General features: G+C 70.0%; 48 protein-coding genes (2 of these 48 cut by a window edge). 20 read left to right on the top strand and 28 right to left on the bottom strand.

The annotated features are described in order from the left end of the window. From KGD87_RS24950 to orn, 3 genes are all read left to right on the top strand, one after another. Nucleotides 1-578: the 3' portion of a dienelactone hydrolase family protein gene (locus KGD87_RS24950; RefSeq protein WP_284668691.1), read on the top strand. Its footprint begins 115 nt before the window's first position; the window shows 578 of its 693 coding nt (coding positions 116-693); the start codon falls outside the window, past its left edge; the stop codon is at nt 576-578. Beyond that, nucleotides 575-1,066, top strand: a complete 492-nt coding sequence (locus KGD87_RS24945; protein ID WP_284663110.1) for an archease — start codon at nt 575-577, stop codon at nt 1,064-1,066. Before KGD87_RS24950 ends, KGD87_RS24945 begins: the two co-directional genes overlap by 4 nt. Before the next feature lie 69 nt (nt 1,067-1,135). Then, nucleotides 1,136-1,687, top strand: a complete 552-nt coding sequence (gene orn, locus KGD87_RS24940; protein ID WP_163783984.1) for an oligoribonuclease — start codon at nt 1,136-1,138, stop codon at nt 1,685-1,687. Here the strand turns inward: orn and KGD87_RS24935 are convergent. The 3 genes from KGD87_RS24935 to KGD87_RS24925 all read right to left on the bottom strand — a co-directional run bounded on the left by KGD87_RS24935 (nt 1,684) and on the right by KGD87_RS24925 (nt 5,266). Continuing rightward, entirely contained in the window at nt 1,684-2,052 is a 369-nt protein-coding gene (locus KGD87_RS24935; protein ID WP_284663109.1) for a response regulator, read from the bottom strand. The genes orn and KGD87_RS24935 overlap by 4 nt on opposite strands. Beyond that, nucleotides 2,049-3,596, bottom strand: coding sequence for an RAD55 family ATPase (locus KGD87_RS24930; protein ID WP_284663108.1), 1,548 nt, complete (start codon nt 3,594-3,596; stop codon nt 2,049-2,051). The genes KGD87_RS24935 and KGD87_RS24930 overlap by 4 nt, the downstream gene beginning before the upstream one ends. A gap of 101 nt (nt 3,597-3,697) precedes the next feature. Continuing rightward, entirely contained in the window at nt 3,698-5,266 is a 1,569-nt protein-coding gene (locus KGD87_RS24925; protein WP_284663107.1) for an AMP-binding protein, read from the bottom strand. A 182-nt stretch (nt 5,267-5,448) separates the two neighbouring features. Between KGD87_RS24925 and KGD87_RS24920 the strand changes: the two genes are divergently transcribed. From KGD87_RS24920 to KGD87_RS24905, 4 genes are all read left to right on the top strand, one after another. Continuing rightward, nucleotides 5,449-6,693, top strand: a complete 1,245-nt coding sequence (locus KGD87_RS24920; RefSeq protein ID WP_350102600.1) for an HlyD family secretion protein — start codon at nt 5,449-5,451, stop codon at nt 6,691-6,693. Then, a complete protein-coding gene (locus KGD87_RS24915; protein WP_284663105.1) occupies nt 6,690-7,451 on the top strand; it encodes an ABC transporter ATP-binding protein in 762 nt (253 codons plus the stop codon). Before KGD87_RS24920 ends, KGD87_RS24915 begins: the two co-directional genes overlap by 4 nt. Nucleotides 7,452-7,584: 133 nt before the next feature. Next, the gene (locus tag KGD87_RS24910) at nt 7,585-9,006 is read left to right on the top strand and encodes a sigma-54-dependent transcriptional regulator (RefSeq protein ID WP_284663104.1); all 1,422 of its coding nucleotides are present in this window, start codon (nt 7,585-7,587) and stop codon (nt 9,004-9,006) included. Continuing rightward, complete coding sequence (locus tag KGD87_RS24905) at nt 9,003-10,346, top strand: sensor histidine kinase (RefSeq protein WP_284663102.1); 1,344 nt, start codon at nt 9,003-9,005, stop codon at nt 10,344-10,346. The genes KGD87_RS24910 and KGD87_RS24905 overlap by 4 nt, the downstream gene beginning before the upstream one ends. Nucleotides 10,347-10,349: 3 nt before the next feature. Here the strand turns inward: KGD87_RS24905 and KGD87_RS24900 are convergent, their stop codons facing one another. Next, nucleotides 10,350-10,877: a hypothetical protein gene (locus tag KGD87_RS24900; protein ID WP_284663100.1), complete on the bottom strand. Its 528-nt coding sequence runs from the start codon at nt 10,875-10,877 to the stop codon at nt 10,350-10,352. A gap of 219 nt (nt 10,878-11,096) precedes the next feature. Between KGD87_RS24900 and KGD87_RS24895 the strand changes: the two genes are divergently transcribed. Further along, nucleotides 11,097-13,676: a glycoside hydrolase family 15 protein gene (locus KGD87_RS24895; RefSeq protein ID WP_284663099.1), complete on the top strand. Its 2,580-nt coding sequence runs from the start codon at nt 11,097-11,099 to the stop codon at nt 13,674-13,676. A gap of 112 nt (nt 13,677-13,788) precedes the next feature. Here the strand turns inward: KGD87_RS24895 and KGD87_RS24890 are convergent, their stop codons facing one another. Continuing rightward, nucleotides 13,789-15,633 (bottom strand): penicillin-binding transpeptidase domain-containing protein, encoded by a 1,845-nt coding sequence (locus KGD87_RS24890; protein ID WP_284663097.1) that lies wholly within the window; start codon nt 15,631-15,633, stop codon nt 13,789-13,791. A gap of 291 nt (nt 15,634-15,924) precedes the next feature. On the opposite strand from KGD87_RS24890, the gene KGD87_RS24885 reads away from it, so the two are divergent. Continuing rightward, nucleotides 15,925-16,419: a CinA family protein gene (locus tag KGD87_RS24885; protein WP_284663095.1), complete on the top strand. Its 495-nt coding sequence runs from the start codon at nt 15,925-15,927 to the stop codon at nt 16,417-16,419. A gap of 345 nt (nt 16,420-16,764) precedes the next feature. After that, nucleotides 16,765-17,349, top strand: coding sequence for an imm11 family protein (locus tag KGD87_RS24880; RefSeq protein ID WP_284663094.1), 585 nt, complete (start codon nt 16,765-16,767; stop codon nt 17,347-17,349). 251 nt (nt 17,350-17,600) lie between these two features. Here the strand turns inward: KGD87_RS24880 and KGD87_RS24875 are convergent, their stop codons facing one another. The 9 genes from KGD87_RS24875 to KGD87_RS24835 all read right to left on the bottom strand — a co-directional run bounded on the left by KGD87_RS24875 (nt 17,601) and on the right by KGD87_RS24835 (nt 25,688). Next, nucleotides 17,601-18,413 (bottom strand): Imm49 family immunity protein, encoded by an 813-nt coding sequence (locus KGD87_RS24875; protein WP_284663092.1) that lies wholly within the window; start codon nt 18,411-18,413, stop codon nt 17,601-17,603. A 22-nt stretch (nt 18,414-18,435) separates the two neighbouring features. Further along, nucleotides 18,436-19,008 (bottom strand): imm11 family protein, encoded by a 573-nt coding sequence (locus KGD87_RS24870; protein ID WP_284663090.1) that lies wholly within the window; start codon nt 19,006-19,008, stop codon nt 18,436-18,438. A gap of 23 nt (nt 19,009-19,031) precedes the next feature. Continuing rightward, nucleotides 19,032-19,691 (bottom strand): AHH domain-containing protein, encoded by a 660-nt coding sequence (locus KGD87_RS24865; RefSeq protein ID WP_176411668.1) that lies wholly within the window; start codon nt 19,689-19,691, stop codon nt 19,032-19,034. After that, nucleotides 19,688-20,800 carry a hypothetical protein gene (locus KGD87_RS24860; protein ID WP_284663088.1) on the bottom strand — a complete coding sequence of 371 codons (1,113 nt, stop codon included), beginning with the start codon at nt 20,798-20,800 and terminating at the stop codon, nt 19,688-19,690. Before KGD87_RS24860 ends, KGD87_RS24865 begins: the two co-directional genes overlap by 4 nt. A 118-nt stretch (nt 20,801-20,918) precedes the next feature. Then, nucleotides 20,919-22,247 (bottom strand): TIGR02270 family protein, encoded by a 1,329-nt coding sequence (locus tag KGD87_RS24855; protein WP_284663087.1) that lies wholly within the window; start codon nt 22,245-22,247, stop codon nt 20,919-20,921. 16 nt (nt 22,248-22,263) lie between these two features. After that, on the bottom strand, nt 22,264-22,728 hold the full coding sequence (locus tag KGD87_RS24850; RefSeq protein ID WP_284663085.1) for a DUF4150 domain-containing protein: 465 nt from the start codon (nt 22,726-22,728) through the stop codon (nt 22,264-22,266). 371 nt (nt 22,729-23,099) lie between these two features. Beyond that, the gene (locus KGD87_RS24845) at nt 23,100-23,687 is read right to left on the bottom strand and encodes an imm11 family protein (protein ID WP_284663084.1); all 588 of its coding nucleotides are present in this window, start codon (nt 23,685-23,687) and stop codon (nt 23,100-23,102) included. A 237-nt stretch (nt 23,688-23,924) separates the two neighbouring features. Further along, entirely contained in the window at nt 23,925-24,962 is a 1,038-nt protein-coding gene (locus tag KGD87_RS24840) for a DUF2169 family type VI secretion system accessory protein (protein WP_284663083.1), read from the bottom strand. Nucleotides 24,963-25,061: 99 nt separating this feature from the next. Continuing rightward, nucleotides 25,062-25,688, bottom strand: coding sequence for a hypothetical protein (locus KGD87_RS24835; RefSeq protein WP_284663082.1), 627 nt, complete (start codon nt 25,686-25,688; stop codon nt 25,062-25,064). A gap of 177 nt (nt 25,689-25,865) precedes the next feature. On the opposite strand from KGD87_RS24835, the gene KGD87_RS24830 reads away from it, so the two are divergent. Genes KGD87_RS24830 through KGD87_RS24815 form a run of 4 tightly spaced genes read left to right on the top strand, consistent with a single transcriptional unit; the run spans nt 25,866 to nt 32,356 of the window. Continuing rightward, nucleotides 25,866-28,733, top strand: a complete 2,868-nt coding sequence (locus KGD87_RS24830; protein ID WP_284663081.1) for an FG-GAP-like repeat-containing protein — start codon at nt 25,866-25,868, stop codon at nt 28,731-28,733. After that, a complete protein-coding gene (locus KGD87_RS24825) occupies nt 28,730-29,503 on the top strand; it encodes a hypothetical protein (protein ID WP_284663080.1) in 774 nt (257 codons plus the stop codon). The genes KGD87_RS24830 and KGD87_RS24825 overlap by 4 nt, the downstream gene beginning before the upstream one ends. A gap of 7 nt (nt 29,504-29,510) precedes the next feature. Next, nucleotides 29,511-31,178: a GH3 auxin-responsive promoter family protein gene (locus KGD87_RS24820; RefSeq protein ID WP_284663079.1), complete on the top strand. Its 1,668-nt coding sequence runs from the start codon at nt 29,511-29,513 to the stop codon at nt 31,176-31,178. After that, nucleotides 31,175-32,356 carry an aromatic ring-hydroxylating dioxygenase subunit alpha gene (locus KGD87_RS24815; protein WP_284663078.1) on the top strand — a complete coding sequence of 394 codons (1,182 nt, stop codon included), beginning with the start codon at nt 31,175-31,177 and terminating at the stop codon, nt 32,354-32,356. The genes KGD87_RS24820 and KGD87_RS24815 overlap by 4 nt, the downstream gene beginning before the upstream one ends. Before the next feature lie 13 nt (nt 32,357-32,369). Here KGD87_RS24815 and KGD87_RS24810 read toward each other — a convergent pair whose 3' ends face one another. Both KGD87_RS24810 and KGD87_RS24805 read right to left on the bottom strand, forming a co-directional pair. Further along, nucleotides 32,370-33,791, bottom strand: a complete 1,422-nt coding sequence (locus KGD87_RS24810) for an ATP-binding protein (protein WP_284663076.1) — start codon at nt 33,789-33,791, stop codon at nt 32,370-32,372. 114 nt (nt 33,792-33,905) lie between these two features. Continuing rightward, nucleotides 33,906-35,153, bottom strand: a complete 1,248-nt coding sequence (locus KGD87_RS24805; protein ID WP_284663075.1) for a trypsin-like serine peptidase — start codon at nt 35,151-35,153, stop codon at nt 33,906-33,908. Nucleotides 35,154-35,262: 109 nt separating this feature from the next. On the opposite strand from KGD87_RS24805, the gene KGD87_RS24800 reads away from it, so the two are divergent. Continuing rightward, nucleotides 35,263-35,682, top strand: coding sequence for a 2TM domain-containing protein (locus KGD87_RS24800; RefSeq protein WP_284663074.1), 420 nt, complete (start codon nt 35,263-35,265; stop codon nt 35,680-35,682). A 13-nt stretch (nt 35,683-35,695) separates the two neighbouring features. Here the strand turns inward: KGD87_RS24800 and KGD87_RS24795 are convergent, their stop codons facing one another. Then, nucleotides 35,696-36,757, bottom strand: a complete 1,062-nt coding sequence (locus KGD87_RS24795; RefSeq protein ID WP_284663073.1) for a DapH/DapD/GlmU-related protein — start codon at nt 36,755-36,757, stop codon at nt 35,696-35,698. Between the two features lie 141 nt (nt 36,758-36,898). Here KGD87_RS24795 and KGD87_RS24790 point away from each other — a divergent pair, with 141 nt between their 5' ends. Next, the gene (locus KGD87_RS24790; protein ID WP_284663071.1) at nt 36,899-38,803 is read left to right on the top strand and encodes a hypothetical protein; all 1,905 of its coding nucleotides are present in this window, start codon (nt 36,899-36,901) and stop codon (nt 38,801-38,803) included. Nucleotides 38,804-38,810: 7 nt separating this feature from the next. Here the strand turns inward: KGD87_RS24790 and KGD87_RS24785 are convergent, their stop codons facing one another. After that, the gene (locus KGD87_RS24785; RefSeq protein WP_284663069.1) at nt 38,811-39,917 is read right to left on the bottom strand and encodes a hypothetical protein; all 1,107 of its coding nucleotides are present in this window, start codon (nt 39,915-39,917) and stop codon (nt 38,811-38,813) included. 74 nt (nt 39,918-39,991) lie between these two features. Here KGD87_RS24785 and KGD87_RS24780 point away from each other — a divergent pair, with 74 nt between their 5' ends. Continuing rightward, complete coding sequence (locus KGD87_RS24780; protein WP_176411679.1) at nt 39,992-40,195, top strand: hypothetical protein; 204 nt, start codon at nt 39,992-39,994, stop codon at nt 40,193-40,195. A gap of 69 nt (nt 40,196-40,264) precedes the next feature. Here the strand turns inward: KGD87_RS24780 and KGD87_RS24775 are convergent, their stop codons facing one another. The 4 genes from KGD87_RS24775 to KGD87_RS24760 all read right to left on the bottom strand — a co-directional run bounded on the left by KGD87_RS24775 (nt 40,265) and on the right by KGD87_RS24760 (nt 45,915). Beyond that, complete coding sequence (locus KGD87_RS24775) at nt 40,265-41,938, bottom strand: ABC transporter permease (protein WP_284663067.1); 1,674 nt, start codon at nt 41,936-41,938, stop codon at nt 40,265-40,267. Continuing rightward, nucleotides 41,935-42,978 carry an ABC transporter substrate-binding protein gene (locus KGD87_RS24770; RefSeq protein ID WP_284663066.1) on the bottom strand — a complete coding sequence of 348 codons (1,044 nt, stop codon included), beginning with the start codon at nt 42,976-42,978 and terminating at the stop codon, nt 41,935-41,937. The genes KGD87_RS24775 and KGD87_RS24770 overlap by 4 nt, the downstream gene beginning before the upstream one ends. Before the next feature lie 117 nt (nt 42,979-43,095). Further along, nucleotides 43,096-44,361, bottom strand: coding sequence for an SO2930 family diheme c-type cytochrome (locus KGD87_RS24765; RefSeq protein ID WP_284663064.1), 1,266 nt, complete (start codon nt 44,359-44,361; stop codon nt 43,096-43,098). A 21-nt stretch (nt 44,362-44,382) separates the two neighbouring features. Further along, a complete protein-coding gene (locus tag KGD87_RS24760) occupies nt 44,383-45,915 on the bottom strand; it encodes a parallel beta-helix domain-containing protein (protein WP_284663062.1) in 1,533 nt (510 codons plus the stop codon). Between the two features lie 201 nt (nt 45,916-46,116). Between KGD87_RS24760 and KGD87_RS24755 the strand changes: the two genes are divergently transcribed. The 3 genes from KGD87_RS24755 (at nt 46,117) to KGD87_RS24745 (ending at nt 49,027) form a co-directional block, all read left to right on the top strand. After that, on the top strand, nt 46,117-47,040 hold the full coding sequence (locus KGD87_RS24755) for a heme-dependent oxidative N-demethylase family protein (protein WP_284663061.1): 924 nt from the start codon (nt 46,117-46,119) through the stop codon (nt 47,038-47,040). Between the two features lie 209 nt (nt 47,041-47,249). After that, nucleotides 47,250-48,026, top strand: a complete 777-nt coding sequence (locus KGD87_RS24750) for an FKBP-type peptidyl-prolyl cis-trans isomerase (protein WP_284663059.1) — start codon at nt 47,250-47,252, stop codon at nt 48,024-48,026. A 170-nt stretch (nt 48,027-48,196) separates the two neighbouring features. Then, nucleotides 48,197-49,027 carry a dienelactone hydrolase family protein gene (locus tag KGD87_RS24745; RefSeq protein WP_284663058.1) on the top strand — a complete coding sequence of 277 codons (831 nt, stop codon included), beginning with the start codon at nt 48,197-48,199 and terminating at the stop codon, nt 49,025-49,027. Here the strand turns inward: KGD87_RS24745 and KGD87_RS24740 are convergent. From KGD87_RS24740 to KGD87_RS24715, 6 genes are all read right to left on the bottom strand, one after another. After that, a complete protein-coding gene (locus KGD87_RS24740) occupies nt 49,021-49,602 on the bottom strand; it encodes a CAP domain-containing protein (RefSeq protein WP_284663056.1) in 582 nt (193 codons plus the stop codon). The two genes, KGD87_RS24745 and KGD87_RS24740, sit on opposite strands and share 7 nt — an antisense overlap. A 94-nt stretch (nt 49,603-49,696) precedes the next feature. Further along, nucleotides 49,697-50,377: a CAP domain-containing protein gene (locus tag KGD87_RS24735; protein ID WP_284663055.1), complete on the bottom strand. Its 681-nt coding sequence runs from the start codon at nt 50,375-50,377 to the stop codon at nt 49,697-49,699. Between the two features lie 76 nt (nt 50,378-50,453). Continuing rightward, complete coding sequence (locus tag KGD87_RS24730; RefSeq protein ID WP_284663054.1) at nt 50,454-51,794, bottom strand: DUF1552 domain-containing protein; 1,341 nt, start codon at nt 51,792-51,794, stop codon at nt 50,454-50,456. Continuing rightward, a complete protein-coding gene (locus KGD87_RS24725; RefSeq protein WP_284663053.1) occupies nt 51,791-53,482 on the bottom strand; it encodes a DUF1592 domain-containing protein in 1,692 nt (563 codons plus the stop codon). The genes KGD87_RS24730 and KGD87_RS24725 overlap by 4 nt, the downstream gene beginning before the upstream one ends. A 1,460-nt stretch (nt 53,483-54,942) precedes the next feature. Continuing rightward, nucleotides 54,943-55,215, bottom strand: coding sequence for a hypothetical protein (locus tag KGD87_RS24720; RefSeq protein WP_284663052.1), 273 nt, complete (start codon nt 55,213-55,215; stop codon nt 54,943-54,945). Between the two features lie 229 nt (nt 55,216-55,444). Beyond that, nucleotides 55,445-55,977 carry the 3' end of a M3 family metallopeptidase gene (locus KGD87_RS24715; protein ID WP_284663050.1) on the bottom strand. It continues 1,528 nt past the right edge of the window, so 533 of the gene's 2,061 nt are visible here — the last part of the coding sequence; its start codon lies off the right edge, out of view; the stop codon is at nt 55,445-55,447.

Below are 55,977 nucleotides of genomic sequence, written 5' to 3'. Positions count from 1 at the left end.
TCGCCCATGGCAGCGGCAGCAGCCGCTTCAGTCCCCGCAACCGCGCGGTGGCGCGAGCGCTGCGCGCGCAGGGGCTGGCCACGCTGCTGTTCGACCTGCTGAGCGAAGCGGAGGAGGTGGAGGACGCGGGCACCGGGGAGCTGCGCTTCGACATCCCGTTCCTCGCCCGGCGGTTGGCGGCGGTGACGGAGTGGGCGCGGCGGCAGCCGGCGCTGGCCACGCTGCGCATGGGCTACTTCGGCTCCAGCACCGGCGCCGCGGCGGCGCTCGTGGCGGCGGCCCTGCATCCGGACCTCATCCACGCCGTCGTGTCACGCGGCGGGCGGCCCGACCTGGCCGGGCCGGTGCTGCCCCGCGTGCAGGCCCCCACGCTGCTGCTCGTCGGCGGGCAGGACGTGGGCGTGCTGGCGCTGAACGAGGCGTCGCTCGCGCGGATGGAAGGCCTGAAGGGCATCCAAATCATCCCGGGGGCCACGCACCTCTTCGAGGAGCCCGGCGCGCTGGAGCAGGTGGCCCGCCAGGCCGCCGCGTGGTTCCTCCGCTTCCTCGGCGGGGTTGGCGCGGAGGCGCGCGCGTGAGCCTGGCGTCGGGACACACCAACGAAGGAGGCGTCATGGAGACGGGGCAGGTGGCGGCGGCGCGCGAGGCGGTGCCTCGGTGGGAGCACCTCACCCGCGGCACGGAGCGCGTGGTGCGGGGGCGGGGGCGCTCGCTGGAGGAGGCCTTCGAGCAGGCCGCGGCGGCGTTGTGCGCGCTGGTGGTGGACCCCGCCTTGGTGGAGGTGCGCGAGGAGGTGGAGCTGGCGTGCGAGGCGACGGCGCCGGAGCGGCTGCTGGCGGACTGGCTGCGCGCCATCGTCCACAAGATGGCGGCGCGCCGCCTGTGCTTCCGGTGCTTCGCGGTGCGCATGGACGGCACGCGCCTCTTCGGCCATGCCTTTGGTGAGCCGTTGGACCGGGAACGCCACCCCTCCGCGCGAGACGTGCGGGGCGTGTCGCTGGTGGAAACGCGGGTATTCCAGGACGCGGATGGGCTGTGGACGGCTGAGTGCGAAGTGGAGCTGTGACGCAGGGGCGCCCGGGACGTGGCGCAATGAGCCCCCCGGGCGCGCGCGCGGGCTGGTAGGGTCCGCCGCATGAGTTCGCGTGAGCAGCGCTTCGTCTGGTTGGATTTGGAGATGACCGGGCTGGACCCGGAGACGTGTTCCATCATCGAGGTGGGCGTCATCATCACCGGTCCGGATTTGCGGCCCCTCGCGGAGATAGAGCGCGTCATCTGGCAGCCGGAGGAGGTGCTCCTGCGCATGGAGCCCGTCGTCCGGGAGATGCACACCCGCAACGGGCTCTTGGAGAAGATTCGTGCCTCCAGCACCTCGCTGCGCGTGGCGGAGCGGGACGTGATGGCGCTCGTCGCCGAGCACTGCGCCCTGGGCGAGGGCATCCTCGCCGGCAACTCCATCCACACCGACCGGCGCTTCCTGTTCCGCTACATGCCCATGCTGGAGCGCTATCTGCACTACCGCATGGTGGACGTGACGAGCCTCAAGGTGTTGACGCGCGCCTGGTACCCGAACCTGGTGGAGCCTCGCAAGGCGCCCAGCGGGCACACCGCCCTGGCGGACGTGCGCGCCAGCATCGCGGAGCTTCAGTACTACCGCGACACCCTCTTCCGCGGGACGCCAGCCTAGGCGTGAGGCTGGGGCTCGACGAGCAGCTCGGCGATGGTGTCGAGCAGCACGTCCAGCTCGAAGGGCTTGGCGAGGAAGCGCGCGCTGGAGCGGCGCTCCTCGTCGGAGATGCGGCCGGCGCTCATCACCACCACGGGGATGCCCTGCAGGCCGGCGTCCTCGCGCATGCGGCGCAGCATCTCCCGGCCGTCCATGACGGGCATCATCAAGTCCAGCAGCACCAGGTCCGGCTTCGCGTCCGCCATGCGGTGCAGGCCCTCGGCGCCGTTGAAGGCGGTGACGATGTCGTAGCCCTCCACGGACAGGATGTCCTGGAGCGCCTCGACGATGGCCAGCTCGTCGTCCACGATGAGCAGCCGCTTCATGCGCCACGCCCCCCACGCCGGGACGGCTTGCCGCGCCGGACCACCGGTTTGCTCCCTGCCTTGCGTTTCGGCTTCCGCGGCGGTGCCGCCTGGGACGGGGTCTGCCCGTTGAAGAGGGCCTCCGCGCTCTCGCTGTCCGCCGCGACCTCGATGCCCCGGGACGTCATGGAGAACAGTCGCTGGGCCGCGTCATGGTCGCTCTCCCGCGCCTTGAGCACGGAGAGCACGTGATAGTTCCGCGAGCGCAGCGCCACCAGCCGCAGCACCAGGACGTTGTCGACGAGCGCCTCCACGTTCAGCCGCGCGTCCGCCTCCGGCGCGGCGAGCGCGCGCGTCTGCTGGAGCAGCAGCGGGGTGACGCCCAGGTTGAGCAGTTCGTACATGAGGGCGGCGAGGAAGCGGGGCGTGCGCTCCGGGTCCGTGAGTTCCTGACAGAAGGACCCCAGTCCGTCCAGCACCAGCCGCTGGATGCCATGCTGTTTCACCCACCCGAACAGCTCTTCGGCCAGCGCGTCCGGCTGCGACTCCGCCGCCATGCGCGACACCAGGTGGACCCGGCCCGCGTCCACGTGCCCGCCCAGCGCCAGTCCCATCCGCTCCGCCTTGTTGACCAGCCGGGACGGCGTCTCCACGAAGCCGAGGTACAGCCCGGGCTCTTGCCGGCGTGCGCCCTCCATCAGGAAGTGCAGCCCCAGTTGTGTCTTGCCGCTGCCGGGTGGACCCGCCACCAGCGTGGACGAATCCCGCACCAGGCCGCCGGAGAGCATCTCATCCAGCGAGGGGACGCCGAAGGTGACCCGCGCGTCCGTCGCGAGCGTGCGCGCGGGCAGTCGCGTGTAGACGGCTTCGACGCGGGGATGGATGGACAGGCCGTCATGGGAGATATGGAAGCCGTGCTGGCCGGGGACCTGCGGACCGCCGCGGAACTTCGTCACTTCGACCAGGCGCACCGACTTCACGCCGACGCGCTCCTGGACCAGGGCGACGACGCCGTCCACCATGGTGTAGCGCGGGTCCGCCGGGCCACCGTGCTGCCCGGTGAGCAGCAACGTGGTGCAGCCCGCGAGCGCGTTGTGGACGCACAGGCCGTGGAGGAACTCCCGGAGGCGCAGCGGGTCCTCGGAGCGCTCCTCCATGGCCACCAGGCCGTCCACCACCAGCGCCGTGGCGCCGTGCTCGCGCACCGCGCGGAAGATGAGCTTGCCGAGTCCCGCCAGTCCTTCCGCCTTGAGGGCGGCGGAGCCGCTCTCGTAGTTCAGCGCGCGGCCGACCGCTTCCGGGTGGAAGAAGTTCATGCTCCGCAGGTGCTGCATCATCCGCGCGTGGGATTCACTCAGCACCGTGAGGTAGACGGCGCGCCCACCCTGGGCCACGGTGGCGAAGCAGAACTGGTTGCCGAGGATGGTCTTCCCCGTCCCCGGCGCCCCCGCGATGATGTACGTGCCCCCGCGAAAAAAGCCGCCGCGCAGGAGCGTGTCCAGCCCTGGCACGCCGCTGGAGACGCGCGCGTCGGGTTCGTCCGGCCGCTCAGCGGTGTCCGTCACACGATGCTCCTTCCGTCCTGGGCGCGAACCCTAGGCCAGCAAGGTGCCCACGCCACGCAATTGCGCGGCGTCTGTCCGGAACCGTGCGGTGGACGCGCGGCTCACCGCGTCTCTCGTGTGCCGGGTGTCACCAGCGCCGCCCTCAGGAGGTGCTTTTGCACCTTGCCCAACGCATTGCGCGGCAGCGCCTCCGTGAAGACGACCTGACGCGGCTTCTTGAAGCTGGCGAGCCGGTCCTTGCACCAGTCCACCAGGGCCTGGGACGCCGGCGGGGGCGCGTCCGGGTGAGGCACCACGACGGCCACCACCTGCTCGCCCAGGTCCGCGTCCGGCAGGCCCAGCACCGCGACCTCGGCGACGCCCGGGTGCAGGGCGAGCACCTCCTCCACCTCGCGCGGGTACACGTTGAAGCCGCCGCTGATGATGAGCTCGCGGGCCCGCCCGGTGATGCGCAGGTATCCGTCCGCGTCCACCTCCCCCAGGTCGCCCGTGCGGAACCACCCGTCCGCGTCGAAGGACTCGGCGGTGGCGTCCTGGCGGCGCCAGTACCCGGCGAAGACGTGAGGGCCTCGCACCTCGATTTCGCCCGTCTCACCGCGCGGCAGCGGCTGGCGCGTGCGCACGTCCACCACGCGCGCCTCCTGGCCGGGGTAGGGGAAGCCCACCGTGCCGGGGCGGCGCTCGCCGTCGTAGGGGTTGGTGGTGTTCATGACGGTCTCCGTCATCCCGTAGCGCTCCAGGATGCGGGCACCGAACGCCGCTTCGACGTCCGCGAAGAGCTGGGGGCTGAGCGGCGCCGAGCCGGACACCCACAGGCGCAGCGCGCGCGGCTTCACGCGTGACGCGCGGGCCTCCTCCAGCAGGCGGCTGTACAGGGTGGGCACGCCGAAGAACATCGTGAGCGAGGCGTCGTCCCGCAGTGCGGCCAGTGCCTCGGCGGCGTTGAAGCGGCGGCGCAGGTCCACGCTGGCGCCGGTGAACAACGTGCCGTGCAGGCCCACCATCAGGCCGTGGGTGTGGAACAGCGGCAGGGTGAGCAGCAGCCTGTCTTTCTCCGTCCAGCGCCACGCCTCGGTGACGGCCCGCACGTTGGCCAGCAGGTTGCGGTGCAGCAGCATGGCGCCCTTGGAGCGGCCGGTGGTGCCGGAGGTGTAGCCCAGCACCGCCAGGTCCTCCGGACGCGGCATCGCCAGCGGCGCGGTGGCCAAGGTGCCCTCCGCGAGCAGCGCGTCGAAGGGAACCCCCGTGAGTGACTCGGGCAGCGCGGGGGTGGGGCGCTCCACGGTGACGAGCCACTGGAGCGAGGGCAGCTGGGCCCGCAGCGGCACCAGCTCGGCGGCGCCCGCCGCGCCGGTGACGCAGCCGCAGACCTCCGCGTCGGACAGGATGTGGGCCAGCTCCACCTGCCGGTAGGCGGTGTTGACCAGCACCACCACGCCGCCCGCGGCCTGCACGCCCAGGTAGGCGATGGCGAAGCGGGCGCTGTTCTCCAGGAAGAGCGCCACCCGCTCACCGGCCTGGAGCCCGCGCTGCTTGAGGCCCCGAGCGAAGGCCGTGACGTGCGTGGCGAGCTGTCCGTAGGTGAAGCGCTCCTGCTCGAACGTCAGCAGGGGCCGCTCGGGCGCGCGGTGTGCGTGGTCCAGGAACACTTCGAGAAGGGAGGCCGACATGGGCGCGCACCTTAGCCCTGGCGCCTCCAGGGGCCTCCACCCCCTTCCCGCGGCTGTCCGCTTCTGGGACGGCCCTTTCCGCAAGTGGGCACGCGCTTCGGGCGGCGCACCCTGGCCCTGAGCAATTCCAGGGGCTTGGCGCGGAGCGTGGCCTTGGCATGAGCCTCGCTCTGGGCAGGGGCGTGGACATTCCCAAAGCCAAGAAGCCGCGTCGCAAGCCCTGGGTGCTCGCCATCGGTGGAGCCTGCGCGCTCCTGGTGGTGACGGTGGGCCTGTCGCGGCTGCGCCCCGCGGCGCCCACGGTGGAGCGGGCCTCGGTGTGGTTGGACACGGTGAAGCGCGGGCCCATGGTGCGCCAGGTGAAGGGCGCGGGCACGCTGGTGCCGGAGTACATCCGCTGGCTCACCGCGGACACGGCGGGCCGGGTGGAGCGCATCCACGTGCGGCCCGGGGCCACGGTGACGGCGGACACGCTGTTGATGGAGCTGTCGAACCCGGACGTGCAGCTCCAGGCCCTGGAGGCCGAGCGCCAGCTGGCCAGCGTGGAGGCCGACCTCATCCAGGTGCGCATGGAGCTGGAGACGCAGCGGCTGGCCCAGGAGGCCATGGTGGCGGCGCTCATCAGCGAGTCCGCCGATGCGACGCGCCGCGCCGAGGCCAACGAGGTCCTCCACCGGCAGGCGCACATCGGCGAGCTGGAGGTGCGGCAGACGCGCGACAAGGCCGCCGAGCTGAAGCGCCGGCTGGCGCTGGAGGAGAAGAAGCTCCAGGTCGTGGCCTCCAGCATGAAGGAGCAGCTCTCCGCGCAGCAGGGACAGGTGGAGCGCCTGAAGGCGGTGGCCCGCTTCCGCCGCGCGCAGGTGGAGTCGATGAAGGTGCTCGCGGGCGAGGACGGCGTGCTCCAGGACCTGCCGCTGGAGCTGGGGCAGTGGGTGACGCCGGGCGTGCTGCTGGCGAAGGTGGTGAAGCCGGAGCGGCTGAAGGCGGAGCTGCGCATCGCGGAGACGCAGGCGCGCGACATCCAGCCTGGGCTGAAGGCGTTGGTGGACACCCGCAACGGCGTGGTGGAAGGCCAGGTGGCGCGGGTGGCGCCCGCGGCGAGCCAGGGCACGGTGCGCGTGGAGGTGTCGCTGCCCGCGGAGCTGCCCCGCGGCGCGCGGCCGGATTTGACGGTGGAGGGCACGGTGGAGCTGGAGCGGCTGGGCGACGTGCTGTCCGTGGGGCGCCCGGCTGGCGCGCAGCCGGGCGCCACCATGGCCCTCTTCCGGTTGATGCCGGACAGTGATGAAGCCATCCGCGTGCCGGTGCAGCTGGGCCGGGGCTCGGTGAACGCGGTAGAGGTGCTGCAGGGCCTTCAAGAAGGTGACCAGGTGGTGCTGTCGGACATGGCCGCGTGGGACGCGGTCGAGCGGGTGAGGCTGCGATGATGACGAACGACACGAAGACGGCTGCTTCCACGGAAGGCGCGGCGGCGCAGGAGGGCGCGAGCGTGGAGCCCGGCAAGGGGCTCATCCACCTGGACGGGCTGACCAAGGTCTTCGAGACCGAGGACGTGGAGACGCACGCGCTCTCCAACATCCACCTCAACGTGCGCAAGGGGGAGTGGGTGGCGATTGTCGGCCCGTCGGGTTCGGGCAAGTCCACCTTGCTGGCGGTGCTGGGGCTGCTGGACACGGCGACGCGCGGGGCCTACCTGCTGGACGGGCGCAGCGTGTTGGACCTGTCCGCGACGGACCGGGCGCTGGTGCGCAACCGGCACATCGGCTTCATCTTCCAGAGCTTCAACCTCATCGGCGACCTGACGGTGTTCGAGAACGTGGAGCTGCCGCTGACGTACCGGGGCATGCCCGCCGCCGAGCGCAAGCAGCGGGTGGAGGGCGCGCTGGAGAAGGTGGGCATGGCGCACCGGGCCCGTCACATGCCGGGGCAGCTCTCCGGCGGTCAGCAGCAGCGCGTGGCGGTGGCGCGCGCGGTGGCCGGCGACCCGCTCATCCTCCTGGCGGACGAGCCCACGGGCAACCTGGACTCGAAGAACGGCGAGGCGGTGATGCAACTCCTCTCCGAGCTGCACAAGGGCGGCGCCACCATCTGCATGGTGACGCACGACCCGGCGCACGCGCGCGTGGCCACGCGCACGGTGAGCCTCTTCGACGGCCGCGTCGTCCAGGACGAGCAGCGCCGCTGAGGCCGGGCCGGGCCGCCTCCACCGCGCCGCCCGGCGCTCGGGCGGTGGGTCGCGGGGCGCGGGGCGCCTGAGAGACTCCCGCGCGACCGCCGCCGGTGGTTTCTGGCACATTCCCCCCCCATGGGTGTCCCCCGTGTCTGAATCCGCCCCCGCCGTCCCGAATGCCCCCAGTGCCGCCGGGCGGCCTCCGTGTGTCCTGGTCGCAGATGACCAGGCGGACGTCCTGGAAGCCCTCCGCCTGCTCCTCAAGCGTGACGGGCTCACCGTCGTCACCTCGCAGTCGCCCGCTGGCGCGCTCGCCACGCTGGAGTCCGAGGACGTGGACCTGGTCCTGATGGACCTGAACTACGCGCGCGACACCACCTCCGGGAAGGAGGGCATCGACCTGCTGGGCCGCATCCGCGCGCAGGACGCGTCCCTGCCGGTGGTGGTGATGACGGCGTGGGGCAGCGTGGAGGGCGCGGTGGAGGCCATGCGCGCCGGTGCTCGCGACTATGTGCAGAAGCCCTGGGACAACACGCGCCTGCTGGCCACGCTGCGCACCCAGTTGGAGCTGCGCCGGGCGCTGAAGCGCAGCCGCCGGCTGGAGGAGGAGAACCAGCACCTGCGCCGGGGGCAGGGCGCTCAGCTCGCCCTGGTGTCCGAGTCCCGGTCCATGCAGCCGGTGCGGCGGCTCATCGACCGGGTGGCGCCGTCCGGCGCCAACGTGCTGGTGACGGGCGAGCACGGCACGGGCAAGGAGGTGGTGGCGCGGCTGATTCACGCGGCCTCCACGCGTTCGGAGCGGACCTTCGTCGCCGTCAACTCCGGTGGCCTGTCCGAGGGTGTCTTCGAGAGCGAGCTGTTCGGCCACGTGAAGGGCGCCTTCACGGACGCGAAGACGGACCGCATCGGCTGCTTCGAGCTGGCGGATGGCGGCACGCTCTTCCTGGACGAGATTGGCAACATGCCGCTGTCGCAGCAGGCCAAGCTGCTGCGCGTGCTCCAGACGGGCGAACTGCACCCGGTGGGCTCGTCGAAGACGCGGCGGGTGGACGTGCGCGTGGTGAGCGCCACCAACGTGGACCTGTCGCGAGCGGTGACGGAGGGGCGCTTCCGGGAGGACTTGCTGTACCGCCTCAACACGGTGGAGGTGCAGTTGCCGCCCCTGCGTGAGCGGCGCGAGGACATCCCGCTGCTCGCCGCGCACTTCCTGGCCGAACTGGGCCGGCGCTACGGAAGGCCCGACGTCCGGCTGTCCCCGGAGGCGCTGGAGGCCCTGCTGTCCTATGCGTGGCCGGGCAACGTGCGCGAACTGGAGCACGCGGTGGAGCGCGCGATGCTGATGGCGTCGGGCGACGAGGTGACGCAGGAGGACCTGCTGCTCAAGCGGGCCGGCCGCGAGGGCCTGGCGCGCCTGGAGGAGATGACGTTGGAGGAGGTGGAGCGCTACCTCATCGAGCGGGCGCTGGCGCGGCACGAAGGCAACGTGAGCGAGGCGGCGAAGGGGCTGGGGTTGTCGCGCAGCGCGCTGTACCGGCGGCTCCAGTACTACGGCATCAAGGGCGCTCGGTGAGCGAGGAGCGCCGGCGACCGCCCCATGACCTGCGGGTGCTCGGGCTCGCGTGGCTCGCGGGCCTGCCGGGCTCGGTGGCCGCGCTCGTGCTGGTGTGGCTGGGGGACTTCTCCACCGAGGTGCAGTGGACGCTGACGTCCCTGGTGGTGGGCACCTTCCTGGGCGTGGGCCTGCTGGTGCGCGAACGGGTGACGCGGCCGCTGCACACGGTGGCCAACCTGCTGGCCGCGCTGCGCGAAGGGGACTACTCCGTGCGCGGCCGGGGCGCGCGGGCGGGGGACGCGCTGGGCGAGGTGCTGCTGGAGGTGAACGCGCTGGGGGCTACCCTGCGCGAGCAGCGGCTGGGCGTGCTGGAGGCGGGCGCGCTCCTGGCGCAGGTGATGGAGGAGATTGACGTCGGCGTGCTGGCCTTCGACGGGGCGGGCACGCTGCGGCTGGTGAACCGCGCGGGCGAGCGGCTGCTGGGCGCGTCACGCTCGCAGATGGTGGGCAAGGGCGCCGGAGCGCTGGGCCTGACGGACCTGCTGGAGGGCGCCGTGCCTCGCAGGCTGACGCGCTCGTTCGCGGAAGAGGGCGGCCCCTACGAGCTGCGGCGAGGCTCCTTCCGGCAGGGCGGCCTGCCACACCAGCTGGTGGTGCTCGCGGACCTGCGGCTGGCGTTGCGTGAGCAGGAGCGCGAGGCCTGGCAACGGTTGGTGCGGGTGCTGAGCCACGAAATCAACAACTCGCTGGCGCCCATCGGCTCCATCGCGGAGGCGCTGCGCGACACGTTGCTCATGGCGCCGCGTCCCTCCGACTGGGAGGAGGACGCGAAGAGCGGGCTGGGCATCGTCGCCCGCCGCTCCCAGTCCCTGGCGCGCTTCATGTCCGCCTACGCCAGCCTCGCGCGGCTGCCGCCTCCGACGCTGGGTGCCGTGGAGGTGGACGCGTGGGTGCGCCGGGCGGTCGCGCTGGAGAAGCGCCGGAAGGTGGGCGTGCGCGCGGGCCCCGGCCTGGTGCTGCGGGGCGACGTGGACCAACTGGAGCAGCTGCTCATCAACCTGGTGCGCAACGCGGTGGACGCGGTGTTGTCCGTGCCGGAGGGCGCGGGGGACGTCTGGGTGTCCTGGGCCGTGCTGTCGCCGGGCGCGGTGGAGGTCTGGGTGGAGGACGAGGGCCCCGGCATGACGGACACCGGCAACCTCTTCGTGCCCTTCTTCACCACCAAGCCCCAGGGCAGCGGCATCGGCCTGGCGCTCAGCCGGCAGATTGCCGAAGCCCACGGGGGCAGCCTGCGCCTGGAGAACCGCCCCGAGGGCAAGGGCTGCCGCGCGCGCTTGAGGCTGCCTCAGGGCGCGTGAGCCTCAGGCCACCTGCGCGCGCGCCGTCGCGGGAGGCGCGTCGTACTCGGGCGTGAGGTCCACCACGTCGATGGTGAGCAGGTGGTAGACGATGCAGTTGCTCACCCAGAAGAACAGCGCGCTGTAGTGGACGTAGACGAGCGGTGAGCCGGGCCACACCTGGAGCGGATGGTTGAAGACGTTGGCCGCGACGTAGCCGCCCACCCACTCGCCCACCCAGCACACCGCGGCGCCAATGGCCAACCGCGGCCAGACCTTCACGCGGCGCGGGTAGAACCAGAAGAAGTGCAGGCTCCACAAGAGCGCCACGCAGCCGGCCCACAGGATGAGGCTCCCGAAGGAGAACCAGTGGTACGGCGACTTGGGGAACACCCAGCCCCAGTCCCCATTCATCCACCGCCAGGCCACGTTCTGCGCCAGCTCCATGAACCAGAAGAGCGGGGCGACGTAGAGCACCTGCGTCAGCAGGACGCGCAGGAAGGTGCCGGAGTTCTGCCAGGTCAGCCTCGCGGGCCGGGCGAGCGAAGTCATGAGGTCCCCTGCGGCGGCGATGGGTGGTCCGGTGCCGCGTCACCAGTCAGTACGTGATGAGTCCCATTTCTTGGGAGAAGGGTGGCGACAGGTGGTTGCGCGGAGGCGCCAGAGTCCCGGCGGGAGCCGTCGTTGAAACAGCCATTTCCAGGAAGGTCAGCAAGAAAGGTGGGTTCACACCCGTTGGCCTGGGACGGGAAGGGCCCCAGAATCCGCCGGATGATTCCCACCCCCCGCCTGTATCACCGACCTGGCCCGCCGCCCGCGCTGCTCCTGGCGCTGCTGTGCACCGTGGGCGCCGGCGCCCGCGCGGAAGTCCCCATCCAGCGCTCCTTTCTGCGCCTGCCTTCGTCCAACGGGCATGGCGCGGTGATGCTGGACGTGGAGCAGCGCAAGGTGACGCACTTTCGCGAGCACCTGTTCGCCACCGAGGAGCCCGTCATCGACGCGGCGGGCAATGACGTCTTCGAGAATGGCCATCCGAAGGTGATTCACTCCCGCGACCTGCTCTTCGACGCGTTCTTCGGGCTGCGCTCCGGGGGCACGCAGCGCTGGCTCAGCACGCAGGAGGCGGACCGGGACGCCAGCGGCTACGCGGCGTGGGCGCCGGAGAAGACGGGCGGCACGGGGCTGGGCGCGCTGGTGCAGCGGGTGGGGACGCTGGAGGCGACGACGTTCGTCTTCGCGCCGCGGGGCCTGCCGCACGCGTCCTTCGTCATGGCGCTGCGCGTGCGCAACACCGGCGCGGCGGCCGTCACTGGCGTGAGCGCCTTCTCGCTCCACAACTTCCACCTGGGCTTCGGCCGGCCGGGGGTGATGGCGGACCTGGAGGAGAATGGCGAGACGGTGGAGCTGAGCGGCGACGACTTCGTGGAGAAGGGCTTCGCGGGCGTGCTGGTGGCGCGGCCGTTGGGCGCGGTGGCGCGGAAGGCGGCGTGGCTGTCGGCGACGACGGGCGCGCAGAACGCCTACACGGTGGTGAATGGTGGCGGCGGGCAGGACCTGCGGGACTTCACGGCACAGCCCTCGGCGGGCACGGGCTGGGCGACGGCGTACCAGTTCAACCTGGGGGACATCCCGGCGGGCGCGGAGCGGTGGGTGGGCGTGGCCTTCGCGCACCACGGTGACCCCGCGTCCGGGGCCACCGTGCGGCAGTGGCTGACGGAGTACGCGGGCGCGTCCGGCGCCCAGGCGCTGGTGGACGCGGAGGTGGCGCGGTGGGCGGCGTTCCAGGCGGACACGGTGAAGGTGCCGGCGGGCATGTCGGCGGACGAGGAGTCGCTGCTGCGGCACTCTGCGGTGGTGCTGCACATGGCGCAGGTGCGCTCGCGCGACGTGTACCTGCGCGAATCGCTGTCCCGGGATGGCGAGCCGCGCCGCACGCGCTTCAAGGCGCCCGACGGGACGACGGCGACGCTGCCGGGCACAGTGCGCCACGCGGGCTACGGCGCGGTGCTGGCGAGCCTGCCGCCTGGGCAATGGACGTATGCGTGGATTCGGGACGGGGCCTACGCGGCGGCGGCCATGGCCACGCTGGGGATGCAGGCGGATGCCCGTGACGCGCTGGCCTACTACCTCAGCGCGGACAGTGGCCGCTTCCAGCACTGGCGTGAGCTGGAGCCGTACTCGATGCCGCCGTACATCATCACCCTCACGCGCTACCACGGCTTCGGCGTGGAGGAGACGGACTTCAACGAGGCGGGGCCGAACCTCGAGTTCGACGGCTTCGGGCTCTTCCTCTGGGCGCTGCGCCACTACGAGCGGACGACGGGCGACACCACGCTGGTGGACCAGACCTGGCCCACGGTGTCCACGAAGGTGGGGGACGCGCTGGTGGCGCTCATCGACCCGGTGACGGGGCTCATCCGTCCGGACTCGTCCATCTGGGAGACGCACTGGAACGGGCGGCAGCGCTCCTGGACGTACACCAGCCTCACGGCGGCGCGCGGCCTGTGTGACGCGGCGGAGCTGGCGCGGCGGGTGGGGGACACGGAGCGCGCGCAGCGCTACCGGCAGGCGGGCGAGTCCTTGCGCCGGGCGATGGCGGAGCAACTGACGGACAGCACGTTCGCGCTGGCGTCGAACCTGGAGGAGCTGAAGACGGGCCGGGGCTACTGGGACGCGGCGGTGTTCGACGCGTTCGCCTTCGAGCTGTTCGACCCGGCGGGGAAGATTGCCCAGGCCACGTACCGTGGACTGGACCTGCGCCTGTCCTCACCGGCGGGGGCGGGCTGGCAGCGCAATGATGACCGGTATGACCACCCGGGTGGCTCGGACATGAGCCCCTGGGGCGGCGAGTACGACAGCGCGGAGTGGGTCATCGTCAGCCTGCGCGGCGCGGTGGCCAGGCGCATGGGCGGCGATGTGGCGCGTGCCGACCGCGTGCTGAAGTGGGTGACGGACCAGTCGCTGAAGAACTACCTGGCCGTGGCGGAGACGTATGACGAGCTGAACGGCACGTACAAGTACAACACGCCCATGGCGGGCTTCGGCGCGGGCGCCTATGCGCTGGCGCTGGACCACCGCGCGGCCGGAGTGAATGACCCGGCGTGTGGCGCGTACTTCGACGAGAGCACGCTGACGAAGCAGCCGGACGCGGGCACGGGCACGCCGGACGCGGGCACGCAGCAGCCGGACGCGGGGCCGCAGACGCCCGACGCGGGCACGGCGCCGGATGAGGGTGGAGGCGTGGGGGGTGGCGGTGGCGGCTGCAACGCGACGGGGCCGGGCGCGGTGGCGCTGTGGGTGGTGCTGGCCTTCGCGGGCCTGGCCGTGGCGCTGCGTCGTCGCGGAGCCTGAGTGCGGGCGGCGGGCGGACCGCCGCGCGCTGTCGCGGGTATTGGCCTTCGCGGGGCTGGGCGTGGCGCGGCGCCGTCGCGGAGCTTGAGCGGGGAGCGGTTCTCCGGGCGCGTTACAGCGCACCGGCGAACTTCGCGGCGATGGGCGCGGCGACGCGCCCGCCCACGCCACCGCCTTCCACCAGGACGGCGAAGCCCACGCCCTTGCGAAACCCGATGAACCACGCGTGCGTGGGCAGGGGCGCCACGGTGCCGAACTCGGCGGTGCCTGTCTTGCCGCCGAGCCCGGGAACCTGCCTGCCCGCCTTCCCGGAGCCCTCCGTCACGACGGCGCGCATCAGCGCGGAGAGAGGGGCCCGGACGCCATCTGAGAGCGGGCTGCTCGGACCGCCGTCCAGTCCCTCCACGAGGTAGGGCGCGCGCCACTCGCCGGACTCCGCCGCCGCGGCGACCGAGGCCATGTGCAGGGGCGTCGCGAGCACCCGTCCCTGGCCGATGGCGGCGGCCGCCAGCTCAATGGCATCGGCGGGCGCGGGGAACGAGGCCCCGGCGGAAGTCAGGCCGGGGAAGTAGGGCACATCGAAGCCGAAGCGGCGAGCCGCGGCGCCCAGCGCGTCACCGCCGAGCCCCGTCGCGAGCGTCACGAACGCGGTGTTGCACGAGTGGGCGAACACCTGTCGCAGCGTGGTGTCGCCCAGGGACTCGCCTTCGAAGTTCCGGAAGGGCTTGGTGCGCACCATCGTCATGGGCGGGCACGCGACAGGGGAGTCCACCCGCATGCCTCGGGCGAGCAGCGCCTCCGTGGTGACGACCTTGAATGTGGACCCGGGCGGATAGCGGCCGGTGAGGGCGCGGTGCAGTGGCTGCGAGAGCGGCCGGCTGGCGACGGCGAGGATGGCCCCCGTGCCGCTGTCCACGGCGACGAGGGCCGCGGGGTGTGTCACGCCGTCGAGCGCGGCCTCCGCGGCGGCCTGGACCTCGCGGCGCAGCGTGGTGGACAAGGGCGCGCCCGGCTCACCCTCGAAGTGGAAGAGGACCTGCGTCTTGCCCCAGGGGCGCATGAGCAGGACGTCGCCGGAGGGGCTGCCCGCGAGTTGGACCTCATAGGCCCGCTCCAGGCCGGAGAGGCCCACGAGGTCTCCGGGCAGATAGGTGGGCCCCATCTGGGGAAGCAGCTCGGCCGTCACCTCGCCGATGCGGCCCAGGGTGTGGGCGGCGAAGCCGTCCTCTGGGGTGCGGATGCTCTTGCGGCGGAAGAAGATGCCGGGCACGGGGGCCAGCGCCGGGCGCACCTGTTGGTAGCGCTCGGGCGGCAGGTCGATGATGGGCACGAAGCGGCTCGTCGACGTGTCCGCCGCGCTCATCGCCGCGTCGAACCGCGCGGTGCTCACGCCGACCTGGGCCTGGAGCGCCGCCGCCACGTCCGAGCGGCTCCGGACGCGGGTGGGGTCGACGCCGATGGTGATGACCTCGCCTTGCAGGGTGAGGGGTGTCCCCCGCGCGTCGAGGATGTCGGCCCGCTGCGGGGCGGTGCGGGTGCGGGAGAACAGGTCACCCTCGCGGGCTTCTGGGTGCAGCGTGGCGGGAGTCCACTGGACGCGCCAGTGGCCTTGGTGCCGGACGAAGCGCAGCGCGCCCTCCAGCTCCCATTCCCCGAGCCCGCGCAGCAGATGCACGGCGCGGTAGGTGGCCACCCGGGCGTCGCCATCGCGCTGGAAGGGCCCGAGCTCGAACTGGGAGGAGACGATGCGCAGCCCGTCGCGGAACTGCTGGTGCATCACCTCGAAGTACGCGGGCGGGTTGACGGCGGCGCGCCGCATGGCGGCGATGTCTCCCTCGGCCCATGCGTGCAGATAGGCCTCGGCCTCGGCGACCGGGCCGGTGACGGCGGGTTCGGGGACGGGCAAAGGGGCAGGGGCCGCCGGCCTGGACGCGCAGGCCGCCAGGAACGCGGCCATCAGGGCCAGGACTCCAACCTTCCACGCTCGCCAGGACACGGGCGGAACTCTGTTGCGCACGAGCGCGGAGGGGTCAAGGAATCCGCCGCCGAGGGCACACGGAGTGCGGCCAGGGTGTGGCGGTCAACGGACTGCGCGACCGTGGACGGCGTCCCCGGCCCTGGAGCGTCCACCGGGCGCCACGGTGGACTCGGACGCGGTGCGGCGCCCGAGCGAGGACGCGGCCGGGAATGCACGGCGCGACCATCCTTGGGCGTGCAGGTTCACCGCGGATGCGCTGGAGTGGGGCTCATGACGGAAGCAGCCCTGGAGGCCTTGGCGCGGCAGGCGCTGGAGCGGTGTCGCGCCGCGGGCGTTCGCCTGGCGGTGGTGGAGGCCTGCACGGGCGGCCTGCTGGGTGCGACGTTGACGGAGGTGCCCGGCGCCTCCGCGGTGGTCGAGCGCGGCTTCATTCCCTATTCGTACGAGTCCAAGGTGGAGCAGCTCGGCGTGCCGCTGGCGTTGCTGCAAGCGCATGGCTCCGTCAGCGCGGAGGCGGTGGAGGCCATGGCCCAAGGAGCCCTGGCGCGCTCCACGGCGGACTGGGTGCTGGTGGAGACAGGCATCGCGGGACCCGGAGGCGGCATGCCGCAGAAGCCCGTGGGCCTGGCCTACCTCGCGGTGCTCCAGCGGGGTGGACAGGCCACGGTGGAGCGGCACGTCTTCACGGGGGACAGGGCCAAGGTCCGGCGCGCCATCGTGGGACGGGGGCTGGCGCTGCTGGTGGAGCGGCTGGGCGCATCCTGATGGCCTCTGGGAGCGCGAATGCAATCGGGGGCAATGCGATGCCTTGAAAGCACTCATGCTGCCGTCCGTGGGTGGCCAGGTGTCAGTGAATGGCGCACGCAATGGAGGTAGTGCCATCAGCAGAGGCGCCGCAAGGCGCTCCCTGGCTGCCCTGCAACTCAGGCCGGGTCCTCATTCCTGGGACGGACATCGATGCCCACGAATCTTTCGGTCACCAGTCTGGGGATGCTCTCGTCGGTAGGGTACGACGGCACGCTCAACACTGCGCTGGGGCCTCCTCGGCGGAGACCGGCCGCGCCCAGGGTGCTGGGCAAGCGCAAGGCGCAGTAGGGAATCGATTCTTCCATGAACTACTTCATGATCGAAACCTTGGGCGACACGAACGACAGTTCGCTCTGTCTGCTCGAGAGCGAACCCGAAGGAATGGGTCTGGAGAGCTATTACCTGTCCGTGGGCAAGAAGGCCGCCCCCTTCTTCCCAGCGGACGCCAGGCTCCATATGAGCGAGGCGTACCCAGGCATTCAGACGGGCTCTCTGATAGGGAACTTCAAACGCTTCCTCATTGTGGATGCGAAGACTCGCGAGATATTCGAGCGACGGTGCGCGGGGATGGAGGTCGAATACCTGCCCTTCACCCTCTATAATCACAAAGGGCGCATCCATTCGCGCGACTATGGGTTCATCAATCCCATTGGTGCGTTTGACTGTCTGGACTTCCAGGAGAGCCAGCTTGAGTATCTGGGCCAGGACATCGTGCGGATCGAAGAGCGAGTGCTCGACCCGCGGAAGTTGAAACATGCGCCGGACTTGTTCCGTATTGACAGGGACACGCAGCGATATGTGGTCAGCGAGCGACTGGTAGACGCACTCGAGGCGTCGGATCCCACCAATATCCTGGTCACGGAGTTGGCGCAGTCGGGTCACCTGTGACTGTTCGCGAGAATCCCGTGACCTCGAAGTTTCTGCCGGTATTTGCCAAGAATGCACTGCATGAGGCACTTCCGCCGCAGGGGCACCTGAATGGCGCCCCGGCTGCGGAACGCCAACTCCATGGCCAGGGCATGCCGCCTTCGCATGGGCGCCGTCGTGAGCGCCTCCAGGAGTGCCTGAGGTGTCAGTGGCTGGCCCGCGAGATACCGCTGCCTGGCGTCCAGTTTCGGCATGGATAGCGCAAGAGCGATTCAACTCCTGCGCGGTTTCCTGCCGCCCAGATGCGCCATCTCCGCGAAGATATCGTCCGGCCTGGTCTCCAAGGCGCCCTCGCGTCCCATCCATGGACATAGACGATAGGTGCGCGCTTCGGAGCGAAGGCCCAGCTCGCTCGCGATGCGAAGCAGCGCCAGCCCCTCTATGAAGACGCGGCTTCGCGGCTCAAACGTCGAGACATCCGCGGACCGCGGTCTCAAGTCTTCCAGCTCCAAGCAGTGCCGGTCGATGACCGCTTCCAGGGCTGACTCGAATTCCTCGTGAGCGTCCTGGTGCAATGCCTGGCATACGTCGAAGCGGGTGGAGTCGATGCCCGCGACAGCCCTCTTGAGCTGCTGGAGGACAGCCTCCCGAGCTGCTGGCTCGGCGCGTTTCAAGGATTGATGGAGATAGTGCTGGTACGCGAAGTCATCTTCGTACTCTCCATCCGGTATCCACGCAGAGGGAGACAGGTCGCCAATCTCGACAGCCAGCGCGATGTCGCCTGCGGCCACAGCACAGAAGAAGGCCTCGCTCCGGCTCCTGGCGCAGCGAAAGTCGTTCAGGGTGGCCTCGTCACGGAGGCGACGAAGGAAGTCCCGGCGTGCCAGCGCCGCCCAGCACAGGTGCTTCTGGAAGCTCTCCCTGTCCGCTGCCACGAGCAAGGCACAGCAGGCCGTCGCCTGGAAGCATTGCTCCACTTCCTCGTAGACCGTTCCCAGCTCCGCCGCGGGACGGCCGCCCGCAATGACGGCCAGATGCTCCCGGAGCTCTTCCATGATTCGCTGTTGCTGGGCGTGCAAGCTCATCCAGGTGGACCTTCCGACCGGCTCAAGACTCAAACTCATCAATGGGCGTGAAGCGGAGGCCCGTGAACCCCTCGTCCTCCAGTGCCGCGGCCAGGTCCGGATGAACCAAGACGTAGTATTCGAGGTGCCGGAGCCGGAACAGGAGCAGTTCGGGATGGATGGCCTCCGGCTTGAGCACGAGCCTGGTGCAGGAGCTCATCTTCTCCGGATCGATGTTGTTCCATCGATACTTGGACTTGTCCTTGTCGATGCAGTCAACGACATTGAACGGATTGATGATGAAATAGTCGTTGCTGGCCAGCTTCTGTTTGTGGTCGAGAATCGAGACGCGAAGGAATTCGACATCGCGCGGACGCCTCGCTTCGATGGCCTCCTTCAGCTTGTGGGAGACGACCAGGGCCCGGTTCAGATTGCTGATGTTGTCCGCCAGGGCCACGTACTTCCGGTGCTTGGCGGACATGGCGAAGCTCGCATCGGCCGGAAATCCATCAGCCCGGCTGATGCCTTTGCTGAGCTGATATTCGTCATCGACGTTCTGGACGCCATCCAGGACACAGAAACGCTCTCCGACATCCCACTCCCAGACGACAGGCATGTCGCTCACATTCACCTCGAGCCTCAGAAAGGCAGTTTGATTTTCTTGAAGATGGAATCCATCAGCGAATACGTCGCGCCGGGAGAGCGATGACTGGGAGTCTTCCCCATCGAGAAGGGGTAGTACCACTTGCGCGCGAAGCCCTCATCATGCCGGTTCTTCCAGCAGAGCTTCGTGCCCCCTTTCCGCGCGCCACGGGACTCCAGGCGTTCGCGGAACTCACTGCTGGCACTTCTCAGCTCATCCTTCAGCTTCGCGATGTCGACATCATGAACCTCCTTCTTCGAGGTGAGCGAGCACCAGACGTTCTCCTTGAGGTACTTGGAGACCTCGTCCGTATAGCCGTCCCGGGTGTTGTGGTCGACCTGGTGGGAAGGAAGGTCCTCCGGGCTCTCCCCATCCGAGTCGCGGTACTGGCGGTTCAAGGGAAGTCCGATGAGATTGTGCGCGGAGTTGATGTCCCACGGCGTCACCCACAGGCAGGCCTCCAGGTAGTCGGCGAGGGTTGGGGACTGGGGGTAGTCCGCCCTTCGCTTTCCCACGGAGGAAATACAGACGATGTGGTGTGCCTCCCAGTACCCGGGCCGCTTGAAGCCCGTGGCGCAGTTGCCTTGAAATCCACTCACCCGCTCCGTGACGATTTCTCGCTTGCGCGTCTTTGTAATGTGTTTTTCAAGGCTCATTGGACACCTTCCGCAATCACTGTCAGTGGACGCTGGAGCAGGGGCCCTCGCTCGAGCAGCAGGGCGGCGCGATGACCGTCATCGCCGGACACCAGAATCAACGCATGTCTTCCTCGACCGTAGCCTCGGGCGAAGGCCCGCGCGGCGAGGCAAACCGAGACCAGCGGGGACACCGTACCCACCTCGCCGAAGCTCATGGCTGGAATGACCGGCTGCCAGTCACCGACGCGACATATATCCCGCGCTCGAAGCAACGTCTGTCCCCACTCCCGGGCACGGAACTCTTCCCCGTTGAGGTCCAGATAGAGGCTTCCTTCTGGAATCGACGTGGCCGCTGCCCGGGCCAGGGCCGTTGCAAGGACCTCCTCCAGCGCGTGGCCGGTGGGAGGCGCCTTCGCATCGAGACTCCGCGGTTCCTGGGCCGTCGTCGGCTTGAAGAGGTAGGCGACGGGTGGCGCTGCGCGCTCCCTGGCTGGGTCCCGACGTTCCAGCAGCAATGCCACGGCTCCTTCGCCCGGCATGTACCCGACCGGGTGATCCGGTGTCTTCAGTCGCCGCGCATCGAGCTGTGCCTCAATCCGCTCTGGAGACACGAGCGAATCGCACGCCAGCACCAGCGCCTGGTCGCACCGCCGCTCGGAGAGCAACGCCATGGCCTTCTCAAGCGCGTGAATGGTCCCACCGCGCTCTTCCTGGAAGAGATGAAGTGACGCCGGTGCGGGGATGAAGCGGGCCTCGGCCTGGAGCCGAGACGCCAGTAACTGTGCGACGTCGGTGGAGTCCCGTGGCGGATTCGTGCCCTGTCCCAGGCTGCGAGGAAGGCAAAGAAAGACATCGAGCTGTCCCCACCAGGTCCCGTGGGCGGACGCTTCCAGGTCCTCCAGTGTCGCGATGGCGAGCTGAACGAGCCGACCGATTCCCTCGAAGCCCTCCGTCAGGGGCCCCGCCGTGTGGCCCACGAGTGCGACACGCTCGTGCGTGACTTCATCAATGCATGTGCTCTGAGCCAGCTCGCTGGCCCGGACGATTCCCGCCCGGGCTGCCGCCGCGGCCTGGACGACAGCGCCCAGGGAGGTCGCCGCGCCCATGGCGCGAAGCGCGAATGTCATGGATTGGTGGGATGCCACCAGACTTCCCTCCCAGTGTCAGAAACCTTCATTATGCCACTGGATGGCGCCTGACGCGAGGACCGCGGGCCTCTGGATGGGCCCGATGAGGTGCTAGCGCTTACCCGCGCAGGCCCTCGGCGAAGGGGCGGCTGTACGACGACGCCGGTGTCGCGCGTGCTTCCGTCCACGCCTGAAGCTGCGTGGACACCCAGCGGCGCGTGGGCACCTGAATGGCGCCCCGGCTGCGGAACGCCAGCTCCAGGGCCAGGGCATGCCGCCTTCGCATGGGCGCCGTCGTGAGCGCCTCCAGGAGTGCCTGAGGCGTCAGTGGCTGGCCTGCGAGATACCGCTGCCTGGCGTCGAACCGGGGCCGGTTCTCCTGCCACCAGGCCGCGACCCGCTCCGCGTGAGGAACGGGCAGCGCGTCCTCGGGCTTGAGCTTGAGGTCCGCATCCAGATCCTCGGACTCCAGGGGCGTGGGCTCCTCGGGCTCTTCTTCTGGGGGCCTGACGAATGGCCCTTCGATGCGGAGTCCTGTGATGGCGCTGAAGGCCTCGCCCGCGAGCGCGGCCGTGGCCTTGTCGTGCATCTGCTCCAAGCAGGCGTCCGCGGCCGCCAGCCGTCCAGAGAAGCCAAGCGCCCACAAGACGTCAGGCCGGCGCGGCTCCACGGAGAGCAGCCCCAGGAGGACCTTGAGGTCACGCTCGTCGCCATTCAGGGCCAGCGCGAGCAGCGGCATCCGGCCTCCACGCCCTTGAGGCTCCGCGGCAGCCTGGCAGGTGGCCCATGCATTCCGGTGCCCGGCCTGGAGGCCGGCGGCGATGGCGGCCTCCCGAAGCAGCGGAGCCTTGGACTCCAGCGCGCGTTGAATCGCGGTGGGCTCAACCGCTACCCGGCTGCGGCTGGCGGCTCGCAGCGCGGCGGCGGCGACCAGGGGATGCGGATGTGTGACGAACGGCTGGCACAGCGGAGCGTCGACAAGGCCCTGTGCGCCGAGCGTGTCCAGGGCGAGCGCCTGGAGCTCGGGGCGGGTGTCGCCCTGCTTCAACAGCGACGACAGCCCTGCGCCGAGGTCGGGCGGGCAGTTGAGTTCGAAGGCGCGTTGGAGCGGCGTGAGCGTGGGGGGCTCCGCCTCGGCAAGCGCGGCCAGGAGCGCGGCGGGCCCAGTCGGCGCATCGCTTCCAAGGAGCGCCAGGGTGGCTGCGACGATGCGCTCTGGCTCTTCGGACGTGAGCGCGGGCTCGAGCAGCCGCCGGGCAACCGGCGCTCCTCCGAGTACCAGCCCATCCACGTGGGCCGCGAGCTGTTCCTCCAGCTCCGCGACGTCGGCCAGGGTGAAATCGGGAGCGTCGAGGGCTTGCTCCCACTGGCTCCATCGGAACGCGGCCTCGTCGAGGTGCGTTTCATGGATATCCCAACGCAACAACCGTCCATCACGTCTGGTCATGGTCGGGCTCGGAGGGTCAGACCTCTTTGTCGCAGACAAGACACTTGGGCTTTCCTTCGCTTCCACCCATGGTGATGACAGGGCCCTGCATGACGGGGAACGGCGGCGTGTTCTTGTCATTGTGGAGCATCAGGTCGAAGGCGCGGGCCACGTTCTTCCCTTCGAACTTCACGTCGAAGGAGAAGTTGACGAACTCCGCCTTGCCCTTCGTCTTGCCGGAGGCCACGCCGCCGCCCGCGGTGCCGGCTTCGTCGCCGGTGCTCATCTTGAAGTTGGAGTCCTTGACGCAGACCGGGTTGCCGGCCACGGAGACCTTCTTCGTGCCCTTGTCGGTGTCGGAGGACTGGGCCACGTTGGGGTAGGGGATGGGCACGGGACCGGCCGGGCTGGGCGTATTGCACACGTCCGGGAAGGCGACGGTGACGCCGCCGCTGTCCTTCGTCACCACGGACATCTTGTTCACACCGGTATTGACGGGCATGCCAACCACCTCCAGGGGAGCAGGATACCCCAGTGGGGCCACGCGGTGCGAGTGGCCACTGCCCCATTGCAACGGCATGGCCTGAAGACCTCATGCGCGACTACGTCTACGTCAGCGAACTGCCCTCGACCTCACACGTCCTCGCCCAACTGCCCGTCTGGCTCTACGACGACAACCGCTGCCACCGCACTGCGGGCTGAGGGTGTCCCGGTGCTCATTCCGCAGTGGCTGCTGGCGCCCGTACATGAGAGTGCTCACGCACCCTCGGCGCACCTTCTCCACCATCCTCCTGACCGCCTGCTACATCAGCGGGCACGGCTCAAACAGGGTGCGCGTCAACAGCGTATCGGAGAACATGTCGGAGGATCGGCTCAGTAGATGCGGCAGCGGTCGCCCATGCCAATGTACTTCACGCCCGTGATTCCCGCTGCATCAACAACCGCACGCAGGTCGTCACGAATGAGAATGACGGAAGGCATGGATTTGAGGCGAAAGAGTTTCGCTTCGGGAGGAATCCGGTCTTCGAGGACATGAAGCCGGAACAGGCCAGAAAGAATTTCTGGCTCCAAGCCAAGCTGTTCTACATCGCTTCGCTCCAGGTCAATGCAGTCGTGCTGGTCGAGCACGTTCGCGACGAAGAAGTCCTTGGCTGCAATCCGGCCTTTGTGATTGGCGATGGAGACGGAGAGGAACTCGATGTGGGCGGCGGAATGCTCAGCGAGCAACTGTTTGAACCGGTTGGAGACGATGGCGAACTGTACGGTGTTTGCAATGATGTCTGGGATCGCAAGCCCCTTGTTCTCTCCATCCATCTGGAGCACCACGTCCACGGGGAACCGCTCGTCCATGCGCAAGCCGCGACTGATGCGCCAGCTCGTGGCGCGGATCGATTCGGGCTCTTCGTTGATGACGCAGTTCTTCGGCTCCCGAACAGTCGAAAGGATGAAGAAGGATGGCATGGGGCAGTTACCGTGAGTCGAGTCGTTCGAAAAGATTGTTGAGGTGAGCGCCAGGTTCCATGACGCCAGCTTTCCGGATGTCCTGGCGTGTTCGATTTGAAAAGGCGTGGAGCTGTTCTCCAAAACGAGGCAGGGTCTCTGACCGATACCCCAGTGGGGCCACGCGGTGTAAGTCGAGCAGCCGCGCAGCCGGAGCGCGGCGGCGTCGCTGGATACATGTCCCTACGCCGGCTTCGCTCAGGCCGCCTTGGGCGCGCTCACACCCTGGGCGGTGACCTTCAGGCCCCGCACGTCGTGGAGGCCCTCTCCCAGGGCAACGTGTCCACGCCAGAGGAGCGTCACCTGCTCTTCGTCGGTGTCCAGCGTCACGGTGTCCAGGTGCATGGTGGGCGTCGCGTCCTCGCCGCCCGCGAGCGCCACGGTGACGACCGGCGCGGACTGGCCAGGAAGCGCGAAGGACAGCCGGCCCTTGGGCGAGACGCCAGCGATGATGACCGGCTCGTCCCCCTTCAGGTAGCCAGGGGCGATGAGGCCCGGCGCGGCGGCGTTGAAGAACCGCCGGTCGAAGTCCTTGGGCAGCATGGGCTTGCGCGTCTTGTTCCAGGCCTCGTCGTAGGTGCCGCCGTACCTGGCGCGAGGTTGCCAGTGCGGGGAGATGAAGCCGAAGCCAGCGGGCACCACCTTCTGGCCGAAATCACGCAGGGGCTCCGTGGCGGGGTCCTCCAGGTTGGGCAGCTTCAGCCCCTCCTCGAAGTGGCGAGGACTGGCGCGGAAGCCCACGCCCACGGGGTTGCGTGGCTCGAAGGAAGGCTTTGCGGCGTCCGTCCTGTCCCAGCCGCCGAAGGCGCGCTCCCACGTGAGCGGGATTTTGTCGAAGGGGAGCGGCCTGGTGGCCGTGACGTGCCCCATGCTCTTGAACCAGGTCCGCTCGCCCACGACGCGCACGGCCTTCTTCAGTGGCCCGACCTGAAGCGCCACCAGCGCCTCCGTGGCGCCTTTCTGGGGCGGGTAGGCATGGCCAATCAGCGCCACGTCCGTGGCCAGCTTGATGAAGGCGCTCTCGGGTTCGTACTTGTCGCTGGCCTCGCCGGGCTTGCCCCAGGACTCACCGCGCCACGTCACGGGCACCTGCTCGTCCGCGAGCTTCAGCCCGGAGGGCCCGATGGCATATGTGGCCTTCACGACGAGCAGCAGCAGAGGACGCCCGTCCTCGTCGGCGAGGCCCATCATGTCGAAGGCGAAGGGGGTCTCGTTCTCAAGGGTAGGGTGGCCCATGGCTTTTCGAATCGGCGGGCAGGAGGTCCGGCTGCGCCAGCGGAGATGCGCAGTGTAGCAGTCATGCCTCGGGTTGTTCCGCGCGTGCCGTCACTTCGCCTACCACGCCCCCACCGTCAGCAGGCCCACCAGCCCCGCGTAGAGGGGCACGTTGAGCGCCAGGGTCAGCCGGTTGATGCGGCGGAACCGGGCCTGCGCTTCGTCCGCGAACCAGATGCCGTCCTCGCCCGTGGTGCGGCCCTCCACGGCGTGGAAGAACAGGGCCGCGTAGGCGACCTCGACGACCAGGCTCACGAGCACCAGGCCCAGGAAGGCCAGGGCCCACAGGTCCTCGGGGCCGAGCACGCCCAGCCACCGCGCCCGGCCCCAGTACAGGCCTCCGAGCACCAGCGCGATGCACGCCACGTCGTGGGCCACGCCATACGGGGGCCGCCAGCGCTTCACGCCGTAGAGCAGGTACAGCTCCGCCACGCCTCGCAGCCACATGAAGGCGGCGAACGCGCCAAGCACGCCTCGGGCCTCCTCCGGCACCGCCGCGTCCAGCGCCACCAGCGGGCACGCGAGGAACCACAGGAACACCGCGTAGAAGAGCCACGCCAGCTTGGGGCCGGAGATGCGTCCGCCTCGCGAGCCCTTCACGTTCTGCGCGTGGCGGAACCCGCCCGCCGCCACGATGCAGACAGCAGCCAGGACGGCGAGGAGGGCTCGGGTATGCGGAGAGGGCATCGGGAGGGGCGTGCGTGCTGGAGGACCTGCGCCCGGAGTTTGCAACGCCCTGGGCATGGCATGGATGCACGGACAGGAGGGGCTCATGCAAGCCCCTGACCTGATTGGACAGAGCGCGCTCCACGGGGCACGCTCCGCACACGCGCAGCGACGCGCTTTGGTGGGAGGCGGGCTTCGATGAGCGTTGGTCCCGGGGTGAGCCCGGCTGCACAGGTGTACATCCCGCTGCACACGGCGCCCCGCGTCGAGCGCTGGGGCTGGGTCTGGCCTCGCTGGAACGACCCGCGCCTGCCCTTCGCCTTTTTGCTGACGCTCTACGGTGTGCTCGGCTTCACCTTCTTCGGCTTCAACCGCAACCCGTGGCAGATGGCCACCATCGTGGTGACGGGCAGCGTGTTGGACGTCGCGCTGGGCTGGGGGCTGAAGCGGCAGAAGGTCGTGCCCCTGAGCGCGTACATCTCCTGCTGCTCGCTGGCGCTGCTGCTCAACTATTCGCATTCGAGCTGGCTGCTCCTCCTGCCGGTGTGGATTGCCATCGGCTCGAAGTACGTGCTCACCTTCCAGGGCCGCCACGTCTTCAATCCGTCGATGTTCGGCGTGGCCATGTCGCTGCTCTTCACCCGGGAGCTCATCACCGCCGCGCCCGCCTACCAGTGGGCCAACGGCGAGGTGGCCCTCTCTGCCTTCATCCTCATGGCGGCGCTCGTGCTCTTCTTCTTCCGGGTGGGGCGCGGGTGGTTGGTGGTCAGCTTCCTGGGCTTCTACGCGCTCCAGACGGCGCTGCGCGCCTACGTGCTCCGGCACCACCTGCCGCCAGAGGTCCTCTTCCTCGGCACGCTGGGCGCGCCGTCGTTCTTCATCTTCGTCTTCTACATGCTCACCGACCCGGCCACGTCTCCGGGCACGCGGCGCGGGCAGATATTGCTGGCGCTGGCGGTGACGCTGGTGGACCTGGTGCTGCACTTCAAGGAGAGCGTCTACACGTTCTTCTATGCGGCCCTCACGTGCGCCGCGGTCCGCTTCCTCTTCCTCCACGCGCGAGCCGCATGGCGGCGCGGGTGGCGCGAGTCGCTGAGCACGCTGGTGTCCTCCGGCTGGCTGAAGCGCGCCGCGGTGGTGGGCGGCCTGGGTGGCCTCATGGTGGGTGGTTACACCCTGGCCGCCACGCCCGGCGTCCGGACCATGCCGCTGGACTTCCGCATGGAGCGGGTGGAGGCGCGGGCCGCGGGGCTTGGCTCCACCATGGGCAACACGCTCGAGGAGCTGGACCCTCGGCTGGCGCACGTCGCGAAGTGGCTGGTGGCGGTGGGGGATGCGGTCGCCGTGGGGGACTATGACGGGGATGGCCGGCCGGACCTGTTCCTCACGCACCCGCTGGCCAGGCCCGAGGACCACGCGGTCCTCTATCGCAACCTGGGCGACCTTCGCTTCGAACGAGTGCCCGTGCCCGCGCTGGAGCGCTTCACCACGCGCTACAGGGAAGAGGGGCTGCCGGGCGGCGGCACCTTCGTGGACTGGGACGGCGACGGCGACCTGGACCTCGCGGTGGCGGTGGCCTTCGGGCCCGTCCGGCTGCTGCGCAACACGCTGCGGGAGACGGGCACCGCGGGCTTCGAGGACGTGACGGAGGCGGCGGGCGTGGCGGACCACGCGGTGAGCCTGGGCCTCACCTTCCTGGACTATGACCGGGACGGGAACCTGGACCTGTTCGTCCTCAACGTGATGACCACGCACCTGCCGGGCTACGAGCCTCCGGTTGCGCTCAACCTCTTCCGTCTGCCCGAGCCCGAGCACGCTGAAGACCGCCGCATGTTCCGCTTCATGCATGACGGCTGGCACAACGCGGCCAACGGCGGGCTCAACGCGCTCTACCGGGGCCGGGGTGACGGCACCTTCGAGAAGGTGGACATCGCCGCCATGGGCATGCCGCAGACGCACTGGTCGCTGGCGGTGAGCACGGTGGACTTCAACCGCGACGGGTGGACGGACCTGTACGTGGCCAACGACTTCGGACCGGACGACGTCTATCTCAACGAGGGCGGCAAGCACTTCCGCCGCGTCGCGGGCCGGCTCTTCGGTGAGATTGGGAAGGACACGTACAAGGGCATGAACGCCTCCGTGGCGGACTTCGACCGCAACGGCTGGTTGGACCTGTACGTCTCCAACGTCCACCACTCGCTCCAGGCGGAGGGCAGCCTGCTGTGGATGGTGGGCCCCGGGAAGGACGCCTTCACGCCGGAGTTCCGGGACGAGGCCACCTTCCGCGGCGCGCTCAACGAGCGGCGCTTCGGCTGGGGCGCGGCGGCGGGAGACCTGGACAACGATGGCTGGCCGGACCTGGTGCAGGCCAATGGCATGGTGGATGACCGCCTGGACGCGGCGCGGTGGCGCATCCCCGACGGCCAGCGGAAGGACTACTGGTACGTCAACCACAAGCTGATGCAGTCCGGCCCGGAGGTCCACACGTTCGCGGACAAGTGGGGCGACATCCGGGGCCGCACCATCTACCCGAACGAGGCGCGCCGCGCGTATCTCAACCTGGGCGACGCGAAGCCCGGCCACTTCGTGGACCTGGCGCGCGAGCTGGGGCTGGACGACCCGGACAACTCGCGAGGCGTGCTCCTGTCGGACCTGGATGGGGACGGCGACCTGGACGCCCTCATCACCAACCAGCACGGGCCGGTGTCGCTGTACCGCAACACGCTGCGCTCGGAGGGGCGCCAGGATGCTCACTTCGTGGGGCTCACGTTGGTGGGCCACGGGGGACGCACGCACCGGAGCGCGGTGGGCACCCGGGTGGTCGTCTCCTACCAGGAGGCGGGGAAGCAGGTGGAGCAGGTGCGGGAGGTGGGCTTGATGGGTGGCTTCTCCGCGTCCGCGGACGCCCGGCTGCACTTCGGGCTGGGCCGGTACTCGGGGCCCGTGACGGCGCGGGTGCACTGGTACGGGGGGGACGTGCAGGAGGTGTCGCTGACGCCGGACCGCACGCATGAGCTTCGGCAGCCCCCTGACGCGGCGGTGTTGCAGGGGCGTGCCCGGCCATGATGTCGCCGCTCAAGGGCTCGACGGTGCGGCGTGAGGCGCTCACGGATGCGCAGCGGGGGCGGATGCTGGCGCTGATGCAGCGCTGCTACACGGGCGTGTCGCCGGAGCGGTTCGCGGAGGACCTGGAGGCCAAGCAGTACGTCATCCTCCTCCACACCCGGCGAGGTGGGGAGCTGGTGGGCTTCAGCACGCTGCGCGTCGCCGAGGAGCTCGCGGACGGGCAGCAGGTGGAGGTGGTGTATTCGGGCGACACGGTCATCCACCCCGACTGGTGGGGGCACAAGGTGTTGCAGGTGTGCTTCGGGCGCTTCGTGTTGTCGCGCAAGCTCCGCCACCCCCTGCGGCCGGTGCACTGGCTGCTGTTGAGCGCCGGCTTCAAGACGTACCTGCTCGCGGTGAACTACTTCCCCAGGACGATGCCTCGGCGGGACTGGACGCCGCCGCCCGGCCGCGCCGACTTCCTGCACGCGCTGGCCGCCCGCTGGTTCGGCGCGCAGTACGACGCGGCGCGGGGCACGCTTCGCTTCCAGGGCGCGCACTATCGCGTGCGGGATGGCGTCGCGCCCATCGACCGCGCGACGGCCCTGCACCCCGACATCGCCTTCTTCGCCGAGCGCAATCCGCGCCACGGCGAGGGCGAGGAGCTGGTGTGCCTGGTGGAGATTCGCTGGTGGGACCTCTTCCTCGCGCTGGGGCGGAGCGTGTCCGGGCAGCTTCGAGGCTGGGCGCTGCGCGGGTTGCGGTACGCGGGTGTCCGCGTGGGGACGTGAGGCTGACGTGAGTGCTTCCTCCTGGCCGCTGGAGGGACTGCGGGCCGTGCTCGCCCCCTCCGCGCTGCGCTTCCACCGGGCCTTGCGCCACCCCGAGGCCGCGCAGGCGGTGTGTCTGCAGCGGGTGCTTCGTTCGGCCGCGGGCAGCGTGCAGGCGGAGCGCCTTCCTGGCTTCCACCGCATCCGCTGCGCTCGTGACTTCCAGGACGCCGTGCCGTGGGTGACACCGGACGCGCTGGCTCCGGACGTGGAGCGCATCGCCGCGGGTGAGGCCCGGGTGCTCACGCGTGAGCCGGTGCTGCGCTTCGAGCTCTCTGGCGGCTCCTCGGGCGCCAGCAAGCGGGTGCCCATGACGCGCGGCCTCCTGGCCGAGTTCCAGCGCGCCCTGGCCCCCATGCTCTTCGAGTTGCTCCACCGCCGGCCCGCGTTGCGCGAGGGCGCCAGCTACTGGTCCATCTCTCCGCTGGCGCGAAAGCAGGTCCGCACTTCGGGCGGCATTCCCGTGGGCAGCGCGGAGGACAGCGCCTACTTCTCGCGCGTGCTGCGCCCCTTGCTGTCGCGCATCTTCGCGGTGCCTGGAGACGTGGGGGCCCTGCCAGACGTGGAGTCCTGCCGCTACGTGACGCTCTGGCACCTCGTCGCGCGCGAGGACCTGACACTCCTCAGCGTGTGGAACCCCAGCTTCCTCACGCTCCTCATGGACGCGCTGGAGCGGCACGGGGAGCGACTGGCCGATGACCTGACGCGAGGCCGCTGCCGGCCGCCTGCGTCCGGCGCCGCACACGACGAAGCCGCGACTCAAGCGGTGCTGGCGCGGATGCGCTTCTCTCCTCGCCCGGAGCGGGCCGCGCTGCTGCGCGAGGTGCTGCGCGGTGACGGGAGCGCCCGCGCGCTGTGGCCTCGACTGTCGCTGCTCAGCATGTGGACGGACGCGCAGGCCGCCCACGCGCTCCCCGCCGCGTGTCGCCGCTTCCCGGGTGTGGAGGTGCAGGGCAAGGGACTGCTGGCCACCGAAGGCGTCGTCACCGTGCCCCTCTTCGATGCGCCCGCTCCCGTGCTCGCGGTGCGCAGCCACTTCTTCGAGTTCATCGACGGCGAGCACCCCACCGCGCGGCCTCGCCTCGCGCACGAGTTGGAGCGGGGCCGCACGTACACGGTGCTGTTGTCCACCTCGGGCGGCCTGCTGCGCTACCGCCTGGGCGACCTGGTGCGCGTGGAGGGCTTCCAGCACGCGACGCCCTGTCTGCGCTTCGTCGGCCGGGCGGATGCCGTGAGTGATTTGGTGGGCGAGAAGCTCGCCGCCACGCGCGTGGGGGCCGTGCTGGACGCCGTGCTTCCGGACTTCCTTGGCGGCGCGCGGCCCGGCTTCGCCATGCTGGCGCCCGAGTGGAGCCCCGCGCCCGCCTACGTTCTGTTCCTGGAGACGGACGCCCCCGCCTCACGGCTCACCGCCGCCGCGGAGGCCGTGGAGCACGCCCTCTGTGAGGGACACCACTATCGCTACGCGCGGGAGCTGGGGCAGCTCGGTCCGGTGCGCGCCGTGCGCGTGGAGGACGGGGCAGGCCGCTACGAGGCCCGCTGCGTCGCGCTGGGCCAGCGCGCGGGCGACATCAAGCCCGTGGACCTGCACCGCCTGACGGGCTGGTCGGACCATTTCTCCGGAGTCGCTCCATGAGACCGCCGCTGCGCCTGCATCCGCGCGACACCTCGCCCGTCCCCAACGTGGACCTGGAGGCCGAAGCCGACCTCACGCGCTGTGGCGCGCTGAAGGACTTCTGGTACGTCGCGTGTCTCTCCACCGAGCTGAAGCCCGGCCAGCCCCTGGCGCGGACCCTCTTCGGCACGGGCGTGGTCCTCTTCCGTGACGCGCAGGGGCAGCCCGCCGCCCTCCGGGACCGGTGCCTGCACCGCAATGCGCGGCTGTCCCGGGGCGCGGTCTTCGATGGCCGCATCGGCTGCCCGTACCACGGCTGGGTCTACGACGCGTCGGGCGCCGTGGTGGAGGTGCCCTCGTTGGGGCCCGCGCAGCGAAGCGAGCTGCTCGACGCCAACGCCTGCGCACGGGAAGGACTGGCGACGGAGCCTTGCGCGCTGGGACGCCTGACGCGCTTTCCCGCCGTGGAGCAGGACGGCCTCGTGTTCGTCTACCTGGGCGGCGCCGAGCCCGCGCGGGCCGCGCCGTTCCGCGTGCCTTGCTGGGGCCAGGCGGGGTGGACGGTCTACTTCATGGTGACGCGCTTCCCGAACGGCGTGACGAACCTCGTCGAGAACTTCATGGACGTGCCGCACACGCTCTTCGTGCATCCAGGCTGGTTCCGCAGGCCCGCCAGCAAGCGGGTGCCGGCCACGGTGCGGCGCACGGCGGGCAGCGTGTTGGTGACGTACAAGCAGGCCCAGGACACCGTCACGGGCCTGGGAAGGCTCTTCAACCCGCGCGGGCTGCCGCTGCTCCACACGGACACGTTCTACGTCCCCAACGTCACGCGCGTGGACTACCTGTGGGGCGAGCACGGCTTCGTCATCAACTCGCAGTGCACGCCCGTCGGGCCCACGGACAGCCTCGTCTATACGGCCATCAGCTACCGGTTGCCGGTGGATGTCCCCGGTGCGCTGGTGGGGCGCGCCCTGAGGCCGCTGGTGCGGTGGTACACGCGGCAGGTCATCCAGCAGGACGTGGTCATCATGGACATCCAGCGCGAGGCCCTGCTGGACGGCCCGGGCGGCGGCGTCTACTCCGGCACGGAGGCGGACCTGCACCACGCCGACATCGAGGCGTATCGCCGCTGGCTGCGGGAGGGCGGCCAGGGCCCGGGGCCCGAGGACACCGAGCGCGACATGGCCTTCTGGATTTGAGGCCGCCGCCGCGCTACCGCGGACGGTAGGGCAGCTCCACGATGAAGGTGGCGCCCTGGCCTGGCTCGCTCTCCACGCGGAGGGTGCCGCCGTGCGCCACCACGACCTGGCGGGCCGCGTAGAGCCCCAGGCCCAGGCCTCCAAAGGCGCCCGAGGGAACGGCGCGTTCAAAGCGCTGGAAGATGCGCGCCTGGTGCTCGTGGGCAATGCCGATGCCGTGGTCTCTCACGGAGATGCGCGCGTGGTCCGGCGCGCCCTCCACCCGCACCTCGATGGGACGGCCCTTGCCGTACTTGAGGGCGTTGACCAGGAGGTTGCCCACCACCTGCTGAAGCCGCAGCGAATCCCACACGCCTTCGACAGGGACGTCCGCCGTCAGGTGGATGGGACAGGCCGCCTCGGCCGCCGGAGTCATGGCGCGGGCGACCGTCTCCCGGACGAGCCGCGACAGGTCGAGCGGCTCCCTCATCAAGGGCACCTGGCCCTCTCCCACGCGGGAGGCGTCGAGCAACCCGTCGATGTGCGTGGCGAGCCGCTCGGTATGGCGGATGGCTTTGTCCAGCCGCTCCAGCAGGCGTCCGCCACCATCCTTCCGCGTCGCCGCGGAGGGGAGTGATTGGAGCTGGAGCTGGAGCGCCGTCAATGGCGTCTTCAGCTCGTGACTGGCCAGGGCCAGGAACTCATCCCGGTGGTGGAGGGCCTCGCGCAGGGCCTGCTCGGCCTGCTGTCGCTGCTGGACCTCCGCCCCCAGTGCCTGGGCGCGCTGCTGGAGGAGGCTGACCTCGCGCAGGCGCCCCGCCGGGCCTTCGAGCCGTGTGTAGCGCTCGGTGGGAAGGACGTGTGCGTGGGCCTTGCAGACGTCGAGGAAGGGCTGCGCGTGCGCCGCCTGGCCGAAGTGGCCGATGGCGTAGGTGCACAGGAGGGACAGGGGATACAGCACGCTGAGGTCATTCCACAGTGCCTCCAGCGCCACCGCCACGTCCGGCATCCCATCCATGCAGAGGACATCCACCATCTCGCCGTAGGCGCGTACCTTGGCGCCGGGGCGCGCGGCCGCGAGGCTGTGCTCAATCACGGTGCCGACGACTTCGCGGAAGCGCTCCCAGTCCGGGCGTCCTCCCACCATGAAGCGCGCCAGCGTCTCACGGGCGTCGAGCAGGGTGAGCTGACCGCTCGCGATGACCGCCTCGGTGTCCACGCCCGCGGCCATCAGCCGCGCGATGAGCTGCTGACGGTGGTTTGCCTGGGCGATGATGATGAGCGGGTCTCCGCGTTCGAGCCCGCCCGTGATGTAGGCCTCGACGATGTCGACGACGAAGGCTTCGTCCTCGTAGAACTGGACCGTGTGGTCATGTTCCAGGGGACACCCGACGGGCGTTTCGCTGGCGGGCTGCCGGTGGCTGCTCCCGAGAGTTGCGGCGTCGGATGGAGGCATCGTCCTCACCAGGTGCGTGGGCGCCTCATTATTCTGTCGGGGCCTCTCGACGCGGAACGGCCCCCGGGGGCAGTGGAGCGCCCGGAAGCCGTCACTGGCGGGCCGGCGCGCTCCTCAGGGATAGAGCGACTTGAAGTAGCTGATGGAGTTGTTCCACGAGGGCGTCAGGTGCCCCATCCTGTTCGGGAAGGCGTTGCCCGCGCAGGCCGCGGCGTCGCAGTAGTACTGGTTGTACTGGCCCACCACGACCGGCCCCGAGACGGGCGCGTCATACGAATAGATGGGCGAGCCGCTCTGGCCCGGGCTGCCGTCGCAGCCGATTTCGATTTCCTGGTGCCAGCCGTCCGCGTCCGGGCTGTAGGCGTTGCCCGTCTTGCACAGGTTGACGTCGCCGTACAGCGTGCGCGCCGTGCAGCTCGCGGGGGCAGCGACGTGGCTGCAGCCGGGGTAGCCGCGCATGTACGTGGACCACGTCTTGAGCGTGTCGGTGGGCGCGTTCCAGTGCCCCATCCAGCCCGGGTGGCCGTTCGGGAAGTTGTCCGCGAGCACCATGATGGCGACGTCGTGGCGGTTGCAGCTGGCGACGCTGTTGCAGGAGCCGTTGATGTAGCCCTCCGGCACCCAGTACCAGATGGCGTCCTGGACACCCCACGGCGCAGTGGCGCCGTCGCGGCGAGCGGTGAAGGTGTTGAAGATGGGGTTCCACCCGCTGTACGCGCTGACGACGCAGTGGGCGGCGGTGACGACGACGCGGCGGCCCACGAGCGCACCCGAGCATCCAGCGCTCAGGTGGCCGATGGTTCGATAGGGCCACGAGTTCGTGGCATAGCCGTTCGTGAGGCCCATGCGGATGCGCGTGTCCACGCCGCTGCTCCACGTCTGGCCGGAGACCGTGCCGGAGGTCAGGGCCTCATCGCTGTTCACCGGCTCCAGTCGCGCGGCGTCATCCAGCGTGCCGCGCGAGGCGCCGTTGAGTCCGCGCCGCGCCAGCTCCTCCGCCACGCGGCCCAGGCTGGCCGCGTCGGTGCGCAGACGGTAGGCCTTGTTGTTCTTCACGTCGATGCCAATGAAGGAGCGCTCCGTGGACGGCCGGGCCGGTGTCTCCGCCGCGGCGCGCGTGTCTCCCGCGGGCTGGCGTGCCGAGGCTTCGCGGTACAACGCCTCCGCGTTCACGTCCTTCAGCATGCGGACATCACCCAGGGCCTCCAGGTGCGGGAGCTCGGCGCCCGCGGCTTCGCCCAGCCACGCCTCCGGGACGACCTGGACGGGGGGCTCCACCTGGGAGCGTGAGGCTTCCCCACCACACGCGGCGGCCATGAGGCCGAGCGCACAGAACATGGACCTGCGAATGCCACGAAGCATGAGTTCCCCCTTCGCTGTTTGAGAAGACAGGTGCGTCGCCAGCGAGAACGGGCGTGGGGGGATTCCTTCTCTTTGCGTGGCGGATACGCCGCGCTAGCGTCCCGCTCCCATGGCGGACACACGGCAGCGCAGCGCACCTTCGAGCTTCTCCCAGAACGAAGCCGCGGACATCATCCGCGAGGCCACGGCCCGCGCGCTCGCGGGCCAGGACGCGGAGCGCGCGCTCACCCGGGAGGACCTGCTCGCCATGGCCCGGGAGATGGGCGTGAGCGAGGCCGCCGTGGAGGGCGTGATTGCCTCGCGCGCGGGGCGCGACAAGGCGCAGCGCCGCATGCGCAAGGCCTACATGGGCTTGGCGTCACACGCGACGAGCTACACCATCGTCATCGGTGGGCTCACCCTCATCGACCTGTTTTCGGGGCCGAGCTGGTGGGTGCAGTACCCCGCCATCGGCTGGGGCATGGGACTGGCGTTCCATGCCATGGGCACGCTGATGGCGGCCTTCAATCACGCGGACAGGCAGCGGTGAGCGGGCGGGCGCGCTAGCCGATGCGTCGCAGCCCCGGCAGGTCCTCTGGCCGCAGCGCCCAGCGAGGCACTGGCGGCAGCGACGCCAACGTGCCTGTCTGCGTCGCGGGGAAGCCCTCCACGTGCGCGCCGTCCACGAAGGCGCTGCCCTGCTTCACCAGGCTGCCCGCGCCCACGAAGCTGCCGCGTCCCAGCCGCGTCCCGTCACAGAGGATGGCGCCCGGCTCCACCACGGTGTTCGCGCCCACGTGGCTGCCATGCACCGTGCAGCCCGGACCGATGATGACGCCGTCCTCCAGCGTCAGCGCATGGTCCGACAGCCGGTGCAGCACGGTGTTGGCCAGCACCTGCACGCCCGCGCCGATGCGCACCGGGCCATTGCCGTCCCCGAGGATTTTGACCCCGGCGCCAATGATGCAACCCGGGCCGATGATGACGTCCCCCGTCACCTCCGCCGAGGAGAAGAGGGTGGCGGTGGGGTGTATCAGTGGGTGCTTGTCGCGAAACGTATAGAGCTGTCCCATGGGAGCGTCCTCTGCGCGATCTCTCGCGGAGAAAGCGGTGAGTGGTTGGCCCGGCAGGTCGAGGCTTCCGCCGCGCCGCTTCCGGAGCCGTTCCAAATCATCCGCGGTGGTTCGGCGGAGAATGCGGCCGGGGCGGCCCACGACGACGGAGTCGTCCGGCACCACGGTGCCCGCTGGAATGAGCGTTCCTTCCCCCAGCAGGCAGCGCGTGCCGATTCGCGCACCGGGCATGAGGATGGAGCCACCTCCCACGTCGCAGAGCGCGCCGACCTCCGCGCCCAGCACGACGCTGCGGTGGTCGAGGAAGGTGCGCTCTCCCACCGAGACGGGGTGCTGCGGCATCCCGATGATGACACCGTTCTCCAACACGGCTGAGCCAGCGCCCAACCGCACGGCGCCGTCATGCGAGCGCACCACCGCGCCTTGCGCGATGTTGGCTCCAGGACCCAGGTGGAGAGTACCCAGCACCCGCGCGCTGCTGGAGAGGCTGAAGTGCGCGTCCCCCCCGGCAGGCACCGCGAGCGCACTTTCGTGCGGCAAGCTGATGGCCATTGACGCGGCACCCTACACCCACGCGCGCCGCGGCCCGACGGCCCGACGGCGCAGGTAGGTTGTCCAGCGTCCGACGGTCGCCGGGCCGGGCCTTGCCCTGGACGCGGTTGTAGCGCCAGCGTCCTGTTCTATGCTTTCGGCATGGTGTTGACGCAGGACTCCAACGGAGCAGGGGACACCGCCCCGCCCACCGTGCGCAGCAGGTGCTGGTTGTTGGCGCGGCCCCTGGGGCTGCTTCCGGGGGTCCTGCTCCTCGCGCTGGGGTTGGCGTCGTGCAACACCGTGGAGGTGCCCGGGGATGAGGTGGCCTGCGCGGGGCTGCGGTGCACCGCGGGCACCTGCTTCTCCAACGCGGGGCAGCCCATGTGCCGCTGCGGACCGTGGGAAGATGCCGCGGGGTTGACGTGCTCGGTCGCCGCCTTCAAGCAGCCGGATGACCATGGGGGCTCGCCCGACAGCGCGGCGGTGCTGACGCTCCCCATGTCGCCCCAGGAGGGCCGCATCGAGGAGGGCCTGCGCGAGGAGCTGCGGGACCGGGACGTGTTCGCCATCACCGTGGCGGAGCGCGGCATGTACCGCTTCTCATGCACGCGGCTGACCCTGTCGGAGTGCCGGGTGCGGTTGCTGGACGCGGCTGGGAACACGCGGGACATGCCCGTCGATGTCGAGGGCGCCACTATCTTGGGGTTGCCCACGCTCGCCGCGGGCACCTGGTACTTCGAGGTCTCTGGCGGGCGCTCACACGGGCGCTACACGTACCACCTGATGTCGCTGGGCGTGGACGACCACGGGGATACGTTGGAAGAAGCCACCCTCCTGCGGGAGGGCGCTGGCGCTCCGTTCCCGGTGAGGCTCGCCTCGTCCGCTGACGTGGATGTGTTCACCTTCCGTTCGCGGGTGGGGCATGGCTACCGCTTCATCTGCGAGCAGGCGCCCGGGCTGCTCCTTCAGATGATGCTGCTGTCCTCTGTTGGCGCGGTCGCGGATGTTTCGCAGGGCTCGTCAGGGGCGCCGCTCGCGGTGAACCTGCTTGCGACGTCCGAGCGTGACTGGTTCGTGGTGCTGAGGCCGGAGGGCGTCACCCCGGTGGACTCCACCTGCCGCTTCGAGGACCTGGGCCCCGATGAGCATGGCGACACGCTGGAGACCGCCACCGCCGTGACGGCGGGCATCCCGGTGCCAGTCACCCTCCAGTCGCGTGAGGACGTGGAGGTCTTCTCCTTCACGGGGGCGCCCGGGCATGTCTACACGGTGCGGACGGAGGGGGCCGGGCGGTGGTCGGCCCAGGTGGTGGATGCGAACGGGGGGAACGTGGCCCTGGCGGACACGGACCGGCTGCGGGCCCGAGTGGAGCGCGCGGGGACGTACTACCTCCTCGTCGATGGCGGCGACCTCTGGGCGCACTCCTTCTTGCTGACGTTGGTGGATGCGGGCGTGGATGACCACGGGGACTCGCCGCAAACGGCGACGCTCATCACGCCGGGGACCCCGCTCTCGGGCCTCTTCGAGACACCGCAAGACACGGACGCCGTCGTCTTCCAGGCCGAGGACCGGGGCATCTACCTGGCGTCCTACGCGCCCGCTCCGAACCTGTCCTTCAACCCTCGGGGCGCGGTGGGCATCCTGGAACTGGGCGGCGGACGCCACCTCTTCAGCGCCTGGAACGCGGCGCCCGTCACGATGATGTTCCAGCCCCTGAATGGCGCGGAGGCGTTCTCCTTGCTGCTGGAGCACGTGGCCGTCGATGACTACGGCGACCACGGTGGGACGGCTCATGCCCTGACGCTGCCGGCCACGGTGTCGGGCGTGGTGCAGACGGCCATCGACGCGGATGTGTTCTCCGTCGGGTTGGAGGCGGGCCGTGCCTACCGGCTGGACCTGGAGGCGGGAGCGCTTCAGGTGTCGCTCATGGCGCCCGGCGGTCTGCCGTGGGCCGTGCGGGACGGACGGTTCGTCGCGGACCGCTCCGGCCTCCATGTGCTGACCTTCGCTGGCGCCTCCGGCCTGGAGCAGGTCCCCTGGCGCTTCACGCTCCAGGCGGAGTGAGCGTGCGTCAGGGCAGGCAGATTTCGAAGCCGGTCCGTCCGGCGGGGAAGGTGTCCCGAGGACGTGAGGCGGGCGTCACGGCGTAGAGGTGGAAGTCGAGCCGTCGCTGGAGGAAGCCCTTCAGCGCGGGCGCCAGCGGGTCCACTTCGTCCTGGTACAGCGTGAAGAAGTGGAAGCCCTGGCCGTGAAAGTCCGCGTACACCCGCTCCACGAGCGCGTTCAAGATTGCCGGGTCTTCTCCGCGCACGCTGGTGTTGCAGAGATAGAAGTAGCGGAAGTCACTGCCCGGCGCGGGCAGGCGCGGTGCGCGGACCGTGGTGGCCAGCGTGTTCCATCCCCACCGGACCCAGCGCATGCTTCCACGGTAGGCATGGACGCGGTAGCGCTTCACGGCCTCGGGGTTCCAGGCGGTGGTGCAGCCCACCAGCGCGCCTGCCGCGTCGAAGGCCAGGTAGGTGTCTTCGATTCGCAGCCCGGGCCAGTGGGACAGGCGGTGCGCCAGCTCCCCCGTGTCGAAGCGGTAGCCGAAGGGACGGGCGCGGTGGTCGGCATCCAGCAACGCCGAGACGGCGGGGACGTCCGCGGGCGTGGCGCGCCGCACGGCGAAGGCGCTTCGCGGGGGACGGCGGCGGCGCATGAACTGGATGGACACGGCGGAGAAGCGGCGGAGCAGTACGTAGCGCGGCTGGCTCACGCGCCCGGGTCGCCGCCGCACGAGCGCCTGGAGCGCGGTGGCATTGGAGGCCATGACGGCCGTGAGGAAGGTGTCCACCCCCATCCGCTGGGCGCTCTCCTCGAGCATGGGCCCATAGAAGCGCGCGAGCCCGCGGCTCCGGCGCGCGGAGAAGCGGGTGCGCAGGTCGCCCAGGTAGCCCACCCGGCACGGACGGCCCTCCAGCCAGCCGTCGCGCACGTGCACGGCGCCCATGCCGTCCAGCCGGCCGGGCTCGCCGTGGACCCAGACCTCCGTCTCTCCGCGCTGCATGGCGTAGAGGCCGAAGTAGTCGGGTGCTCGCCGCGAGGAGAGGACCAGGTCGCCCTGCATGGGCACCGCGCCGAACAGGTCGAGCAGCGCGGCGTTGTCGTCACGGGTGGCGCGTCGGAAGTCGCTCATGCGGCGGTGGCGGAGCCTACCCCGGCCGCCGCCGTTTGTTGTTAGGCTAAAGGCTCCCCGAAAGGAGTCACGCGATGAAGAAGAATGGAATTGCGATGCTGATGGCGCTGGGTGTGGGACTGACGGCGGGTTTCGGAATGGCGTTCATGCCCTCCACGGCCGAGGCCAACGCGCCTGAGTCCGCGCAGGCCATCTGCGTGCGCAACTCGGACTGTGACTACTTCTGCGGTGAGGGTTTCGGGCACTGCATCCGGGGCATGTACTGCGCGTGCATGTAATGGCGTACAGGGGCTGACGACCTCGCCAGGGAGCTGGCGGCTTCCTGGCGGTGCCGGACGCCTCCGCCCTCACCGCGTGTCCACGGGCCGCCGCGTCAGCAGCGCGAGCAGGGCCTGTCCCACCACCACCAGCGCGATGAAGGCACACGCCAGCACCGCGGCGGCGGCGGGGTCCGCGTAGCTCTGGAGTTCGAACAGCAGCGTCCCGAGCACCTCGGTCCCCGCGGGCACCAGCAGGACGGACATCGTGATTTCCGTCGCGCACGCGAGGAACGCCAGGACGAAGGCCGCGGTGAGCGCCGGCCGCAGCAAGGGCAGGGGCGCATCCATGAACGCGCGCCAGGGGCCGGCGCCACTCACGCGCGCGGCCTCGGTGAGCGAGGCGTCCAGCTGCGCGAGCGCCTCCTCGCTGTTGCGCGCGCCCAGCGCGAGGTACTTCGCCACGTAGGCGATGAGCAGCAGCCACGGCGTGTGGGCCAGCGCGAGCACGAAGGCGACGCGGTCCATCAGGATGAAGCGCACGTCCCGGGAGAACGCGAGCAGCAGCGCCAGGGCCAGCACCGTCCCCGGCACCGCGTAGGGCCACACCGCCAGCGCCTCCACGCCCGTGCCCAGGCGGCGCAGCCCGCGTCGCAGCACCGCCGCCGCGAGCCCCAGGCCACACACCAGGACACCCGCGCCCGCCGCCAGCAGGACGCTGCGCCCCGTGGCCTGCAACGTGCGCGGCTCCAGCAGCACGCCCGCCCAGTGCGTCAGCGTCAGCGTCTCCCACGTCAGCGCCGCGCCGAAGCTGCGCTGGAGCGACGTGAGGAGGATGGCCCCCAGCGGGAGCAGCACCAGCACCGCGGCCGTCAGGCCCACCGCGCCCAGGACGAGCCCGCGTGCGCGCCCCAGCGGGAAGGGACGGGAGGACAGGCCCTTGCCCGCGCCGAGGCGGACGCGGCCAGCGCGGCCCAGCGCCCACGTCACGAGCATCGCCAGGGGGGCGAGCAGCAGCAGCGAAGTCGCCAGTTGCGCGGCGCGCGCCAGGCCCTCGTCACCGCCCATCAGCACCAGTTCATAGATGCGCGTGGTGAGTACGCGTGTGGGCGGCGAGGCCGACACGCCCAGCAGGTACGGCACGCCGAAGGACGAGGCCGCCATGAGGAACACCATGACCGCGCCAGACAGCAGGGAGGGCAGCGCCAGCGGCAGCGTCGTCGTCAGCAGCGCCCGGACCGTCGAAGCCCCGCAGACGCGCGCGGCTTCCTCCAGCGCCGGGTCCACGCGCCGCAGGGCCGCCGCGCCCGCCAGCAGCACCAGCGGGAGGCCCGACACGCCCTCCACGAAGGCGATGCCCGCGGGGCCGTAGATGTCGAAGGTGTCAGCGCCGAGCAGCCGGTTGAGGTACCCCGCGCGCGGGCTCGCGAGCGACAGCCAGCCCATGCCCCAGATGAACGCGGGCACGGCGGAGGGCAGGGTGAACAGCACCGTGAAGGCCCCGCGCAGGGGCAGGTCGGTGCGTTGCAGCACCAGCGCCAGCGGTGTCCCCAGGATGAAGGCGAGCACCGCCGCGCCCGTGGCGATGCGCAGCGTGTTCCCCAGCGCCCCACCTTCGGCGAGCAGCCAGCCAAGGCCCCCCGTCCCGGCGGGCCCCAGGCCTCGCCAGAGCAGCGCGGCCACTGGGAGCACGGAAAAGCAGAGCACCGGCACCAGCCACAGGCCGAGCCCCAGCCACTGGGACTTGGGCGCCGCCGCGCTCATCGTGAGAAGGCCTGGCGGAAGCGCTCCTTCACGGCGCCGCCCCGCGCGAGCCCCCGTTCGAGCAGCTCGGGTGTCCATGGGCGCGCGCGCTCCAGCAACTCGGAGACACCGGCCTCTCCCTTGGGGCCCGCGAGCCTGGGGTCCACCGCGTGCATGTCTCCCTGCTCCACGATGATGCGCTGGCCTTCGGGGGACAGCAGCACGTCCACCACCGCCTTCGCCGCCACGGGGTTGGGCGTCGTCGCGAAGAGGGCCGCGGGGCCGGGGATGACGACGGCGCCATCGGTGGGCCACACCACCTGGATGGGACTGCCGCGGGCCTGGGCCGCGAGCGCGTTCTCCAGGAGCAGCACGCCCGCATCCGCCTCGCCGCTCTCCACCTTCTGGAGCACCGCCGCGTTGCCTCCCGCGACGATGGCGCCGCGCTGGCGCAGCCCCGGGAAGAAGGACGCGCCGTGCTTCGCGTCGCAGAACACGGCCCAGGTGAAGGCGGTGCCCGACGTCAGCGGGTCTCCAATCGCCACGCGCCCCGTCCACGGACCTTCCGCGAGCGCCGCGAAGGAGGTGGGCGGCGGGGGCCCGCCCTTGCGGTGCACCAGGACCATGGTGGACAGGCGCAGGGCCGCGTAGCGCGCGTCCAGGTCCACCAGGCCGCGGGGCACGCGGAGCACGTTGGGCGAGGCGTAGCGGAGCAGGGCGCCTTCACGGGCCAGCCGCTCGTAGAGGAACGGGTCGGACGTGGCCAGCAGGTCCGCGCGGATGGCCCCGGCGGCGCGCTCCGCCTCCAGCCGGCTGGCCACCTTCTCACTGCCCGCCTGATACCAGCGCACCCGGACGCCGGGCAGCCGCGCCTTCAGCAGCGGCTCCAGCGCGTCCAGGACGTGCCGGTACATGGACGTGTAGACCCAGACGTCTCCGGAGGGCGTGCCCTCGCGCGCCAGCGTGGGCCCGGCCGAGGGCGCGGCGGACTCGATGCGGCAGGCGGCGAGCAGGACGAGCGCGGCGGCACCCGCGGCCCGGAGCAGCGTGGGCAGGGACATGTGCCCGCGATTATGCGGCACCCGCGCGCCCTGTCACGCGGCGCGGCCGTCACGCCTTGGAAACGAGAAGCCCCTCCGCGCACCGGGCACGGAGGGGCCGCTCGTCTGGCCTCGGACCTACCTGCAGGACCGCGCAGGCATGGCGTCAATCCAGTCGGCGATGAGCCGTGAGCCCTGGTCGTGGCGAAGCACGCGGCCCAGCTCCGGCATCATCTTCCCCGACTCCTCGGTGTGCATGCGGTACCAGAGGATGGACACCGAATGGTCGCCGGGGACGATGTCGAACTCACCGCCCACCCCGCCGCCCGCGGAGCCCGGCCGTTTGCACACGCCCAACGTGAACTCATCCGTGTTGTCCACGTTGAGGAACAGCCGGCTGGTGGTGCCCGCCGTCCCCTTCGGGTTGTGGCAATGCGCGCAGTTGATGTCCAGGTAGGCGCGCGCGCGCCGCTCCAGCGAGCCCGCCTCCGCGTCGAACGCGTTCGGCTCGCGGGGGACCTGGTCGATGGGAGGCAGCCCCGTCAGCCGGCCCAGGTTGGCCAGGTGCTGGAGCTGGTTGATGGGCCCGTCGCCGTAATCATGGTCCTGGTTGAGGTAGCGGGCCTTCACGCCAATGGGCAACAGCACCTGGTTCTCCTGGGCGTCCTGGAGATGGTGGCACTTCAGGCACTGGTTCTTGCTGGGCACCAGGTAGTCCAGCGTCCGCTCCACGCCGTCCTCGCCCATGAAGCGCACGCCGCGGACGACGCGGCCGCCGTTGGCCAGCGTGGCCTCCGTCTGGGCGTCGTTCCAGAAGTAGGGAAAGGCCTCCCAGCCGCCGGGCCTGCGCACCAGCACGCGCGTCTCGATGACGCGCACGTTCTCTTCCGGGGCGCGGAGGTCCGCGGGGAAGGCGAACGTCTTGGTGATGATGGTGCCCACCGGCAGGTCCAGCACGTCGTGGGCCGAGTATCCAGCCTGCGCATCCGGCGGGATGAACAGCGTGCGGGACTTCACCGAGTAGTCGGAGAAGAGCGGCGTGGTCAGCGCATAGGGGATGTTCCCCTCCACCGGCTGGAGCCCACCCGACGCGGGTGTCCCGGTGAAGAGGCCGAAGCCCGACAGGGTGCTGGGCGGAAACGCGGGCCCGGCGTCTGGCGTCCCCGCGTCGTCGGGCGTGCCGGCGTCGTCGGGCGTGCCGGCGTCCGCGCCCGCGTCACCCGTGCCCGCGTCGTCGTCACCCGCGTCCGGGGTGCCGCTGTCCTCGGGCGGGTACCCGGAGTCGAACTCGAACCCGCCTCCGGCGTCCGGCGTCACGCCGTCCTTGTCACCGCCGCACGAGGCCAGCGCCGCGGTCACCAGCACCGCGGCGAGGCCCAGTCCCGGGATGAACGGCCTGTGCATGCGTCCGTTCTTCACGAGGTCTCAGCGGATGGTCAGGGCCGGGGTGAAGCCCGAGCAGTTGTAGGGCTCGGCGTCCTGGACATAGCGGCGCGTCTCCCCCCAGGCGGCGGCCAGGTTGGGCGTGCCCGCCATGATGTGGGCGCTCACGGCCTGCAGGTCGAGGTCCACCACCGAGGCCTGCGTGCTCTCTGGCAGCGTGTTGCGCGTGAAGCAGATGTTGATGGGGTTGGCCAGGCTCTCATCGCGAGGCGCCGGGTCGATGCCGTCCCACAGCACGTGCTCCACGCCCGTCACGCCGTGGGCCGCGGCGCCGTACTGGTAGACGGCGCCCACCAGCGCGCCCAGCGGACGGCGCTCCGGGTCCGGCGTGCCGTTGTCCACCAGGCGGCCGCTGCCACCGGTGAAGGTGTTGTCGTGGATGGAGATGTCCTGGCTGGGGTAGTTGAAGAAGCCGGCCGCCCACTGGATGGGGTCGGATTCAATGGCCAGCCCGCTGAGGATGGCGATGTCCACCGTGTTGTTGTCGCCCCAGGTGTTGTGCTCCAGCTCCACCCGGCGCGAGGCCAGGATGAAGGTGCCGGTGCCGGCGGGCACCTGGGACACGGTGCTGCTGCTGGCCTGCACGGAGGCGAAGTTGGGGCGGTTGTTTCCGGTGATGGTGTTGTGGGCGATGTAGACGTCCGTGCCCCGGATGGGGTTGCCCGGCAGGTCGAACACGACCAGACCCGCGGTGTTGTCCTGGGCGATGTTGTTCGCGACGTGGGCGTACTTCGTGTTCTCGATTTCGATGCCCGCCACGTTCTTCTTCGCCACGTTCCGCCGGACGATGGTGTGCTGCGTCTGACCGACGTAGATGCCCGCGTCGGCGGCGTTGTACGCCTCACAGTCCTCCACGAGGACGTACATCGATTTCACCGGGTAGATGCCGTACTTGCCGTTGCTCTCCAGGTTCTCCTCGGCCCACTCGGTGCGGACGCGCTGGATGTTCACGTTGCTGGAGGACTCGATGCGCAGGCCATCCTTCTTCGCGTTCCAGACGGTCAGGTCGCTCACCGTGAAGAGCTTGCCCACCACGTCCAGGCCGTTGGTGTTCGCCGCCGCGTTGGAGAAGTCCAGCACGGTGCTGGCCTCGCCGCCGGTGGCCTCGCCCTGGGCGCCCTTGCCCGCGCCCTTGAGGGTGATGCCGTTGGCGCGCAGGGTGATGGCGTTGTCGAACTGGAAGGTGCCCGCGCTCAGCTCGATGGTGGTGCACTCGTCCAGCGCGTTCACCGCGTCCTGGAGCTCCTGCTCCTGGCCCGGGTTGAACGTCAGCGTGGTCTGCTCCTTGCCCTCGCAGGAGAAGTCCTGCGGCCACGCCATGGAGCCGCCGTCGCCGCCGGTGCCGCCGTCGTCCAGGATGCCCGCGTCACTGCCCGCGTCCCCGGGCGTGCCAGAGTCCGGCTGGCCCGCGTCCGGACGGTCATCGTCGTCATCCGAACAGGCGGGGAGGGCAAGCAGACCCACGAGGGCCAGGAGCACGGCACGGGGCGCGCGCGACAGCGGCAGAGGATGCATCAGGTATCTCCTGTGGAAGTGCTGCGCCTGCTGGCGCCCGAGCATGGGGCTTCAGGGCGCAGCCAGCACCGTGCGAATCCTCCCTGTGAAGATGAACAACCTCAAGGGTGAGCCACCAAAAACAGCCCGGCTTCCCGTGACGCGATGCGTTCTGCAACACGGTTGATAAATTGCTCCCATCCTTCATGAGAGGTCGACGCGGTGCTGCCCTACTTCCCCTTCGAGCAGGATGTCTTTTCCATGTCGCTGGGCGTGCGTGCGCTGAGGCCCGAAGAGACACTCATCGAAGTAGACGCGCCGCGCTATGCGGACGAAGTGGCGTTGAAGGCGGCGCTGCTGACGGCGGGGCACGCCGAGCGCTTCCAGGGAGGGCCCGGGACGGAGGCGCTCCAATGGGAGACGTTGACGGTGCTGCTGCCTGCCATGGCGCGTCAATCGCCGGAGCACTTCTCCCTGGAGGCGGAGGGCACGCGCTGGTGCTGGCACAACCACCTGCTGGGCACGCGGACGCACTTCACGCCGGGGGACGCGGCGAGCCTGCCGCTGGCGCCGCTGGACTGGTTTGGCCGGCAGGTGCAGGAGGACCTGCTGCTGCTGGACGGCACGCGTGAGGGGTTCCCGCTGGTGGCGGGGCAGCTGTGCTTCCCCTCCGGCTGGTGCCTGGGGGACAAACTGGGCAGGCCGCTGCTGGCCGTCCACGCGCCGGTGCCCCAGTTCAACGCGAAGCTGGGGCCCTCCACGCTGAAGCTGATGGAGGGCCTGAAGCCCGGGCGCCCCGTCACGCGCTGCAACTGGGCCATCAGCGTCACGGAGCGGTTGGATTTGGAGCCGCGCACGCTGCCGGAGTGGCGGCACCTGTTCGACGGCATCACCCCGGACAACGCGGGCGAGCGCTGCTTCCTCCGCCTGGAGCGCCAGACGCTCACCCGGCTGCCCCGCACGCGCGCCATCCTCTTCACCATCCACACCTACGTGGCTCCGGTGGCCTCGGAGGTGGAAGCCCCCGGCCGGCGGCAGCGGCTGGCCCGCGTGCTGCGCTCCGTGCCCGCCGACACCGCGACCTACAAGCGCCTCACGCCCGTGCTGGCGCCCCTGCTGGGCTACCTGGAGGCGGGCCAGGGCTGACGCCGGGCGGAGTGGGTAATGAAAAGACCCACCCTCCCTGGCGCGGACAGGCGGTCGCCCTGGGGGCGGGCGGGGTGTCGCCCAGGAACGGGGAGGCTCCCGGTGTGCTGTCGAACCGGAAGTCAGGCCATTTCTGTAGTAAGTCGCCCCCCAGAACTGACTGCGGCGATGTCTCACTGCCGCTCCAAAAGGCAAGGAAGGGCAACGACATGCGGAAGACTTGGCTGGTCGCGGGAATGCTGGTGCTGGCGGGCTGCCAGCAGCAGGGCAAGACGGATTCGCCGGCGACGGCGGCGACGGCGCCCGGCACGAGCGCGAATCCCCAGACGGAAGACCAGAAGACGCTGTACGCGCTGGGCCTGTCCATTGGCCGCAGCGTGAGCGTGTTCGACATGACTCCCGAGGAGCTGGAGTACGTCAAGGCGGGCATCACCGCGCAGGTGAAGGGCGACAAGCCCGCGGTGGACCTGGAGACGTACGGCCCGAAGCTGCAGGAGCTGGCGCGCGCGCGCAGCACCCGCAAGGCGGAGGCGGAGAAGGAGAAGGCGAAGGCGTTCCTGGAGACGGCCTCGAAGGAAGAGGGCGCCGAGAAGACCGAGTCGGGCCTCATCTACAAGGAGCTGACCGCGGGTACGGGCGCGGCGCCCCAGGCGTCGGACATCGTGAAGGTGCACTACCGCGGCACGCTGCCGGACGGCACCGAGTTCGACAGCTCGCACAAGCGTGGCGAGCCCACGCAGTTCCCGCTCCAGGGTGTCATCAAGTGCTGGACCGAGGGCGTGCAGAAGATGAAGGTGGGCGGCAAGGCCAAGCTCGTGTGCCCGTCCGACATCGCCTACGGTGACCGCGGCGCGCCGCCGAACATCCCGGGCGGGGCGGCCCTGGTGTTCGAGGTGGAGCTGCTGGAGATCGTCAAGCCGCCGGAGATGCCGGCCATGGGCGGCACGCCGCCGGCGGGCAAGCCCTCCGCGGTCGAGAAGAAGTAGTCCCCGTCTTCACGCGGGACGCTCGAGGGGGCTGGCGGGGGATTCTTCCCTCCCAGCCCTCTTCGCGTTCGCGGGCACCGGAGGTGGCGCGGGGCGCTGCCTCGGAGTAGTCCACCAGCCGCCAGCGTCCCCGCCGCGGGGACGGGCCAACCCAGGGAGGTCGACACATCATGCGCCAGGGCCTGCTGTTGATGATGGGAGCGCTGCTGCTGAGCGCCTGCGTCCAGGGCCGTGCCCGGGAAGTGCTCCGCGAGCCGGCCGCCACGGGCGCCGTCTCCGAGTCGGAGTTCAAGGCGCTGCACACGCTGCGCGAGGACGCGCCGCCGGTGCTGGAGGGCCAGGAGGTGGAGGTGGCCGGCACGAAGGCCTACCTGAGCCTGCCCGCGGGCGCCCAGGGGCCGCTGCCCGCCGTCATCGTCATCCACGAGTGGTGGGGGCTCAATGACCACATCCGCCACTGGACGGACCGGCTGGCCGCGGAGGGCTACGCCGCGCTGGCGGTGGACCTGTATGGCGGCAAGGTGGCCACCACGCGGGATGAGGCGCTGGCGCTGCTGAAGGCCGTGGACCCGGCGCGCGCGCAAGCGACGCTGACGGCCGCGCACACCTTCCTCCAGCAGGACGCGCGGGTGCGGGCGCCGCGCACGGGCACCATCGGCTGGTGCTTCGGGGGCGGCTGGTCCCTGCGCGCGGCCATGGCCATGCCGGAGCTGGACGCGGCGGTCCTCTACTACGGCAACCCGGTGACGGACGCGCGGGAGCTCGCCGCCATCCGCGCGCCGGTGCTGGGCATCTTCGGCACGAAGGACCCGTCCATCCCCCTGGAGACGGTGCAGGCCTTCCGGCAGGCCCTGGATGAGGCGGGCGTGCGGCACTACATCCTGGAGTTCGAGGCGGAGCACGCCTTCGCCAACCCGTCGGGTGAGCGCTACGACGCGCAGGCCGCCGCGGGCGCCTGGCAGCAGGTGGCGGCCTTCCTGGACCAGCACCTGCGTCAGTAGGGGCGCTGGCCCACGTAGTTGCCCGGCGGCGCGTAGTTGCACACCCAGAGCGTCCAGTTGGGGAACCGGTCTCCGAAGGGCGAGTTCGTCGTGCACTCCTGGACAGCGCAGCCCAGGGCTCGCGTGGCACGCCACACCACCTGGGTGTAGTGACCGCAGACCTCGCCGCTCGCGCAGGTGTTGGCGGCGTAATCGTAGTGGGCGGCCTCGTCCACCCAGCCCTGCACCACGCCCTGGGCGCCCATGGCGCTGGACGAGGCGGCGGTGAGGTTCTCTCCCAGGTTGCCGCGGTTGGGGTTGTGCGAGAACTGGCACCGCGCGGCGTAGGCCTTCGCCGTGCGCGTCGCCTGCTCATCCCACGTCAGGTCCTCCAGCGCGGGGGTGGCCGCGGGCGACACGTTCTTCCGCGCGGCGTTGTGCGCGGCCAGCATGTCGCGGTCGAACTGCGTCATGACCAGCGGCTCGGTGTCGCCGTCACCGTCTCCCTCGCCGGGGGTGTCGGAGCCACAGCCGGTGAGGAGCAGGGGGATGAGCAGGCCGAGCGGCCGGAGGAAGCGGGGCGTGGAGCGGAGCATGGGGTGGATTATCCGACGCCAGGCGGAGGTCCGTCACCTCCCGCCGCGTGAGTGTCCGACACCGGGGACGCACCGGCCCCGTGGGGCGCGGGGCTCAGTAGGGCCGCTGACCCACCCAGTTGCCCGGCGGCGCGTAGTTGCACACCCAGAGCTGCCAGGTGGGGAACCGCGCGCCGAACGGTGAGTTCTTGTTGCACAGCACCGTGGCGCACCCCACGGTCGCCGTCTTGCGCCACACCACCTGCGTGTAGTGCCCGCACACCTTGCCCTTCTGGCAGGTGTTGCGCCGGTAGTCGTAGTCCGCGGCTTCGTCCGCCCAGCTCTTCACCACCTGGGACGTGGTCCACGCGCCGGGCGTGGCGGCGGCGAGGTTCTCTCCGAAGTCGCCCCGGTCCGGGTTGTGCTCGAACTTGCAGGCCTGCGCCCAGGACGCGGCCTTGCGCTCGGCCTGGGCGGACCAGGCCAGCGGCGGCAGCGCGGGCTTGGGGGCGGGCTGGGCGCGGGAGCGCGCCAGGTTGTGCGCGGCCACCATGTCCCGGGAGAAGTCCTTCGCGGCGGGAAGGGCCGCGCGTGGCTCTGGCGTCTTGGGCTTCGCGGTCGAGGCGGGCTGCCTGGAGGCCACGGCCTGCCGGGAGGTGGCGTGCTGGCTGCGCCCCTGCTGGGTGCCACCGCCCGCGCAGCCGAGCAGCGTCAGCAAGAGCAGGGAGGACCAGCGGGAGGCGCGGGAGAAGGGAGGCATGAGGGGGATGATGCGCCACGACGCCCGCGCATGCATGTGAAGCGTGCGCGGCGGGCACGGCGGGCGGTGGGCCGCCCGCTCGCATGCTCCGCCGCGCACAGGACCGCGGGGACTACACAAGGCCCGGCAGCGGGCCTGTCCCGTCGTCACCGAAGGTGGTGACGTTGGGCACGCCCATGGCCTGCATCAGGTAGATGTACAGGTTGGCCAGCGGGTCCTTCTGGTAGCGGAGGTGCCGGCCCGGCGTGAGCGCGCCGCCGCCCTTGCCCGCCAGGATGATGGGCAGGTCGACGTGGTTGTGAGAGTCCCCGTCGCCGACCTCGCTGGAGAAGTAGACGATGGAGTTGTCGAGCAGCGACATGCCGTTGACCTCGATGACCGACTTCATGCGCTCCAGCAGGTACTGGAGGAGCGTCACCTCCCACTTGTCGATGGTGGCGAGCGCGTCGTAGTTGGACTGCACCTTCTGGTGGTGCGAGTACGTGTGGTGTGCGCCGCTGAGCCCCAGGAAGGGGTAGACCTTGTTGGCGCGCGCGTTGGCCAGCATGAAGGTGGCCACGCGGGTGAGGTCGCACTGGAAGGCGAGGACGATGAGGTCCATCATCGCCTTGGTCTTCGCCGTCGGGTCCTCGGACACGATGGGAACGGTTCCCGTGGCGCAGGACACGGATGGGACGGACACGTCCTCCACCTGCTTCTCCAGCTCCCGCACGCTGGTGAAGTACTCATCCAGCTTCTGCAGGTCCGAGGTGCCCAGCTGGGCCTGCAGCGCGGTGGCGTCATCGCGCACGACGTCGATGATGCTCTTGCCGTACGCGCGCCGCTTCTCGATTTGCGCCTGCGTCTCCCCGGGGATGCCGCCCGCGAAGAGCCGGTTGAACGCGGCCTGCGCGTTGGTCTCCTTCGCCACCGGCGTGCGCGGCCCCGACCACGCGATGTTGTTGGCATACGGGCACGCGTAGCCGGAGTCGCAGTTGCCGATGCCGCGGCCCGCGTCGATGCCCAGCTCCATGGACCCGTAGCGGGTGGCCCGCGTCGCCGTCAGGTGGTTGGCGATGACCTGGTCCATGGAGATGCCCACGCGGATGTTGGTGCCCTCCGTCTTGAACACCTTGGCGCAGGTCAGGAACGCGCCGGTGGCGGCGGCATGGTGGCCGTCACCCTCCGGGAAGGCGGGCATGTTCGCCAGGCCGGAGACGACCAGCAGGTCGTTCTTCACCGCCGCCAGGGGCTCCATCGTGGGCGTCAGCTCCCACGCGGGGCCCTCCGTGCTGGGCGTCCACTTCTGCATGTGGATGCCATTGGGCGTGTAGAAGACGGCGAGCCTTCGGGGCACGGTGCCCGGCGCGCCGTGCGCGTTGCGGGGGAGCATCTGCTCCAGCAGGGGCAGCGCCATCAGCGCCCCCGTCCCCCGCAGGACGGTCCGTCGCGAGAGTCTGAATTTCTTGCTCATGGCGTCTGCTCCTCCTCCTCCGCGCCCCGCTGCGTGAAGTGGCTGCTCGAGACGATGCTGAGGATGTAGTCGACGAGCCGCCCACCGCGGGCCTCGGCCTTGGTGGCGACATCCTTCACCGCGCAGTGGTCGGCCTCGTTCAGGCCACGGCCCGTGGCATAGGTGAGCATGTGCTCGGTGATGCAGTTGGTCAGCTTGGGGTCCTCCTTCAGGTAGCGCTGCATGTCGCGCACGCCGTTGAGGATGGCGCCGTCGGGCATGTCACCCGTGGCGTCCACGGGCGCGCCGCTCACCTCCTGGAGGCGCCAGCGGCCAATGGGGTCGAAGTTCTCCATCGACAGCCCCAGCGGGTCCATCAGCCGGTGGCAGCCCTGGCACGCTGGCGCGCTGCGGTGCAGCGCCATGCGCTCCTTCATCGTCATGTTCGGAGTGATGGGCGGCGGCAGGTTCTCCACGTCCGGCGGCGGCGGCGGCGGCGCCGAGCACAGCAGTTGCTCCAACACCCAGACGCCGCGCTGCACCGGTGAGGTGCGGTCCGGGTTGGACGTGACGGTGAGCAGCGAGCCCTTTCCGAAGATGCCGCTGCGCTCCGGGTGGCCCGTGAGCTCCACGCGCTGGTGCGTGGGGCTGCCGGGCAGTGGCAGGCCGTAGTGGGCGGCCAGTTGGTCGTTCACGTAGGTGAACGGCGCGTCGATGAGGTCCTTCAGCTTGTGGTCGCCGGAGATGAACTCCGCGAAGAAGAGCTCCGTCTCCGTGCGCATGGCGGCGCGCAGCTCCTCGTTGAACGCGCCATAGAGCGTGCCGTCCGGCGTGGCGGTGCCCAGCGCGCGGGTGAAGAGCCACTGGCCGGCGAAGTTCTCCACCAGCGCGCGTGCCTTCGGGTCCGCGAGCATGCGCCGCACCTGGGCCTCCAGCTCCGCGGGGTCGCTCAGTTGCCCCGCTTCGGCGGCGGCGAACAGCGTGTCGTCCGGCATGCTGCTCCACAGGAAGTAGGAGAGCCTGCTGGCCAGCTCGAAGTTGTCGAGCGTGTACGGCTCGGTGCTTCCTGGTGGCGCGTTCTTCTCCACCCGGAAGAGGAAGTGCGGTGAGACGAGCACCGAGCGCAGGGCCAGCTTCACGCCCACTTCGGGCGGGTCCCCGTGCTGGCCCGCCAGGCTGACGAAGGTCATCAGCTTGTCAATCTCTGCCTGCTGCACCGGCCGGCGCCAGGCGCGGCGGGCGAAGTTGGAGAGGATTTCGTGCGCGCACGGCGCCGGGTTGAGCGGGTCCAGCGCGCAGGAGTTGAAGACGCCGCGCGTCCAGGCGTCTTCCACCAGCCGCTCCGCCGCGGTGGAGTACTTCTCCATCAGCAGCGGCGACAGCGAGAGCACATCGGCGATGTTGTCGAAGCCGTAGCCGTGGTCGTCGATGGGGAAGTCGTTGGCCGGCTGGGTGGTGTCCCCCAGCAGGTCCCGCACGGTGGCGTTGTATTCCGCGCGGTTGAGGCGGTGGAGCGTGACGCGTCCCGGGTTCTGGTGCGCGTTCTCGCACTCGCCTTCCACCGGGGGCTGCCCCGGTGGATTCGGCTCTCCTGGCACCTCCTCATCGGGTTTGACCCGCGCCATCGGGTCGTCATCGGTGCAGCTGGCCATCAGCAGGGCGAGTGTCACGCCCGCAAGGAAGCGCCAGCCTCCTCTTCGTCGATGCATGGGTGTCACGTCGGCTACCCCCCCTCCACACTGCCCCATCCGAAGCCGGGACAGCCGAAGCCGTAGCAAGGTGCTCTCCAACCAGGGACGTAGCCTGGCGGACCTCTCCGTTGTTTCAGGGGGTAGAACGACGTTGGCTACCCGGAAGCCGGCTGGGAAGAGTTTGGCGCGAGTGGGTAGCGAAGTTCCCGGCGAGGGAAGTCCGAGCGACCGCAGCCTGCGGCGTGCAAGCTGCGTTCGCGCGGGCGGAGGTGGGGCGTGGCCCGGCCTGGAGCTCCGTGCGCCTGCGGAGGCCCAGTTATGCGGGCGCACTTCCGAGGTGTCGTTGTCTCCCGGGAGAGCAAGCGCCCTCACGTCAGCAGTTGCTGGTGCGCCGCGCTGGTCACTGGCCCATCCGGCGGCAGCCGAGTGTCTGGAAGTCCTCCGTGACTGTGTAGCACTCATATCCTTGTGGGCAGGGATGCTCAGCGAAGTCACAGCTTTGATAGCAGACGCTCTGGCCTCCACTTCCCGCGCCACAAACCTGGCCTTGAGGGCAACTGTCACGGTCCAGGGGACTGCAGTGCTGTCTGCATTCGAAGATGACGTTGTCCATCCGCCGTGTGACGTCACAGCCCATTCCTTGTTCGCAACCGTGCTTGAGGCAGTTGCGCCCGATGGGAGTCGCGCAGGACGCAGCCTCTCCGAACTGGATGCACTCCTGGCCCAGTGGGCATTGCCCGTCGCGGCAACTCGGGAGGCACCCGCTCCCCTCAGGTGTGCTGACGCAGATGCTGCCACTCGGGCAGCCACCAATCGTGTTCTTCTCGCACGGACGGCCACAGCGCCCTTTTACGCAGAGAAGACCCGCCTGGCATGTTTGCGAGATGTCGCTTGATAGGTTGTGGCAGGCATCGCCTTCTTTTTGTGTGCCAGGCCGTGTGCATCTCCGGGTTGGCGGGCCCGCGCCGACGTCGTTGGCGACTCGGCAAACATTGGCCTCAGAACAGTCCTGGTCGGAATCGCAGTCTGATGCGCGGCAAAGCATCCTCCCATGGAGGGCTTCGAAGACGCACCCTTGGCCTTGAGGGCAATCCGAACTGTTGGCACAGACTTGGGCTGCGCGTTCATCGTCCGCCGCACTGGTTGCGGAGGAAGCCGGGTTGTTTGATGGGCCTTCATCGAACTGAGTCGTGTTGAGTGAGTGAGCCGGATGTTTTGCTGGGAGGACAGCGCGGGACGGCTGCGTGTACTCATTCGGCCTGACGGCTTGAGAGAGAATCTGAGATGAGCGGAGGGTCTCGTTGTCCGGAGAGACCCTGTTCATGCCTTGTTTTGAAGTGTCGAGGTGCTCGTTGCTGGTCGCCGGCCGCTTCGACCACCAGCCAAGCGAAAAGCCAAGCACGATGGTGAGGCCGGCCAAGACCAGGAACAGCCTCACCAAAGTGAGTTTCATGGGCGCGATGCTCCTGCTGTCCTAGCTACGGCGTACCACCGTCGGGATGGGTCTTCTTGCAGGTGCAGTGGAATCCACTCCCATCCATGTTGTCGATACAATAGACCTGATATCCTGCGGGGCAGGTGATCGTGACGATCGGTCCGTCGCCGCCCCCGCCGCCTCCGCCCCCGTTGCCGCAGCCTTGTTCAGTGAATTCGCAGTGAATGGCTTCAGCCGGCGCTGCAACCAATGTAATGGCTGCCGCCAGCAATGTCGTGAGCAAAGACGCCACGGCATACGACTTTAGAATATGCATGTCCCCCTCCTCTTCAGATGCCCGTTGCGGGCTATGTCTGCATATGGAAAGGAGAAGGATGGGTTCAAGAGGCTCCTGGAGAAACTTGCTGGGCGCACTCTTTTTTCTGCCCCCCGAGCGTGGTGAGGCAGTGAGCTGACTACTGTGCTGGCCCGAACTGTGCCTGTGGTGTGGTCCATCGGCCCCAAACCAAGGCTGAGTCTTGGTTTGAGGCCGCGGAAACCGCGGACTACTTCGCGTCGAGGTACGCGCGGTACGCGTCGAAGCCGTACTCGCGCCCGAGGAAGTCCTTCACCAGCTCGGCGGCGGGCTTGGAGCCGCCGGGCTCCAGCACGGTGCGGCGGTACTTCATCGCCGTCTCCCGGTCGAGGAAGCCCTGCTTCTGGAACTCGGCCTCCAGGTCCTTCGCGATGACGGAGGACCAGAGGTACGTGTAGTACGCCGCCGAGTAACCATCCAGGTGCCCGAAGGCCACCTCGAAGTGCGTGCCGTCACGGTGCTCGTGCTTGAAGGGGCTGAGCTTGTTCTGCAAGGCCACCAGGGCCTCGGTGGTGTCGAAGCCCGGCTCGCGCGAGTAGTAGTCCAGGCTCACCGCGGACAGGAACAGCTGCCGCCGCGCCCACAGACCCTGGCCGAACTCCTTCGACGCGCGGAGCTTCTCCACCAGCTCCGCGGGGATGGGCTGGTTTGTCTCGTGGTGCTTCGCGAACTCCTTCAGCACCTCCGAGCTGCCCGCCCACTGCTGGAGCAGCATGGACGGCG

Origin of the sequence: Myxococcus sp. SDU36 (assembly GCF_030168875.1) — a bacterium.
Classification (GTDB): Bacteria; Myxococcota; Myxococcia; order Myxococcales; family Myxococcaceae; genus Myxococcus; species Myxococcus vastator.
The sequence above is the reverse complement of the archived record's forward strand: the minus strand, read 5'-3'. Positions and strand labels throughout refer to the sequence as shown.

What these genes read in the sequence shown, in the direction of transcription:
- orn (WP_163783984.1), top strand. Translation starts at nt 1,136, where the DNA reads ATGAGTTCGCGTGAGCAGCGCTTCGTCTGGTTGGATTTGGAGATGACC.
- KGD87_RS24935 (WP_284663109.1), bottom strand. Translation starts at nt 2,052, where the DNA reads ATGAAGCGGCTGCTCATCGTGGACGACGAGCTGGCCATCGTCGAGGCG.
- KGD87_RS24925 (WP_284663107.1), bottom strand. Translation starts at nt 5,266, where the DNA reads ATGTCGGCCTCCCTTCTCGAAGTGTTCCTGGACCACGCACACCGCGCG.
- KGD87_RS24915 (WP_284663105.1), top strand. Translation starts at nt 6,690, where the DNA reads ATGATGACGAACGACACGAAGACGGCTGCTTCCACGGAAGGCGCGGCG.
- KGD87_RS24900 (WP_284663100.1), bottom strand. Translation starts at nt 10,877, where the DNA reads ATGACTTCGCTCGCCCGGCCCGCGAGGCTGACCTGGCAGAACTCCGGC.
- KGD87_RS24895 (WP_284663099.1), top strand. Translation starts at nt 11,097, where the DNA reads ATGATTCCCACCCCCCGCCTGTATCACCGACCTGGCCCGCCGCCCGCG.
- KGD87_RS24890 (WP_284663097.1), bottom strand. Translation starts at nt 15,633, where the DNA reads ATGGCCGCGTTCCTGGCGGCCTGCGCGTCCAGGCCGGCGGCCCCTGCC.
- KGD87_RS24885 (WP_284663095.1), top strand. Translation starts at nt 15,925, where the DNA reads ATGACGGAAGCAGCCCTGGAGGCCTTGGCGCGGCAGGCGCTGGAGCGG.
- KGD87_RS24880 (WP_284663094.1), top strand. Translation starts at nt 16,765, where the DNA reads ATGAACTACTTCATGATCGAAACCTTGGGCGACACGAACGACAGTTCG.
- KGD87_RS24875 (WP_284663092.1), bottom strand. Translation starts at nt 18,413, where the DNA reads ATGAGCTTGCACGCCCAGCAACAGCGAATCATGGAAGAGCTCCGGGAG.
- KGD87_RS24870 (WP_284663090.1), bottom strand. Translation starts at nt 19,008, where the DNA reads ATGCCTGTCGTCTGGGAGTGGGATGTCGGAGAGCGTTTCTGTGTCCTG.
- KGD87_RS24865 (WP_176411668.1), bottom strand. Translation starts at nt 19,691, where the DNA reads ATGAGCCTTGAAAAACACATTACAAAGACGCGCAAGCGAGAAATCGTC.
- KGD87_RS24860 (WP_284663088.1), bottom strand. Translation starts at nt 20,800, where the DNA reads ATGACATTCGCGCTTCGCGCCATGGGCGCGGCGACCTCCCTGGGCGCT.
- KGD87_RS24855 (WP_284663087.1), bottom strand. Translation starts at nt 22,247, where the DNA reads ATGACCAGACGTGATGGACGGTTGTTGCGTTGGGATATCCATGAAACG.
- KGD87_RS24850 (WP_284663085.1), bottom strand. Translation starts at nt 22,728, where the DNA reads ATGCCCGTCAATACCGGTGTGAACAAGATGTCCGTGGTGACGAAGGAC.
- KGD87_RS24845 (WP_284663084.1), bottom strand. Translation starts at nt 23,687, where the DNA reads ATGCCATCCTTCTTCATCCTTTCGACTGTTCGGGAGCCGAAGAACTGC.
- KGD87_RS24840 (WP_284663083.1), bottom strand. Translation starts at nt 24,962, where the DNA reads ATGGGCCACCCTACCCTTGAGAACGAGACCCCCTTCGCCTTCGACATG.
- KGD87_RS24835 (WP_284663082.1), bottom strand. Translation starts at nt 25,688, where the DNA reads ATGCCCTCTCCGCATACCCGAGCCCTCCTCGCCGTCCTGGCTGCTGTC.
- KGD87_RS24830 (WP_284663081.1), top strand. Translation starts at nt 25,866, where the DNA reads ATGAGCGTTGGTCCCGGGGTGAGCCCGGCTGCACAGGTGTACATCCCG.
- KGD87_RS24825 (WP_284663080.1), top strand. Translation starts at nt 28,730, where the DNA reads ATGATGTCGCCGCTCAAGGGCTCGACGGTGCGGCGTGAGGCGCTCACG.
- KGD87_RS24815 (WP_284663078.1), top strand. Translation starts at nt 31,175, where the DNA reads ATGAGACCGCCGCTGCGCCTGCATCCGCGCGACACCTCGCCCGTCCCC.
- KGD87_RS24810 (WP_284663076.1), bottom strand. Translation starts at nt 33,791, where the DNA reads ATGCCTCCATCCGACGCCGCAACTCTCGGGAGCAGCCACCGGCAGCCC.
- KGD87_RS24805 (WP_284663075.1), bottom strand. Translation starts at nt 35,153, where the DNA reads ATGCTTCGTGGCATTCGCAGGTCCATGTTCTGTGCGCTCGGCCTCATG.
- KGD87_RS24800 (WP_284663074.1), top strand. Translation starts at nt 35,263, where the DNA reads ATGGCGGACACACGGCAGCGCAGCGCACCTTCGAGCTTCTCCCAGAAC.
- KGD87_RS24795 (WP_284663073.1), bottom strand. Translation starts at nt 36,757, where the DNA reads ATGGCCATCAGCTTGCCGCACGAAAGTGCGCTCGCGGTGCCTGCCGGG.
- KGD87_RS24790 (WP_284663071.1), top strand. Translation starts at nt 36,899, where the DNA reads ATGGTGTTGACGCAGGACTCCAACGGAGCAGGGGACACCGCCCCGCCC.
- KGD87_RS24785 (WP_284663069.1), bottom strand. Translation starts at nt 39,917, where the DNA reads ATGAGCGACTTCCGACGCGCCACCCGTGACGACAACGCCGCGCTGCTC.
- KGD87_RS24780 (WP_176411679.1), top strand. Translation starts at nt 39,992, where the DNA reads ATGAAGAAGAATGGAATTGCGATGCTGATGGCGCTGGGTGTGGGACTG.
- KGD87_RS24775 (WP_284663067.1), bottom strand. Translation starts at nt 41,938, where the DNA reads ATGAGCGCGGCGGCGCCCAAGTCCCAGTGGCTGGGGCTCGGCCTGTGG.
- KGD87_RS24770 (WP_284663066.1), bottom strand. Translation starts at nt 42,978, where the DNA reads ATGTCCCTGCCCACGCTGCTCCGGGCCGCGGGTGCCGCCGCGCTCGTC.
- KGD87_RS24765 (WP_284663064.1), bottom strand. Translation starts at nt 44,361, where the DNA reads ATGCACAGGCCGTTCATCCCGGGACTGGGCCTCGCCGCGGTGCTGGTG.
- KGD87_RS24760 (WP_284663062.1), bottom strand. Translation starts at nt 45,915, where the DNA reads ATGCATCCTCTGCCGCTGTCGCGCGCGCCCCGTGCCGTGCTCCTGGCC.
- KGD87_RS24750 (WP_284663059.1), top strand. Translation starts at nt 47,250, where the DNA reads ATGCGGAAGACTTGGCTGGTCGCGGGAATGCTGGTGCTGGCGGGCTGC.
- KGD87_RS24745 (WP_284663058.1), top strand. Translation starts at nt 48,197, where the DNA reads ATGCGCCAGGGCCTGCTGTTGATGATGGGAGCGCTGCTGCTGAGCGCC.
- KGD87_RS24740 (WP_284663056.1), bottom strand. Translation starts at nt 49,602, where the DNA reads ATGCTCCGCTCCACGCCCCGCTTCCTCCGGCCGCTCGGCCTGCTCATC.
- KGD87_RS24735 (WP_284663055.1), bottom strand. Translation starts at nt 50,377, where the DNA reads ATGCATGCGCGGGCGTCGTGGCGCATCATCCCCCTCATGCCTCCCTTC.
- KGD87_RS24730 (WP_284663054.1), bottom strand. Translation starts at nt 51,794, where the DNA reads ATGAGCAAGAAATTCAGACTCTCGCGACGGACCGTCCTGCGGGGGACG.
- KGD87_RS24725 (WP_284663053.1), bottom strand. Translation starts at nt 53,482, where the DNA reads ATGCATCGACGAAGAGGAGGCTGGCGCTTCCTTGCGGGCGTGACACTC.
- KGD87_RS24720 (WP_284663052.1), bottom strand. Translation starts at nt 55,215, where the DNA reads ATGCATATTCTAAAGTCGTATGCCGTGGCGTCTTTGCTCACGACATTG.